Annotated in this window: 55 protein-coding genes (2 of these 55 running past the window's edge); 36 read left to right on the forward strand and 19 right to left on the reverse strand. The window is 66.5% G+C overall.

All coding sequences use genetic code 11. The annotated features are described in order from the left end of the window. The 16 genes from CDO44_RS02195 to CDO44_RS02275 all read left to right on the forward strand — a co-directional run. A protein-coding gene (locus CDO44_RS02195) for a hypothetical protein (protein ID WP_087778539.1) crosses the window boundary here: on the forward strand, window positions 1-244 show its 3' portion. The gene continues 131 nt to the left of window position 1, outside the view; the window shows 244 of its 375 coding nt (coding positions 132-375); its start codon lies beyond the left edge, outside the window; it ends in the stop codon at window positions 242-244. Next, complete coding sequence (locus CDO44_RS02200) at window positions 195-683, forward strand: DUF2303 family protein (protein WP_087778541.1); 489 nt, start codon at window positions 195-197, stop codon at window positions 681-683. The genes CDO44_RS02195 and CDO44_RS02200 overlap by 50 nt, the downstream gene beginning before the upstream one ends. Window positions 684-806: 123 nt before the next feature. Further along, window positions 807-1,430 (forward strand): hypothetical protein, encoded by a 624-nt coding sequence (locus CDO44_RS02205; RefSeq protein WP_087778542.1) that lies wholly within the window; start codon window positions 807-809, stop codon window positions 1,428-1,430. 2 nt (window positions 1,431-1,432) lie between these two features. Then, window positions 1,433-2,455, forward strand: coding sequence for a phage Gp37/Gp68 family protein (locus CDO44_RS02210; protein ID WP_087778544.1), 1,023 nt, complete (start codon window positions 1,433-1,435; stop codon window positions 2,453-2,455). After that, the gene (locus tag CDO44_RS02215; RefSeq protein WP_087778545.1) at window positions 2,445-2,678 is read left to right on the forward strand and encodes a hypothetical protein; all 234 of its coding nucleotides are present in this window, start codon (window positions 2,445-2,447) and stop codon (window positions 2,676-2,678) included. The genes CDO44_RS02210 and CDO44_RS02215 overlap by 11 nt, the downstream gene beginning before the upstream one ends. Further along, a complete protein-coding gene (locus tag CDO44_RS02220; protein WP_087778547.1) occupies window positions 2,675-2,974 on the forward strand; it encodes a hypothetical protein in 300 nt (99 codons plus the stop codon). Before CDO44_RS02215 ends, CDO44_RS02220 begins: the two co-directional genes overlap by 4 nt. Next, on the forward strand, window positions 2,967-3,815 hold the full coding sequence (locus CDO44_RS02230) for a DUF4326 domain-containing protein (protein ID WP_198951274.1): 849 nt from the start codon (window positions 2,967-2,969) through the stop codon (window positions 3,813-3,815). Before CDO44_RS02220 ends, CDO44_RS02230 begins: the two co-directional genes overlap by 8 nt. Beyond that, window positions 3,812-4,342, forward strand: a complete 531-nt coding sequence (locus CDO44_RS02235) for a hypothetical protein (protein ID WP_087778548.1) — start codon at window positions 3,812-3,814, stop codon at window positions 4,340-4,342. The genes CDO44_RS02230 and CDO44_RS02235 overlap by 4 nt, the downstream gene beginning before the upstream one ends. An 18-nt stretch (window positions 4,343-4,360) precedes the next feature. Continuing rightward, complete coding sequence (locus CDO44_RS02240; protein ID WP_087778550.1) at window positions 4,361-4,618, forward strand: hypothetical protein; 258 nt, start codon at window positions 4,361-4,363, stop codon at window positions 4,616-4,618. Between the two features lies 1 nt (window position 4,619). Continuing rightward, window positions 4,620-4,922 (forward strand): hypothetical protein, encoded by a 303-nt coding sequence (locus CDO44_RS02245; protein ID WP_087778551.1) that lies wholly within the window; start codon window positions 4,620-4,622, stop codon window positions 4,920-4,922. Beyond that, window positions 4,903-5,082 carry a hypothetical protein gene (locus tag CDO44_RS02250; RefSeq protein WP_087778553.1) on the forward strand — a complete coding sequence of 60 codons (180 nt, stop codon included), beginning with the start codon at window positions 4,903-4,905 and terminating at the stop codon, window positions 5,080-5,082. The genes CDO44_RS02245 and CDO44_RS02250 overlap by 20 nt, the downstream gene beginning before the upstream one ends. 31 nt (window positions 5,083-5,113) lie before the next feature. Then, a complete protein-coding gene (locus tag CDO44_RS02255) occupies window positions 5,114-5,476 on the forward strand; it encodes a hypothetical protein (protein ID WP_087778555.1) in 363 nt (120 codons plus the stop codon). A 195-nt stretch (window positions 5,477-5,671) separates the two neighbouring features. Beyond that, window positions 5,672-5,905, forward strand: a complete 234-nt coding sequence (locus CDO44_RS02260) for a hypothetical protein (protein WP_087778557.1) — start codon at window positions 5,672-5,674, stop codon at window positions 5,903-5,905. Between the two features lie 34 nt (window positions 5,906-5,939). After that, window positions 5,940-6,458: a single-stranded DNA-binding protein gene (gene ssb, locus CDO44_RS02265; protein WP_087778559.1), complete on the forward strand. Its 519-nt coding sequence runs from the start codon at window positions 5,940-5,942 to the stop codon at window positions 6,456-6,458. A 113-nt stretch (window positions 6,459-6,571) separates the two neighbouring features. Continuing rightward, complete coding sequence (locus CDO44_RS02270; RefSeq protein ID WP_087778560.1) at window positions 6,572-9,010, forward strand: DNA cytosine methyltransferase; 2,439 nt, start codon at window positions 6,572-6,574, stop codon at window positions 9,008-9,010. A 192-nt stretch (window positions 9,011-9,202) separates the two neighbouring features. Continuing rightward, window positions 9,203-9,484, forward strand: coding sequence for an AlpA family transcriptional regulator (locus CDO44_RS02275; RefSeq protein WP_087778760.1), 282 nt, complete (start codon window positions 9,203-9,205; stop codon window positions 9,482-9,484). On the opposite strand, the gene CDO44_RS02280 is transcribed toward CDO44_RS02275, so the two are convergent. After that, window positions 9,441-10,709, reverse strand: a complete 1,269-nt coding sequence (locus CDO44_RS02280) for an integrase family protein (protein WP_087778562.1) — start codon at window positions 10,707-10,709, stop codon at window positions 9,441-9,443. The two genes, CDO44_RS02275 and CDO44_RS02280, sit on opposite strands and share 44 nt — an antisense overlap. A 241-nt stretch (window positions 10,710-10,950) precedes the next feature. Here CDO44_RS02280 and mutS point away from each other — a divergent pair, with 241 nt between their 5' ends. Continuing rightward, window positions 10,951-13,554 (forward strand): DNA mismatch repair protein MutS, encoded by a 2,604-nt coding sequence (gene mutS, locus CDO44_RS02285; protein ID WP_087778564.1) that lies wholly within the window; start codon window positions 10,951-10,953, stop codon window positions 13,552-13,554. Continuing rightward, complete coding sequence (locus CDO44_RS02290) at window positions 13,551-14,573, forward strand: hypothetical protein (protein ID WP_087778566.1); 1,023 nt, start codon at window positions 13,551-13,553, stop codon at window positions 14,571-14,573. Before mutS ends, CDO44_RS02290 begins: the two co-directional genes overlap by 4 nt. Before the next feature lie 50 nt (window positions 14,574-14,623). Here CDO44_RS02290 and CDO44_RS02295 read toward each other — a convergent pair whose 3' ends face one another. Beyond that, window positions 14,624-15,226, reverse strand: coding sequence for a peptidylprolyl isomerase (locus CDO44_RS02295; RefSeq protein WP_087778567.1), 603 nt, complete (start codon window positions 15,224-15,226; stop codon window positions 14,624-14,626). Window positions 15,227-15,312: 86 nt separating this feature from the next. Between CDO44_RS02295 and CDO44_RS02300 the strand changes: the two genes are divergently transcribed. Then, a complete protein-coding gene (locus CDO44_RS02300; protein ID WP_087778569.1) occupies window positions 15,313-16,467 on the forward strand; it encodes a cupin domain-containing protein in 1,155 nt (384 codons plus the stop codon). Between the two features lie 49 nt (window positions 16,468-16,516). Here CDO44_RS02300 and CDO44_RS02305 read toward each other — a convergent pair whose 3' ends face one another. The 3 genes from CDO44_RS02305 to CDO44_RS02315 all read right to left on the reverse strand — a co-directional run bounded on the left by CDO44_RS02305 (window position 16,517) and on the right by CDO44_RS02315 (window position 19,287). Next, window positions 16,517-16,993, reverse strand: coding sequence for a heme-binding protein (locus CDO44_RS02305; protein ID WP_087778571.1), 477 nt, complete (start codon window positions 16,991-16,993; stop codon window positions 16,517-16,519). A gap of 90 nt (window positions 16,994-17,083) precedes the next feature. Next, window positions 17,084-17,683, reverse strand: coding sequence for a response regulator transcription factor (locus CDO44_RS02310; RefSeq protein ID WP_087778573.1), 600 nt, complete (start codon window positions 17,681-17,683; stop codon window positions 17,084-17,086). Next, the gene (locus CDO44_RS02315; RefSeq protein WP_144389452.1) at window positions 17,683-19,287 is read right to left on the reverse strand and encodes a sensor histidine kinase; all 1,605 of its coding nucleotides are present in this window, start codon (window positions 19,285-19,287) and stop codon (window positions 17,683-17,685) included. The genes CDO44_RS02310 and CDO44_RS02315 overlap by 1 nt, the downstream gene beginning before the upstream one ends. Before the next feature lie 127 nt (window positions 19,288-19,414). Here CDO44_RS02315 and CDO44_RS02320 point away from each other — a divergent pair, with 127 nt between their 5' ends. Both CDO44_RS02320 and CDO44_RS02325 read left to right on the forward strand, forming a co-directional pair. Beyond that, the gene (locus CDO44_RS02320; RefSeq protein ID WP_087778576.1) at window positions 19,415-19,708 is read left to right on the forward strand and encodes a helix-turn-helix transcriptional regulator; all 294 of its coding nucleotides are present in this window, start codon (window positions 19,415-19,417) and stop codon (window positions 19,706-19,708) included. A 271-nt stretch (window positions 19,709-19,979) separates the two neighbouring features. Then, window positions 19,980-20,204, forward strand: coding sequence for a hypothetical protein (locus tag CDO44_RS02325; protein WP_087778578.1), 225 nt, complete (start codon window positions 19,980-19,982; stop codon window positions 20,202-20,204). Between the two features lie 130 nt (window positions 20,205-20,334). Here CDO44_RS02325 and CDO44_RS02330 read toward each other — a convergent pair whose 3' ends face one another. The 6 genes from CDO44_RS02330 to CDO44_RS02355 all read right to left on the reverse strand — a co-directional run bounded on the left by CDO44_RS02330 (window position 20,335) and on the right by CDO44_RS02355 (window position 26,733). Continuing rightward, window positions 20,335-21,117, reverse strand: a complete 783-nt coding sequence (locus CDO44_RS02330; RefSeq protein WP_087778579.1) for an MBL fold metallo-hydrolase — start codon at window positions 21,115-21,117, stop codon at window positions 20,335-20,337. A 263-nt stretch (window positions 21,118-21,380) separates the two neighbouring features. Next, complete coding sequence (gene bamC, locus CDO44_RS02335) at window positions 21,381-22,568, reverse strand: outer membrane protein assembly factor BamC (protein ID WP_233146008.1); 1,188 nt, start codon at window positions 22,566-22,568, stop codon at window positions 21,381-21,383. An 80-nt stretch (window positions 22,569-22,648) separates the two neighbouring features. Next, on the reverse strand, window positions 22,649-23,548 hold the full coding sequence (gene dapA / locus CDO44_RS02340) for a 4-hydroxy-tetrahydrodipicolinate synthase (protein WP_087778580.1): 900 nt from the start codon (window positions 23,546-23,548) through the stop codon (window positions 22,649-22,651). A gap of 365 nt (window positions 23,549-23,913) precedes the next feature. Beyond that, window positions 23,914-24,561: a site-2 protease family protein gene (locus CDO44_RS02345; RefSeq protein WP_087778581.1), complete on the reverse strand. Its 648-nt coding sequence runs from the start codon at window positions 24,559-24,561 to the stop codon at window positions 23,914-23,916. Between the two features lie 107 nt (window positions 24,562-24,668). Further along, the gene (locus CDO44_RS02350; protein ID WP_087778582.1) at window positions 24,669-25,298 is read right to left on the reverse strand and encodes an L-threonylcarbamoyladenylate synthase; all 630 of its coding nucleotides are present in this window, start codon (window positions 25,296-25,298) and stop codon (window positions 24,669-24,671) included. Window positions 25,299-25,377: 79 nt separating this feature from the next. Then, a complete protein-coding gene (locus CDO44_RS02355; RefSeq protein ID WP_087778583.1) occupies window positions 25,378-26,733 on the reverse strand; it encodes a tryptophan--tRNA ligase in 1,356 nt (451 codons plus the stop codon). A 114-nt stretch (window positions 26,734-26,847) separates the two neighbouring features. Here CDO44_RS02355 and CDO44_RS02360 point away from each other — a divergent pair, with 114 nt between their 5' ends. After that, a complete protein-coding gene (locus CDO44_RS02360) occupies window positions 26,848-27,063 on the forward strand; it encodes an RNA-binding S4 domain-containing protein (RefSeq protein ID WP_087778584.1) in 216 nt (71 codons plus the stop codon). A 138-nt stretch (window positions 27,064-27,201) separates the two neighbouring features. On the opposite strand, the gene polA is transcribed toward CDO44_RS02360, so the two are convergent. Then, window positions 27,202-29,922 (reverse strand): DNA polymerase I, encoded by a 2,721-nt coding sequence (gene polA / locus CDO44_RS02365; RefSeq protein ID WP_087778585.1) that lies wholly within the window; start codon window positions 29,920-29,922, stop codon window positions 27,202-27,204. Here polA and CDO44_RS02370 point away from each other — a divergent pair. The 5 genes from CDO44_RS02370 to infA all read left to right on the forward strand — a co-directional run bounded on the left by CDO44_RS02370 (window position 29,921) and on the right by infA (window position 33,798). After that, window positions 29,921-30,715 carry a TIGR00730 family Rossman fold protein gene (locus tag CDO44_RS02370; RefSeq protein ID WP_087778586.1) on the forward strand — a complete coding sequence of 265 codons (795 nt, stop codon included), beginning with the start codon at window positions 29,921-29,923 and terminating at the stop codon, window positions 30,713-30,715. The two genes, polA and CDO44_RS02370, sit on opposite strands and share 2 nt — an antisense overlap. Before the next feature lie 135 nt (window positions 30,716-30,850). Then, window positions 30,851-31,819: a homoserine kinase gene (locus tag CDO44_RS02375; protein WP_087778587.1), complete on the forward strand. Its 969-nt coding sequence runs from the start codon at window positions 30,851-30,853 to the stop codon at window positions 31,817-31,819. A 71-nt stretch (window positions 31,820-31,890) separates the two neighbouring features. Beyond that, window positions 31,891-32,676 carry a BPSS1780 family membrane protein gene (locus CDO44_RS02380; RefSeq protein ID WP_087778588.1) on the forward strand — a complete coding sequence of 262 codons (786 nt, stop codon included), beginning with the start codon at window positions 31,891-31,893 and terminating at the stop codon, window positions 32,674-32,676. A gap of 235 nt (window positions 32,677-32,911) precedes the next feature. Beyond that, on the forward strand, window positions 32,912-33,115 hold the full coding sequence (locus tag CDO44_RS02385; protein WP_087778589.1) for a cold-shock protein: 204 nt from the start codon (window positions 32,912-32,914) through the stop codon (window positions 33,113-33,115). 416 nt (window positions 33,116-33,531) lie between these two features. Then, window positions 33,532-33,798: a translation initiation factor IF-1 gene (infA, locus tag CDO44_RS02390; RefSeq protein ID WP_087778590.1), complete on the forward strand. Its 267-nt coding sequence runs from the start codon at window positions 33,532-33,534 to the stop codon at window positions 33,796-33,798. A 118-nt stretch (window positions 33,799-33,916) separates the two neighbouring features. On the opposite strand, the gene CDO44_RS02395 is transcribed toward infA, so the two are convergent. Beyond that, the gene (locus CDO44_RS02395) at window positions 33,917-36,205 is read right to left on the reverse strand and encodes a UvrD-helicase domain-containing protein (RefSeq protein WP_087778591.1); all 2,289 of its coding nucleotides are present in this window, start codon (window positions 36,203-36,205) and stop codon (window positions 33,917-33,919) included. Window positions 36,206-36,435: 230 nt separating this feature from the next. Between CDO44_RS02395 and leuS the strand changes: the two genes are divergently transcribed. The 7 genes from leuS to CDO44_RS02430 all read left to right on the forward strand — a co-directional run bounded on the left by leuS (window position 36,436) and on the right by CDO44_RS02430 (window position 44,663). Continuing rightward, a complete protein-coding gene (leuS, locus tag CDO44_RS02400) occupies window positions 36,436-39,096 on the forward strand; it encodes a leucine--tRNA ligase (protein WP_087778592.1) in 2,661 nt (886 codons plus the stop codon). A gap of 5 nt (window positions 39,097-39,101) precedes the next feature. Continuing rightward, window positions 39,102-39,641: an LPS assembly lipoprotein LptE gene (gene lptE, locus CDO44_RS02405; RefSeq protein ID WP_087778593.1), complete on the forward strand. Its 540-nt coding sequence runs from the start codon at window positions 39,102-39,104 to the stop codon at window positions 39,639-39,641. A gap of 52 nt (window positions 39,642-39,693) precedes the next feature. Further along, entirely contained in the window at window positions 39,694-40,728 is a 1,035-nt protein-coding gene (holA, locus tag CDO44_RS02410) for a DNA polymerase III subunit delta (protein ID WP_087778594.1), read from the forward strand. 34 nt (window positions 40,729-40,762) lie between these two features. Continuing rightward, a complete protein-coding gene (locus tag CDO44_RS02415) occupies window positions 40,763-42,028 on the forward strand; it encodes a glutamate-5-semialdehyde dehydrogenase (RefSeq protein WP_087778595.1) in 1,266 nt (421 codons plus the stop codon). 97 nt (window positions 42,029-42,125) lie between these two features. Beyond that, window positions 42,126-42,548, forward strand: coding sequence for a CopD family protein (locus CDO44_RS02420; protein WP_087778596.1), 423 nt, complete (start codon window positions 42,126-42,128; stop codon window positions 42,546-42,548). A gap of 11 nt (window positions 42,549-42,559) precedes the next feature. Then, window positions 42,560-44,161, forward strand: a complete 1,602-nt coding sequence (locus CDO44_RS02425) for a class I SAM-dependent RNA methyltransferase (RefSeq protein WP_087778597.1) — start codon at window positions 42,560-42,562, stop codon at window positions 44,159-44,161. A 310-nt stretch (window positions 44,162-44,471) separates the two neighbouring features. Then, window positions 44,472-44,663 (forward strand): hypothetical protein, encoded by a 192-nt coding sequence (locus tag CDO44_RS02430; protein WP_087778598.1) that lies wholly within the window; start codon window positions 44,472-44,474, stop codon window positions 44,661-44,663. A gap of 178 nt (window positions 44,664-44,841) precedes the next feature. Here the strand turns inward: CDO44_RS02430 and adeC are convergent, their stop codons facing one another. The 3 genes from adeC to CDO44_RS02445 form a co-directional block, all read right to left on the reverse strand. Further along, on the reverse strand, window positions 44,842-46,365 hold the full coding sequence (gene adeC, locus CDO44_RS02435) for an AdeC/AdeK/OprM family multidrug efflux complex outer membrane factor (RefSeq protein ID WP_304528362.1): 1,524 nt from the start codon (window positions 46,363-46,365) through the stop codon (window positions 44,842-44,844). Between the two features lies 1 nt (window position 46,366). Next, on the reverse strand, window positions 46,367-49,549 hold the full coding sequence (locus CDO44_RS02440; protein ID WP_087778600.1) for an efflux RND transporter permease subunit: 3,183 nt from the start codon (window positions 49,547-49,549) through the stop codon (window positions 46,367-46,369). 151 nt (window positions 49,550-49,700) lie between these two features. Then, on the reverse strand, window positions 49,701-50,915 hold the full coding sequence (locus CDO44_RS02445; RefSeq protein WP_087778601.1) for an efflux RND transporter periplasmic adaptor subunit: 1,215 nt from the start codon (window positions 50,913-50,915) through the stop codon (window positions 49,701-49,703). Window positions 50,916-51,442: 527 nt separating this feature from the next. Here CDO44_RS02445 and CDO44_RS02450 point away from each other — a divergent pair. Further along, window positions 51,443-52,294 (forward strand): neutral zinc metallopeptidase, encoded by an 852-nt coding sequence (locus tag CDO44_RS02450; RefSeq protein ID WP_087778602.1) that lies wholly within the window; start codon window positions 51,443-51,445, stop codon window positions 52,292-52,294. A gap of 70 nt (window positions 52,295-52,364) precedes the next feature. On the opposite strand, the gene CDO44_RS02455 is transcribed toward CDO44_RS02450, so the two are convergent. Both CDO44_RS02455 and CDO44_RS02460 read right to left on the reverse strand, forming a co-directional pair. Further along, window positions 52,365-53,618 (reverse strand): class I SAM-dependent methyltransferase, encoded by a 1,254-nt coding sequence (locus CDO44_RS02455; protein WP_087778603.1) that lies wholly within the window; start codon window positions 53,616-53,618, stop codon window positions 52,365-52,367. 209 nt (window positions 53,619-53,827) lie between these two features. Further along, complete coding sequence (locus CDO44_RS02460; protein WP_087778604.1) at window positions 53,828-54,370, reverse strand: YaeQ family protein; 543 nt, start codon at window positions 54,368-54,370, stop codon at window positions 53,828-53,830. Between the two features lie 330 nt (window positions 54,371-54,700). Here CDO44_RS02460 and CDO44_RS02465 point away from each other — a divergent pair, with 330 nt between their 5' ends. Further along, the gene (locus tag CDO44_RS02465; RefSeq protein ID WP_087778605.1) at window positions 54,701-55,054 is read left to right on the forward strand and encodes an H-NS family nucleoid-associated regulatory protein; all 354 of its coding nucleotides are present in this window, start codon (window positions 54,701-54,703) and stop codon (window positions 55,052-55,054) included. Between the two features lie 98 nt (window positions 55,055-55,152). On the opposite strand, the gene CDO44_RS02470 is transcribed toward CDO44_RS02465, so the two are convergent. Then, a protein-coding gene (locus CDO44_RS02470) for a DMT family protein (protein ID WP_087778606.1) crosses the window boundary here: on the reverse strand, window positions 55,153-55,411 show its 3' portion. It continues 86 nt past the right edge of the window; 259 of the gene's 345 nt are visible here — the last part of the coding sequence; the start codon falls outside the window, past its right edge; its stop codon occupies window positions 55,153-55,155.

The following is a 55,411-nucleotide window of genomic DNA, read 5'->3' on the forward strand; positions in this document are numbered from 1 at the left end:
GACCCTCTCCGTCGTCCGGGTCGAGCGGGAAGGCCAGAAGCCGGTCTATGAAGCCAAGTCGACCGGATACGGACGGCGGGCCAGGTGGCTCCACACGCACAAGGACGGCACGCTCGCGCGCGCCTTGCGCGGGCTTCAGGACTACTACGAGGCCGTCGCCAGCACGCACTACAGCCACGCCGGAGCGCTGAAGCATGGGCGGAAAGCCAAGGACGCGCCGGCGGCGACGGAGGCCACCCCATGAAGCGCATCTACCCCAGGCCGATTTCGCCACCTGGCTGGAGGACAACCTGCCCGACATCGCGGCCGTGCCCGGAATGCCCAGCGGCGCCGACATCCTCCAGATGGCCCTGGGCTTCGAGGCCAACGCCGAGAAGCGCCTGCGCAGCAAGATCAACCTGCAAAACGGCGGCGTGCAGTTCGAGTTCGTCGAGGACGAGGACAAGGACACCCGGACGAAGATGCAGGTGTTCGAGCGTTTCACGCTGGGCCTGCCGGTGTTCGACGGCAGCAGCAACGCCTACCCGCTGGAAGCCCGCCTCAAGTACCGCGAGCGCGAGGGCAAGGTGACGTTCTGGTACGAACTCATCCGCCCCGACCGCGTGTTCAAGAGCGCCGTCACCGACGAGCTGACGCGCATCAAGGAAATCACCGGGTTCCCGGTCATTTCCGGCAAGCCGTAAGCCACGCCCTGGCCGGCCACACCGGCCAGGCAGGCAACGCGGCCGCATCACCACCCACGCGGCCGCGCCTTCGATGAAGGCCGCGCGCCGCGCTGCACATCAACATCGAAGGACTCCCCGACCATGACGACCACCCCCGAGGCCGCCGGCCCAGCCGCCGGCGCATCCCAGCTCCTGAAGGGCATAGGCAAGATCGACGGCGACGGCTTCAAGGACACGACGCGCAAGGGCGAAGTGGTGTTCGTCTATGCCAGGCCGCTCCCCGAACCCTACGCGCCCGGCCAGTACCCCCGCGTCGGCAACACCGGCTACAGCGCCAGCACCCAGCAATACGACTTCGCGCCCGCCACCGTCGATGAGGCGCGCGAGCACATCGAGGCGCGCCTGGCCGCCGCAGCGGACGAGCTGGCCCGCGCGAAGAAGCTGACGAACGACCTGGGCAAGATCATCCACGACATGACCGTGGCCCAGCAGGCCGCGTGGATTGAATGGCAGCACGGCAAGGGAGCCGACGCGGCCATGACCTGGATTCACAACGGCCTGGCCGGCCCTGGCTTCATCCCCGACGAGGACGAACCCTACGGCAAGGAGGCGCAGGCATGGTACGACGCCAACCGCGCCGACCCGTTCCCGACCTGCTTCTGCGGCCGCCCCTCGAACAGCCTCTGGATGGGAAAGGGCTTCTGCTCCAGCGCGCACTACGAACAGCACCGCGCCGAGGTCGAGGCCCAGAAAAAGGAGGGCTGACGATGGCCGAGAACACCAAGATCGAGTGGGCGCACCACACGTTCAATCCCTGGTACGGCTGCCAGCGCGTCGGCCCCGGCTGCGACCATTGCTACGCCGAAGGCTGGGCCAAGCGCAGCGGCCTGGTGCAATGGGGCGCCGGCGCCGACCGCCGCCGCAGCAGCGATGCCATCTGGAAAAAGCCGCTGAAGTGGAATGCCGAGGCCGGGCGCCTGGGCGTTCGCTACCGCGTCTTCTGCGCCTCGCTGGCCGACGTTTTCGACAACGCCGTGCCGTCGTCCTGGCGCGCCGACCTGTTCCAGCTCATCGAGCGCACCCCGCACCTTGACTGGCTTCTCGTCACCAAGCGCGTTGGCAACGTGGCCCCGATGATGCTGGAAGTTGCCCGGCAACTGTTCTGGCTCGACCACCTGGACGCGCCGCACCTTCCCTCGAACGTCTGGCTGGGTATCACCGTGGTGAACCAGCAGGAGGCCGACCGCGACATCCCCCGGCTGCTGGCACTGCCCGCGCGCGTTCGCTTCCTGAGCATCGAGCCGCTGCTGGGGCCGGTCGATCTTCGGTTCCACATCTTCAGCGAGCCGACCGGCAACTTCCGCTCCCACGCCGGGAAACGACAGATGGAGTTGCGCAAGCCGGCCGACGGCGGGCTGCACTGGGTCATCGTCGGCGGCGAGAGCGGCCACGGCGCGCGTCCGATGCACCCGAACTGGGCGCGCCGTCTGCGCGACCAGTGCCTCTCGTCCGATGTCGCCTTTCTGTTCAAACAATGGGGAGAGTGGGCGCCGCGCTCCGGCCTCCTGACCGGCGGCGGAACCGACTTCGTGGCGCTCGACCCGGAATGCAAACGCTGGCCGCACGTCACGCGCCTGGGCGAGCACGGGCTGGACACCCGAACCTGCGAACACTGCACGCCGGATGCCGGCGAGGACATCTACATGCAGCGCGTCGGCAAGCAAGAGGCCGGGCGAAGCCTGGACGGCCTTCTGCACGACGGCTACCCGGAGGCGGCCTATGGGCTATGAAAACCCGCTACTGAGACTGCCGGCGGGCCAGGCCCTGCGCCGCCTGCCAAAGGCCGACCGCGCGCGCATCGAGGCCGTGATGCGCGAGTTGCGCGATCAGGCCAACACCGAAGCCGAAAACGCCTGGCGCCGCAGGAAGGGGCCGATGGCCGCGTACTGGCGCGCCGTCGCCACCTACGCGCGCCACTTGGCCCACGCCCTGAGCAAGAAGATTCCCCAATGAACCCGTGCGACAAAGCCGCAACCCCGGCGCAGGTCGAGGCGCTGCTTGCAGATCACGACCTGTCCGCCCTGAAGCGCCTCTATGAATGCCTGGAGGATGGCGAGGGCTTCGACGTTTCCAAGAAACGCATGGCGCGCCTTCTGGAGCTTGGCTTCGCCCGCCACAACGGATTCGGCCGCTACAGCATCACGGCCATCGGCCAGTACCTGCTGGGAGCCTGGACGAAGGTTCCGCTTCAGACCCACGCCGATGTCGATGCCGCATACCGGGCCGAGATGGAGGCGCGCAATGGCTGACACACCGAAGCGCATACAGCGCAGCCGGGCCAAGGGCTGGCGGATGCCCGCTGGCGCCGTGTTCGTCGGCCGGCCCACGAAGTGGGGGAACCCCTACAAGGTGGGCACTCCGGCCGCGCCTACCCCCGAGGCAGCCGTCGCACTGTTCCGCGACTATCTGGCCCGACGGACTGAAATCGTCGAGGAAGCCCGCGAAGAACTGAAGGGCCGCTCGCTGGCTTGCTGGTGCCCGCTCGGCCAGCCTTGCCATGCGGACGTGCTGCTGGAGCTGGCGAATCAGGGCCAGGCCATGACCTCGCAATGCACCCAACGGCAGGTCGAGCTGCTGCACCACACCCTGGGCCTGAGCATCGACCACCGCGACCCGTACCGCAATCACTTCGTCGCCGGCCCAGGCCATCACGACATGCCAGACCTGGAGGCGCTGGAGGCCCTGGGCCTGATGGCCCGCTCGCCCACGCCGAAGTTCTGCGCCGACAGCGACATCGTGTTCCGCGTCACCGACGCCGGGCGCGCCGTGGCCCTCGACAGCCTTCCGCCGCCACCGAAGCCCACGCGCTATGGCGAATGGCTGGATGCCGACTGCTGCGAATCGTTCGGGGAGTTCCTGTGCGGCAGCAGGCTTCCCACGCTCGACGCCCGCCGCCAGTACGAGGGCGGCAAGGCCAGATGGCAATGGCGCATGTACCGCCGCGACAGCTTCGGCTACCGCGAAATCACCGGCGAGTGGGCCGACACCAAGAAGGCGGCGAAGGCCAGCTACAAGGCCGCACTCAAGGCGCATCAACAAGCACAACGCGCCCAGGCGATGCCGGGCGCAACCAAGGAGCCGCGCGCATGACGCCCTCGAAGCTCAATTCCCTGCTCCAGGGGCAAACCAACCTCGCCCGCAAGGTGTTCGAGGTCGTCCCCATCCGCGAAGCCTGGCCGGCCATCCAGATCAGGAACGCCCTCAAGGAGGTGGAGCGCAGCAACGCCGATCTTCGCGTGGTGCGCGGCTGCCTGGGTGCCTTGCGCGAAGCCGGCCTCGTGCGCGAGCCGGAAACGGGCATGTTCCAGCGCGCCGACATCCGAACCCCAACCCCTCGACCCAGAAAGGAAGCACCCATGCCCCAAGCAACACCCAGTCCCAGGCCCACCCTGACCGTCACCGCCCCGGCGCACCAGCCCGAGCCTTCGCCCATCGAAATCCTGGGCGAACTGTCCGGCGAGGTCGTGGCCCTGGCCGATGAGTTCGGCACGCGGCTCGAGAAGCTGGCCGCGAAGATCGAGGAAGCGGCGCTGACCATCGAGCAGGAGCGCGAGGCCAACGTGGAGAACCTGGGCAAGCTGCGGCAGCTCCAGTCCATCCTGAAAAGCCTGTCGTAGGCGCAAGGGGCTGGTCACATGAGCAACGCCATCAAGGACGAGATAGCCCGGCTACGCGCCGAGAAGAAGCACTTCCTGAAATTGGCCGCCCAGGCGCGCGAAACCGCGCGCGACCTGAGCGCCGCCCCCATTGGACGGAAAGACCCGATTGCCAGGCTGCGCGCGAAAGACCGGGAGGCGGAATACCGCGCCAGCGCGCGCCGATGCGACGAGCGCATCGCTGAATGGAAGGCCCAACTGGGCATCACCTCAACCAAGGGGGTCAAGCATGGGTGACATGGGCGACTACTGGCGCGACGTGAAGCCCGCGCTGAAGGAAGACAGCCAGCGCAAGCGCGCCGGAAACCGCGACGCCTCGGCCCGGAACTTGACCGCCGCCGGCATTTCCTTCGAGGCCAAGAACGGCGGCGCGCACCTGGTCGTGTCGGCCGCTGACCTGATCGTCGATTTCTGGCCTGGCACGGGCCTGTGGGTTGTGCGCGGCACCGGCGAGCGCCGGCGCGGCGTGCGCCACCTGATTAAGCGACTCGGCGGCCAGTGGCCGCCACAAGGAAAGAGCGATGGAGAAATACACCCCTGAACTGCTGATCGGCCTGATGGTGATGGTCAAGAACATCGTCCTGATCGTCGCCTGCGCCTGGACGACCACCAAGCTCTACCAGATGAGCGGGTCGTGGCATTGCCTGTGGGCGCTGCTGATGCTGCTGGCGATGGGTTCCTACAAGTTCGTGCGCGACTGAGCGCCATCACACCAACCCCAAGGAGAGAACCATGCCCATTCTTCGATTCGAGGGCTACAGCGACGACACCTTCGGCGAAGTCGCCCACTTCAAGGACGACTACGACAACTGCGCCAGCGGCAAGCCGATTGAATACCTGGTGCTCGGCCCGGCCATCGACGGCCAGCCGCAGCTCGGCGTGGTCGTCACCGGCCAGCACTGCCCTGGCAACAGCGGTAGCTGGCTGATCGGCGTCGCCAACTACGACCCGGACGCCGAAGACCGCGATTTCCCGCGCTGGCCCATGCACATCGAGGCTCAGGACTACCGCAACGGCTTCCAGCCGGCCCTGGTCATCGACGCGCCCGAGGGCGTGACGCTGAAGTGCCTGCAACGGGGCAGCGATGACGACTAGCTGCCGGCCTGTCGCGGCCCCAGGCCCCATCGAACGGGCCGCGATACCCGGAGCCGACCTCGATCATGACGCGGTAGCAGTGCAGCTTTGCCTTTCGGCCGGCCTCGACCCGGCCACGACGGATGCACTGCTCTTTCGTCTGAAGCAAGAGCTGGCCGCGCGCTTCGTCGCGCCCTGCTGCGGGAGGCTGCCCAGATGAGCGAATACCAACCCCTTTCAACCATCAACGAGCTGGCCGTCCTCGACGAGGGCGAATGCGTGGCCGGCTACCTCGCCGGCCTGCACGGCGCGCCGGAGCCGGGGAGCGACAAGAGCAAGTCCTACTGGCACGGCTGGCGCAACGGAATGATGGACACCGGGCGGCTTCCCCATGACGAGGCCGCCCGCAACCTGGCCGCCGAGGTCGTGCGCTGGCACCGCGCGCACTGAAGGCGGCCGCCCATACGAGAAAAGGAAAGACAGCATGGCATCAGTGAACAAGGTCATTTTGGTGGGCAACCTCGGGCGCGACCCCGAGGTGCGCTACACGCCAGACGGTAGCGCGATCTGCAACGTGTCCATCGCCACCACCTCCACCTGGAAGGACAAGGCCACCGGCGAGCGGCGCGAAGACACCGAATGGCACCGCGTCGTCTTCTACAACCGGCTGGCAGAAATCGCCGGCGAGTACCTGCGCAAGGGCAAGTCGGTCTATGTCGAGGGCCGCCTGAAGACCCGCAAGTGGCAGGACAAGGAAACCGGGGCCGACCGCTACAGCACGGACATCATCGCCGACCAGATGCAGATGCTCGGCGGGCGCGATGGTGGCGGCGAAGGCGGCCACTATGACGACGGCGGAGCGCCGCCGCGCCAGCAGGGCGGAGGCCGTCAGCAGGCGGCCAGGCCGGCCGCGCGCAACGCGGCGCCTGCGCAGCGCCCCACCCAGTCGGCGCCGCCGACGGGCAGCTTCGCCGACATGGACGACGACATCCCTTTTGATTGAGCGGCGCACGACCGCTTCATCAACGTGCCGGCCCGCCACGCGGGCCTATCCCGTCAATTCCAACACCCCAGGGGCGCCACCGAGCGCCCCTTGTTTTTGAAGGAGCCGCCCAGATGCAGCGCCCGCAACTCGCCTTGCCGTTCCCCGGCGAACTCATCATCGACAACTTCGCCGGCGGCGGCGGAACCTCGACCGGGCTGGAAGCCGCGTTCGGGCGCCCCGTGGACATCGCCATCAACCACGACCCCGAGGCGCTTGCGATGCACGCGCTGAATCACCCCTACACCAAGCACCTGTGCGAAAGCGTGTGGGACATCGACCCCATCGAAGTGACGGGAAACCGCCCGGTGGGCCTGGTGTGGCTCAGTCCCGATTGCAAGCATTTCTCGAAGGCGAAGGGCGGGACGCCGGTTTCCAAGCACATCCGGGGACTGGCCTGGGTGGGGATGCGCTGGGTGGCGCTCACGAAACCCAGGGTGCTGATGCTGGAGAACGTCGAGGAATTTCAAACCTGGGGGCCGGTCATCGTCGGCGCCGACGGCAACCTCTACCCCGATCCGGCAAAGAAGGGCAAGACCTTCGAGAGCTTCGTCCGGCAGCTCCGCCAGCACGGCTACAAGGTGGATTGGCGCGAGCTGCGCGCGTGCGACAACGGCGCACCGACTATCCGAAAGCGGCTGTTCCTGGTGGCACGCCGCGACGGCCTGCCGATCATCTGGCCGGAGGCGACGCACGGCGAGCCGACCTCGCGCGAGGTGCTGGCCGGGATGCTGGCTCCCTACAGAACGGCGGCCGAGTGCATCGACTTCGGGCTGCCCGCGACCAGCATCTTCGACCGGCCGAAGCCGCTGGCGGCCAATACCCGCCGGCGCGTCGCCAAGGGCCTGTGGCGCCACGTCCTGAGCAGCGCGCGGCCCTTCATCGTGACGAACACCAGCGGCCACCCCGGCGCTGGCATCGACCAGCCCATGCCGACCGTCACCACTGGCAACCACCACATGCTGGGCCAGCCCGTGATCGCGCCGCTGGCCGCGAACCCGGAGCCGTGGCCGTTCGAGCCAATCTTCCCCACGCCGCCGGCGACGGCCGAGCGGCCGCACGATTTCTGCTGCACCACCTGCGGCAACACGTTCCCGTCCTGGCGGCCGGAAGATGAGGGAATCCCTGGCGCGTGCCCGACCTGCGGCAACGAGGCCGGTATCCATCCCATCGACGCCATGCCGTCGATGCCGTTCCTCGTCGGCGCCGGTGGGCCGGCGTACTCGGGCAAGCCCACGGCAGCCAACCAGCCGCTGGGCACGCTGACCACGGAGAACCACCGCGCGGTCGTGATGCCTACGCTGGCGCCGTTCCTCACGGAGCACGCCAACGCGAGCAACCAGCGCACGATGCCGGCGGATGCTCCGCTGCGCACCGTCTGCGCCCAGGTCAAGGGCGGCCATTTCAGCGTCGTGGCCCCAACCCTGGCCCCGCTGCGCGGCACCAGCGACGCCCACATGGGCGGGCACAGCGTCGAGCAACCGCTTTCCACCGTGGCGGCCAGCGGCACGCACCATGCGATGGTGGGCGCGCACCTCGTCACCATCGGCTACGGAGAGCGCGAAGGCCAGCAGCCGCGCGCGCAGGACATCGAGACGCCGCTTGGCACCGTCGTGACGGCTAACAAGCACGCCCTGGTGGCCGCCCATCTGGCCCACCTGACGCACCACGGCGACCGCGCCGGCACCACGCCGGCCGAACCGCTGCCGACGGTGACGGGGGCGAACCGGGGCGAACAGGCCCTGGTCGTCGCCAACCTCATCGACATGGGGCACGGGGAATCGTGCAGCACAGGCGCGAAGCGGTGGAGCAGCGGCGTCCGCAGCCTGGAAACGCCGCTCAACTCGGTGACGGCCAGCAGCGTGCCCAGCGTACTCGCGTCGGCCTTCTTCGAACAGGCGAACGGCGGGTTCTACGACGGCGACGGGCGGCCGGCCAGCGCGCCCATCTCCACGATCACTGCATCGGGCAGCAATCAGCGCCTGGTGACGGCCTACCTCGTCCAGTATTACAGCGAGGGCGGCCAGGATTCGGGCTGCGCCAAACCCATGCCCACGGTGACGACCAAGGCACGCATGGGGCTGGTGCAGTCCGTCCAGGTGCCCGCCGAGGCACTTTCCCCCGAACACCGAGAGAAGGCGCGCGCGTGCGCGGCGCTCCTGCACGAACATCTGCCCGATCTGTTCCCCGAGGCAGCCGAGCTGGTGCTGATGAGCTACGGCGGCATCTGGTGGGTGCTGGTAGACATCACGTTGCGGATGCTGAAGGCCCGCGAGCTGTACCGGGCGCAGTCGTTCCCCGACGACTACATCATCCACGAGATTCCCGACCCCAAGCTGCTGTTCAAGAACGGCGTGCAGGTGCCGGGCGACCCGCGCCTGATTCCCCGCATCCCTCTTTCGATCACGGCCCAGGTGCGCATGTGCGGCAACTCCGTTTCGCCCGCGCAGGCCGAGGCCCTTGTCCGCGCCAACTTCCGCCACGAGGAAGCCTTCATGGAGCGGCGCGCCTGATCGGAAATTTGAACCATGCCGGCATCCGTGACATTGCAATCATGGGTGTCGGCGCGCAACCACGCGAACTACAAAAGGATTCCGACATGACCGACGAACAAAACAAAGTCGCCGGCGCGAGCATTGAAAGCCGGCCGACCTCTGGCTATGGGCAGGCGCACGCGCGCCAAGCACGGCGTGATGGAGGGCATCATGGCTGAACTGACCCTGCCCCCGATCTGCGTTGAACTGGAGCAATTGGAGAAGCTGACAACTCTTTCGGCCACCACCATCCAGAACATGGTCGCGCGCAACGAGTTCCCGCCGCCGCGCGAGCTGTCCGCGCGCCGCGTGGGCTGGCTGTACCGTGAAATCGCGGAATGGGCTGAAAACCGCCCGGTTTCCAATATCCCGCCCCCGCCGAACACCGGGGCCAAAAAGCCACGCTCCGCTACCGCTTCGCCAGCTTCTCAAGGTAGTCCGACAGCTTCGTGAGCCACTTCCGCCGCTCCTTGTCAAAGGTGTAGCGGTTGTAGGTTCCTTCGTCCCCCTCCAGCATGTGCCCCAAGATCACCTCGCCCACGTCCCTTGGGCAGCCAAGCGACGCCAGGAACGTGCGCGAGGTGCGCCGCAGGTCGTGGGGCGCCCAGTTTTCGACCGGAAGCCGCATCCTCGGGCGATCTGGAGCCGTGCGGCAATACGGCATATGGTGATACACCGCCACCCCCGCCGACTTCTGCGGGAAATACCCCTCTTTGCTGTCCGACGGGAACAGGTAGCCATCGCCATAGGCTTCCTTCCGCCGACGCACCACCTCGGCCGCACGCCCCACCAATGGCACCCGCTGATCGTCAGCATCGGGCCGATGGGCGTTCTTCGTCTTCGCCTTCGGGATTGTCCACCACAGGCCCGTGGGTTCCTCGGCCACCTCCTTCCCTTCCATTTTTTCGATTTCCGCCCCGCGCACCGCAGTCCATAGGTAGAGCGTCAGCATGTCATCGACGTTCTTGGAAAAGTTCGGCAGCCACCGAATCACCTGGCCGGCCTCGGCCGGACTCAATACCCGCTTCCCGGCCCCCTTCTTGACGCCCAGCTTGTTGTGGCCCTTGGACTTCAGTTTGCCGCGCAGCACCAAGCGCCACCAGTTCGGCGTGTCTTCTGGAAGATCGCCAGAATCCAGGCAGTAATCCCAGGCCGCCCCCAACTCGCGCCGCAGGTTTCCAGCCTGCACCGGGGCATAGTCGTACTGCTTGATATGGTCGAACGCGATCTTTCGGGTAATAGCCACGGCCGGCGTTTCCTCGATGCCGGTCAGCATGGTCTTGAAGGTTCGGGCCACCTCGTCGCGCCCCTTCTTGGCCCGGTTCTTGATGTGCCCCTCAAGGTAGATGTCGCAGACCTCGCGCACCGTCGGGCCGCCTGGACGACTCGCCGCCGGCGTGCGCCCTGACTGGCGCCGCTCCTTCTTCTCCAGGGCCAGGTCGATACCCTCATCGCGGCGCTTGCGCAGCACTTCCCATTGCGCCACCGCCGCGTGATACGACATGGCGGGCCAGTCCCCCACCTTCACCTGCCGCATCCGCTCATCAACAGGGCTTTTGTACCGATACGTCCAGGTGCGCCGGGTCTTGGTTGCCTCCAGGCGAAGCCCTGGTTGGTCGTCGATGGTAATGTGTTGCCCAGGCTGAAGAAGCCGGGCTTCGCGTGCGTCGAAAGCCATATGCGGTACGAGAGGTCAGCGTAACTTTTTTGTGGATACTAAAATCCCTCAGCGTAACCTGTCCAGAACCGCGAAAAAAAGCTACGCTATTGGCGTAAGTGTAGATGGGTTTTGTTGGGCATTGTTGAGTTTCAAGCGCGTGAGGAATGGTGTGAAAGATCGGCCGGAGAACGAGCAAAAACAAGGGATTTCCGAGAAATATCAAGGTTCTCCGGGGGTTAGCGTCGCCAATCACACGCCGATGATGCAGCAATACCTCCGCCTCAAGGCCGAGGCCGGTTCCATGCTGCTGTTCTACCGTATGGGCGACTTCTACGAATTGTTCTACGACGATGCGGAAAAGGCTTCGCGTCTCCTGAACCTGACGCTCACCACGCGCGGTGCCTCCAACGGCGTGCCCATCCGCATGGCGGGCGTGCCGTTCCATGCCGTCGAGCAGTATCTGGGCCGGCTGGTCAAGCTCGGGGAGTCGGTCGCCATCTGCGAACAGATCGGCGACCCGGCGGCCTCGAAGGGGCCGGTGGAGCGCCGCATCGTGCGCATCGTGACTCCCGGCACGCTGACCGACGAGGCCCTGCTTCCGGCCAAGGCCGACCGTGCCGTCGCCGCGGTCCATCCGGGCAGCGGCAAGGCGCGGGGCAGCGCCGGCCGCGTGGGGATCGCCTGGCTCAACCTGGCCAGCGGCGAGTTCCGGCTCACCGAGTGCGCCCCCGCCTTGCTGGCGAGCGAACTGCACCGCATCTCGCCGGCCGAAGTCATCCTGGCCGAAGGCCAGCCCCTGCAAGCCGACTTCAGCGCGCCTATCAGCCCCGTGCCGGTCTGGCATTTCGAAACCAGCGGCGCGCGCCAGCAGTTGCTGAACCACTTCGGCACGGACTCGCTCGCGGGCTTCGACGTCGAGGACATGCCCGAAGCCATCTGCGCTGCCGGCGCGCTGCTGCGCTACGTCTCCCATACGCAATCGCAGGCGCTGGCGCACGTGCAGCAGCTCACCGCCGACCGGGCGAGCCAGTACGTGCTGCTGGATCCGGTCACCCGGCGTAACCTGGAACTGACCGAGACACTGCGCGGGGAAGAATCGCCCACCCTCTTTTCGGTGCTGGACCATTGCCAGACGCCCATGGGCAGCCGCCTGCTGCGCCGCTGGCTGCACCACCCGTTGCGCGACAACGCGCCCGCCGCGGCCCGGCTGCGCGCCATCGAAACGCTGCTGGACGGCGGCGACCCCCGCCTGCTGCAGGAGGCGCTGGCGCCGCTACCCGACGTGGAGCGGATCGCCGCGCGCGTGGCCTTGCGCTCGGTGCGCCCGCGCGAGCTCGCGAGCCTGCGCGACGCGCTGTCGCTGCTGCCGTCCCTGCATGCCACGGTGCTGCGCCTGGCCGGCGAAGGCTCGATGCTCTCGGCCGACGCGCAGGCCCTGCTGCCCGAATTGGCCGCGCAGCTCGCTCCCGACCCTGCCATAGGCGACCTGCTGGGACGCGCCATCGCCGCCGAACCCGGCGTGAACGTGCGCGACGGCGGGGTGATCGCGGCCGGCTTCGACGCCGAGCTGGATGAGCTGCGCACGCTGGAATCGCATAGCGGCGACTTTCTCGTCCAGCTCGAAAAACGCGAGCGCGAACGCACCGGCATCGCCAACCTGCGCGTGGAGTTCAACCGCGTGCACGGCTTCTTCATCGAAGTCACCCGCGGCCAGACCGACAAGGTGCCCGACGACTATCGCCGCCGGCAGACGCTCAAGAACGCCGAGCGCTACATCACTCCCGAACTCAAGACCTGGGAAGACAAGATCCTGTCGGCCCAGGATCGCGCGCTGGCGCGCGAGAAGTGGCTCTACGATCAGGTGCTGGACGCGCTCGCGCCACACGTGCGCGCACTGACGCGGACCGCGGCCGCGCTGGCCGAGATCGACGTGCTGGCCGCGCTTGCCTTCCATGCCCGGACCAACGACTGGGTCGCGCCGGAACTGGCCGAAGGTGCCGAGATCCACATCGAGCAAGGGCGCCATCCGGTGGTGGAACGGGTGATCGAGCGGTTCACCCCCAACGACTGCAAGCTGTCGCAGACGCGCCGCATGCTGCTCATCACCGGCCCCAACATGGGCGGCAAGTCGACCTACATGCGCCAGACCGCGCTCATCGTGCTGCTCGCCCGCATCGGCAGCTTCGTGCCGGCGCGCGCCGCGCGCATCGGCCGCATCGATCGCATCTTCACTCGCATCGGCGCCGCCGACGACCTGGCAGGCGGCCGTTCCACGTTCATGATGGAGATGATCGAGGCAGCCGCCATCCTGGCATCCAGCACGTCCGACAGCCTGGTGCTGATGGACGAGATCGGCCGCGGCACCTCGACCTACGACGGTCTGGCGCTGGCCTGGGCCATTGCCTTCCAGCTCGTCTCGCAGAACCGCGCGCTGACCCTGTTCGCCACCCATTATTTCGAATTGACGCGCCTGCCCTCGCTACGCCCCGAGGTGGCCAACGTCCATCTGGCGGCGGCCGAATCGCACAAGGGCATCGTGTTCCTGCACGAGGTGCGCGAAGGCCCGGCGAGCCGCAGCTATGGTATACAGGTGGCGCAACGCGCGGGCATCCCGGCGGCGGTCGTCCGCATGGCGCGCCGCGAATTGGAGAAACTGGAAATGCAAGGCGCACAGGTTCCGCAGCTGGCCCTCTTCGCGCCGCCGCAGGACGAGGCGGCGGAGGAGCAGGTCCGCCGACAGGCCCAGGAAACGGCCATGGACGCCGTGCGCGAAGCGCTCGACGGGCTCGACCCGGACCGGCTCAGCCCTCGCGAAGCGCTCGACGAACTCTATCGACTCAAGAGCCTGGCCCAGCCGCAATGATCGCCGTGCCGCCGCGCCTCGTCCGCCTCGTCTGCCGCCTGGGGCTGGCGGCCGGGCTGGCCTGCCCGGCGCTTCCGGCGACAGCCGCGACCAATCCCGAATCGCCCTACGCCGCCCGCCAGGGCTTCGCTTTCGCGCTGCTGGGCAACGTGCCCTTCAACAATGCCGACGAAACCATCGTGGCGCAGATGCTCGGCCAGTTCGGCACCGAAACCGACCTGGCCATCCATACCGGCAATGTCAAGGGACGCGACGAACGCTGCGACGATGAAACCTATATCCGCCGGCACACCCTCTTGAATGCGAGCCCGGTGCCCCTGGTCCTGGCGCCGGGCGAGAACGACTGGGCCGATTGCGACCGCGCCGCGGCCGGCCAATACGGCCCCGTGGAACGCTTGAACCGCCTGCGCGAACTTTTCTTCGAACCGGACAACTCGCTTGGCACGCTTACGCTGGACCTGCAGCGGCAAAGCGAAACCGTGCGCTTTCGCGGCTACCCCGAGAACGCGCGCTGGGAATACGGCGACATCCTGTTCGTCACCATGAACGTTCCCGGCAACCACAACAACTATCGCACGGGGGCCGGGCGCAACGGCGAATACGAGGAACGGGTCCAGGCCGATTCGTCGTGGCTGCGCCAGGCATTCTCCGCGGCGGCGAAGCTCAAGACGCGCGGCCTGGTCGTCGCCTTCGCCGCCGATCCGCGCTTCGAAGGCCGGCACGAATATGCCGGCGGAACCGATCCCTATGCCAGCCTGAAGGCAGACCTGGCCCGGCTGGCATCCAAATATACCGGCCAGGTCCTGGTGGTACATGGCGGCAACGGGCCGCCCGAGCCCCACCTGCCCGACCATCCGGTCAAGCTCAACGGCAAGACGCTGCAGAACGTCACCCGTATCCGGACCTACGGGCATTCCCGCCCGGCTTACTGGATCAAGGTAAGCGTCGAACCGGGCGACAAGCAGGTATTCAGGATGGAAACGGTCAATACCGTGCTGCGGCCGCCCCAGCCGCGCTGAGGCCGCCCCTGAACCGGCGCGCCGGCACGCTGCGAGGCTCGCGCAACGCGTCAGTGCAAGGTGCCGGGATTGCGCCGGGCCTCGATCATCGCGTCCATGACCTCGTCGCTCTCGTCATCGCTGTCCGCGTAGCCCTGCTCGATCTCCTCGGGCTCGGCAGCGCGTATCCCGAGCAGCTTGATGCGCACGCGCAGCGCCATGCCGGCAAAGGGATGGTTCGCATCCAGCACCACCTTGTCGTCGGTCAGGTCCGTGACCGAGAAGATCAACGCGTTCTCGTCGTCCTCGCCATCGTCGGCATCGACCACCGTCTCGCCCTCGCCGCCTGGCGTACCCGGCACGCCCTCGAACTGCATGCCGACCTCGAGCGGCTCCGGAAAACGCGAGCGCGGCTCGACACGCAACAGATCCGGGTCGTAGTCGCCGAACGCGTCGGTCGGCTCGAGATGGAAAGTCTGGTCGAAACCGACGTTCTTGCCTTCGATGCCGTCGTCCAGCCGGGGCAGCAGGCTGTCGAGCCCGCGATACAGAAAACTCACGGGGCCACCGCTGTCGTCGAGCGCTTCCCCGTCCGTGTTCATGATCCAGAACTCGACCGTGACGACGGTATTCTCGCCGACGGCCAGGGCCGGATCGCTTTTGGAAGCGGTCATAATCTTGGTTTCCCGTATACGTTGGTTGATCTGTAATTTTACAGGCTGCCCCGCGCTCCCTCTTACCGGCTTCCCCATCTTTTTCCATGGCTCCCGATACCCCCACCCGCCTGCTGGACGGCTTGACCCCGGCCCAGTTCATGCAACGCCACTGGCAGCGCAAGCCGCTGCTGATACGCGGCGCCTTCGAACGGTTCCGGCCTCCGCTGACGATCGCCCAGGTCAAGCGGCTGGCGCGCCGGGACGACGTCGAATCGCGGCTGGTCTGGCGCGAAGCGGGCCAATGGCAGATGGAGCGAGGGCCGTTCTCCCGGCTGCCGCCGGCGCGCGAGCCGGAATGGAGCCTGCTGGTGCAGGGGGTGAACCTGCACGATGACGCCGCCGCCGAACTGATGGCACAGTTCCGCTTCGTGCCGGACGCGCGGCTGGACGACGTCATGATCAGCATCGCCACCGACCGCGGGGGCGTGGGCCCCCATTTCGACAGCTACGACGTCTTCCTGCTGCAGGGAAGCGGGCGCCGGCGCTGGCGCATCGGCCGGCAGCGGGATCTGGACCTGGACCCGGATGCGCCGCTGAAGATACTGCGGCGCTTCGAGCCCACCGAGGAGTTCGTGCTGGAGGCCGGCGACATGCTGTACCTGCCGCCGGCCTATGCCCACGACGGCATTGCCGAAGGCGACGACTGCATGACCATATCGATCGGGTTTCGGTCGCCCTCGCTGGGCGAGCTGGCGCGAGGCATGCTGGAGTTTGCGTCCGAGTCCCTGTCCGAACGCGCGCCGGCGGCGCTGCGCGGCCATTACCGGGACGCGGGGCAGCCGGCGGTCGACCGGCCGGCGGCACTGCCGGAAGACCTGGTGCAGGCGGCCCTGGCGGCCGCCTCGGCGGTGAAGTTCGACGCGCAGATGGCCGCGCGCTATCTCGGCTGCTGGCTCACCGAGCCCAAGCCCGAGGTGGTATTCGAGCCGGCGGATCCGGATACGGTGCCGGACCTCGAGCGGAACTGGCCCGCCACGGGCGCGCTGGTGCTGGATCGCAGGACGCAGATGATCTATCGAGACAAGATGCTGTTCGTGAACGGGGAAATGGCGCCTGTCGCCGCCGGAGGCGCCTTGCGTGCCCTGGCCGACGAGCGGCGCCTGGCGTGCGGTGCGCGCGGTCCGGCCCGGCTGAGGGACGGCGAACGCGCGGCCTTGCAGGAATGGCTGGAAGCCGGCTGGCTGCACTACCGGCCATGAACGGGGAAGGAAGGCAGCGGCAGCGCCGCCGCGCTTCCCGCCAGCGCGCCTACGAAGCCCTGCGCGCGGCAAGCGCCGCATTGGCGCACTCTTCGTCCAGATGACCGCCCGGGGCGCCGCCGACACCGATGGCGCCGATCGTGTCGTTGCCGACCTTGATGGGTACGCCGCCCGCCAGCACCAGGAAATCGTCGATCGCCACCAATTGACGCGCACCGGCATTGTTCTCGACCGTGTTGGCAATGGCCGAGGTGGGAGCGCGCATCGACAGCGAGGTGTAGGCCTTGCGGCGCGAGGCCTCGGCGGTATGCGGCCCCGAAAGGTCGGAACGCAGCATGGCCAGGACATTGCCGCCGCGGTCCACCACCGTGGCCGCCACCTGGTAGTTCTTGGCCGAGCAGGCTTGCACCGCAGCCTGGGCGAGTTCGGTCGCCTGCGCCAGCGGCAACGACGCGGGCGTCTGGGCATGGGCGGCGGAGCAGCCGAGCGCGCCCACGATGAACATGGCTTTGAGCAGTCGGGACATCGATTTTTCTCCTTTTGGATCGACACCCGCAGTGTGCCGGCGGCGGCCCTCCTCGCCCATCGGGCACCCTACGCACCGGCATCCGTAGCGCTACGGATGCGCCTGGGCCGCCTGCGCCAGCCGCGCGAACTCCACCACCGAGGAGCTGCCGATCTTTTCCGAGATGTGGGCCCGGTGCGTTTCCACCGTGCGCGGAGACAGGCCCAGCGCCGCCGCGATTTCCTTGGTCGGATATCCTTGGCCCACGAGCACGAGCACCTGGCGCTCGCGCTCGGTGAGGCGGGCCAGCAGCGAGCGCTGCTCGTCCTGCTCCCGATAGCGGGCCAGCGCCGCAAAGGCCGTGTTGACCGCTTCCATCAACACATGCTCGTCCACCGGCTTGCCGAGGAAATCCACGGCACCCGCCTTGAAGGCCCGCCTGCACGCCTGCATGTCGCCATGGCCGGTGAGCAGGATGACGGGCCAGCCGCAACCGGCCTCGCTCAACCGCTGTTGCAGCTGCAGGCCCGTAATGGCCGGCATGCGCAGGTCCACCACGATGCAGCCCGGCTCGAGCTCCGGCTGGCGTGCGAGAAAATCGAGCGGATGGGCAAAGCTCTCCACTCGCATCCCGTAGGTCGCGAGCAGCAGCGCCACGGCGTCGCGCACCGCGCTGTCGTCATCGATGAGATACACCGGCGGATGCGGCATCACGAGGCGTGCTCCTTGCGGCGTGCGAGCGGCAGCAGCACGGTGAACGCCGCGCCCCCGCCGCTCGGATTGGCGGCCTCGATGCGGCCGTCGAAGCGATGGACGATGCTTTCGCAGATGGCCAGCCCCAGTCCCATGCCGTCGGGCTTGTCGGACCGGAACGGCTCGAACACGTGGGGCAGCATATCCGCCGCCACGCCGGGACCATTGTCCGAGACCACGATGCGGGCCATGTCGTCGGCCTCGTCCACCCGCAGGACGATGTGCCGGTTCTCCTGCCCGGATCCGGCGAGGGCATCGGCGGCATTGCGGATCAGGTTGTGCATGACCTGCCCCACCTGCACCGGATCGGCCCACGCCAGGGGCGGCGGAGTGCTGACGTCGAGCTCCAGGCGGATTTCGCGTGCCGACAGGTCGGCGCGCATCAACTCCGCCATGTCCATGGCGATGCGGCCCAGCTCGCAGACGCCGGCGGCGGGCGGCCGGGCACTGACGTAGGCTCGCATGCGATCGAGAATGTCGGCGGCTCGCCGCGCCTGCTGCACGTTGGCCTCGAGGACACGCCGCATGACGGCCGGATCCGTGGCCGGCATGCCGGCCAGCCGGACTGCGGCCTGGCTCTGGCTGAGCAAGGCGGTCAGCGGCTGGTTCAGTTCATGCGCGATGCCCGACGCCATCTCGCCCATGGCATTGACGCGGGCGGCATGGGCCTGGGCGGTTTCGCGTTCGCTCAGGCGCGTCGCCTGCCGCGCCCGCTCGGCCTCTCCCCGCGCCTGGGCGGCACGCCGCCGCTGCACCGCCAGCAGAACGGCCAGTCCCAGCAGGACCAGCGCCACCGCCGCCAACAGCGCGACAGGCCGCAACAGTGCCAGGTCGCTCCAGCCAGGTTGGCGGACCAGCCGCAACGAGATGGGCTGGCCGGCATTGTCCAGCATCCGCTCCGCCGTCATGGCGGGCGGGCCGAAACGCTCTGCCCGTGCCGCGGCGCCTCCGTGGCCCACGCGCGCCGAAGCCGGTCCCAGACGCAACTCGAGCTGGCCCCATGCCGGCAATTCTTCGCCTGCGACAAGCTCCGCCAGATCGATAGTCAGCACGAGGGCAAACCGCCCTACCGCGGAGGGCAGGCGCTTGACCAGGACATAGCGGGACCGCCCCGGCCGCGGCACCGAGCTCACCGGGCGCCCTGGCTGAGCCGAGGCCAGCACCGGCGCCAATTGCGGCAGCGCGACGGGCTCCAGTCCCGCGCGATGACTGGAAACCAGCGTGCGCCAGCCCGCCGGCTCGGGCGGATCGCCCTCCCAGGCCACCAGGTCCACGCCTTCGATGCGCGGGTAGAACGAGCGAATCGCTCCCGCGACCTGGCCGATTTCATCGACGAGAATCCGGTCGGATCGTTGGGCGAGCGCCGCCAGGCTGGTCAGATGGGCATCGTGCTGGGCGAGACGCTGCGACACCAGGCCGGCGGCGATATCGGCGGCGCCTTCGAGTTCGGCCCGCAATCGCTCCAGCGCCTGGCGGTACAGCACGGACGAGCCGGCGAGCACTACGGCGACCCATGCCGCGAGCAGCGTCGCGGCCATGGCGGCAGGTTGGCGTTTCATCATGGATGGAGATAGTACTGGCGCTCGCCGCGATATGCCTGAACGGCCTGAACGCGGCAATATCGAAAATAAGCGATATATAATTCGAATACCGGCGATATTCTGTTTCCGGCACGATTATTTTCAGGTCATGGATCTCGACGCCTCGATCAAGGCGCTGGCGCATCCTGTGCGGCGCGATATTCTGCAATGGCTCAAGGAGCCGGAAAAACATTTTGCCGGCCAGGAGCATCCGCTCGAAGTCGGCGTTTGCGCCGGCATGTTCGAGCGCTGCGGATTATCCCAATCGACCGTGTCCGCCCACCTGGCCACCTTGCAACGCGCCGGGCTGGTGACGACCCGGCGCATCGGCCAATGGGTCTTCTACAAGCGCAACGAGGAAGCCATCGCAGCCCTGCTCGCGCGGCTGCGCGAGGAGCTTTGAAGCGGCAACGGAGCGGGCCGGCGCAGGCCGAATGTTGCGTCAAACACCACAAACCGAAACCCTTGCGCACACTATTGACCAAACTGATACACAAATTGCTTACGCGAGACTTACTTTCGGCCACCACAATGGAAAATACCTAGGGACGCTGATAGAATTTCCCTGTGCTCGAATAACGGCCGACATCAGCAAGCCTTGTTTGGGTAATAACGGGAAATACCGCTATTTCTGATTTGTGTATTACTGACGACACCTCAAAGGAAAAGAGATCATGAAGAAGACCCTGCTCTTGGCATCGTTGCTGGCGATCGCTCTGTCGGCTTGCGGCAAGAAGGAAGAAACCGCGCCGGCTCCCACCGAATCCACGCCTCCGGCTGCCACCACCCCGGCTGAGCCCGCTCCGGCCCCGGCCGAGCCCGCCACCCCGGCTCCCGCCGAGCCCGCCGCGCCTGCCGACCAAGGCACGCCGAGCACCCCGGCTCCCGCTCAGCAGTAAGCCTCCCGGAGATCCTGCCCGCATCGAGCCCCCGCCGGCTCCGGATCTCCGCAAGCACGCTGCGGCCGACGTCCTCGGCCGCAGACAAAGCCTCCCTCGCGGAGGCTTTGTCGTTCCGGCCCTCGGCATTTCATCCCCCCAGCGTCACCCAGTCGAAGCCGGCGTCCTGATCGGCAACGCCGATATCCTCGGGCTGCCATCCGAGCACCGGCGCAAGCGCCGCCCGCGCCAGCTGCGGCACATTGTTCTTCTTGCTGAGGTGGGCGGCATGCAGGAACTTCAGCCGCGAACGATCGACGGCACGCAGCACTTCGGCGGCGGCGGCATTGGAAAGATGGCCGAAGCGCCCGGCAATGCGGTATTTCAAGTAGATGGGATAATCGCCGCGCGCCAGCATATCGGGGCAGTGATTGCATTCGAGCACCAGCGCATCGCAGCCGGACAACATACGGTGCACGTGCGGCGTGCCCTCTCCCAGGTCCGTCAGCACGCCCAGCCGCCATTGCCCGTCATGCAATACGTACTGCACCGGCTCTCGGGCATCGTGCGGCACGGGAAACGGCTGCACGAGCAGATTGCCGACGGCGAACGCGGAATGACTGTCGCAGCATATCGCCGTCATACCCTCCGGAATGCGCGCGGACACCGCCTCGCGCGTGCCGGTGGTGAGGTAGACGGGAATGCCATGCCGGCGCGCAAGGCGGAAAACGCCGCCGATGTGATCGCCGTGCTCGTGGGTGACGAGAATGCCGTTCAGCGACGAAGGCTCGATCCCGCGAGCCAGCAGCCGCCGCTCGATCTCGCGCAGCCCGAACCCGCAGTCGATCATGACCCGGGTGACGGAAGTGCCTTCCCTCGCCTCGACCACGAGGGCATTGCCCTCGCTGCCGCTGCCTAGACTGGTGTAGCGCAAAGGAAGCCTCGGTGATGCCCCCCCTGCGCGCTGACGCGCCCCATGCGGCGGCGCTGGTGGACCGGCAAAGCCGGATCCGCGGCGCCCCGGATCCAGGACGGCTTTATCGGTTTGCGGCACCGTTGCTACCGCTGGCAGCCAGCGAAGCACCAGCGCAACAATTTAAGAAAGCCGTGCTAGACCCAGGATGCGGTGGATCCGGCTCCGCCGGTCCACCCGCATCGCCCCCTCGAGGGGGACGCGCGAAGCGCGGAGGGGGTGGGCTATTTCAATTGGTTGGACAGGACGTTCAGGATACGCCGGCCGGTGGCCGAGGTCTCGGGTGCGCCCTGCGCGTTCAGCACCGTGACCTGGGTGCTGTCGTTGGACGACAGCAGTTTCACGCGGTACTGGGGACGGCTTTCCGGCTTGTCGCTGCCGCGGCCGAACAGGCGGCCGAAGAAGCCCGGCTTGCCGCTGTCGGCACTGGCCGCATCGGTGTCCACATAGCGCACGTAGTAGACGCCCTCGGCGCGGTTGCGGTCCTCGACGGTGAAACCGCCGCGGTCCAGGGCCAGTCCGACACGGCGCCATGCGCGATCGAACGGCTCGGCGATCTGCAGCGCGCCGCTGTCGCCCGACCCCGTCACCAGTTGGGGCGCGGCGCCGGTATTGACCGGCGCGGCGCTGGCCACTGCCGCCTTGGCGCGGTCGAAATCGGCGCCCAGCCGCACCATCAGGCGGCTCAGCATCTCGGCCTCCAGGCCCGGATCGTTGGGGCGCGCGGTCCAGGTGGTCTGGCTCTTCTCGGCGCCGGTCAACACCTCTTCGGCGCCGCGATGGCTGATGTAGATCTCGGTGTTGTTACCCACCCGCTCGAGGCGGGTACGGAACATGTCGCGCTCGCCCGTGGACCACAGCGAATCGAATACCTTGCCGATCGTGTTGCGAATGAAGTCCTGCGGGATCTTGGCGCGGTTCTCGGCCCAATCCGTTTCCATCACGCCCGCCTGCGGCAGATCTTCGCGCATCAGGAAACCGAGGTCCTGCCAGAACTGCCGCACGACCGGATAGAGCTGCTCCGGAGAACGGTTGATCACCACCAGCCAACGCTGATCGCCGTCGCGCTCGACGCGCATGTCGGACCGCTCGGGCAGCACGTTGCTCGCGGCCGGCTTGGTTTCCGGCTGGGCGGTCGAATAGCTGGAGAAGGTGGTCGACGAGGGTGCCGGCGGCGTCGAGCCCGAGGAGGTCTGGCTCGGGACCTGGAAACGGGTGTCGGTGGGAAGCTGGGTCAGGTCGGGTGGCACGTCCAGCCTGGCCGAAGGCGCCTTGGAGGCGCTCTTGTAGTCGATCGACTCTTCCTTGCCAAGCAACTGGTTGACGCTGCTGCAGCCCGCAAACAATGCGGACAGGGAAACCAGCACCGGCAGCATCGCCAGGCGGGACAGATTCATACGAACTGCATTCATTGACGGATAACTCCTAAGCCGCTGCCGGACTATGGGTGCGCCGGCGGATCATGTCTGGGCAAAACATGGGGCGTGGGGGATCAGACCTGGATGCCGGCCGCCTTGAGCGCTTCGCGGACGGCGGCATGATGCTGCGCGCCGAGCTCGGCCAAGGGCAGGCGGTAACCCAGCGCCATGCGTCCCATCTGGGCCAGCGCCCACTTGACGGGAACGGGGTTGGGTTCGAGGAACAAGTTGCGGTTGAGCAGCGCGAGGCGATGGTTGATCTGCGCCGTCTTGCGGGCGTCGCCGGCCTGCGCCGCCACGCACAGTTCGTGCATCAGGCGCGGCGCCACGTTGGCCGTGACCGAGATGTTGCCACGCGCGCCCAGCAGCATGAGCGCAGCGGCCGTGGGATCGTCGCCGCTGTAGACGGCGAACGTGTCAGGCACCTGGCTCAGCAGCAGCGCACCGCGGCCGATGTCGCCGGTGGCGTCCTTCAGGCCGACGATGCCCGGCACCTGGGCCAGGCGCAGCGTGGTTTCGCCGGCAAGATCGCAGCCGGTGCGTCCCGGCACGTTGTACACGATCATGGGCAGGTCGACCGCCTCGGCGATGGCCTTGAAGTGCCGGTAGAGGCCTTCCTGCGTGGGACGGTTGTAGTACGGCACGACCGACAGGCCCGCATCGGCGCCCACCTTCTTGGCGGCTTCCGTCAGCTCGATGGCCTCGGCGGTGGAGTTCGCCCCGGTGCCTGCGATGACGGGCGCGCGGCCCGCCACGTGCTGGACCGCGAACCGGATCAGCTCGACGTGTTCTTCCACCGAAACGGTGGGCGACTCGCCCGTCGTTCCCACCACCACGAAGCCATCGGTGCCTTCGGCCAAGTGCCAGTCGAGCAACGCCCGGAAGGCCTCGAAATCGAGCTTCCCGTCTGGCTGCATCGGGGTGACGATTGCAACGATGCTGCCTTCAATAGGAGTACGAGATGTGGTTGCCATACGATGCTTGGGTGGCCCGGAAAGGGGCGAAAGGGACGAAGCGGAAATCGTACAAGTGTACCGGAAATAAGTGGAGCCCCCCTACGCGCTTCGCGCGCCAGGGAGGCCCCCCTGGCGGCCTGCGGCCGCTCCCCCTCAAGGGGGCGATGCGAGCGGACTGGCGGAGCCAGATCTGCCGCATCCTGGGTCTAGTACCGCTTTCTTGGAATGTGGCGCCTATGCTTCGCTGGCTGCCAGCGGCAGCAACGGTATAGCGGCCTGAGAAATTCGCACTAGACTCAGGGCGCCGCGGATCCGGCTTTGCCGGTCCGCCAGCGCCGCCCCCTTGAGGGGGAGCGGCCATAGGCCGCCAGGGAGTGGCCCCCCTACAGAAACAATCTTACGATGGCGTCGCCCAGGGTGAGCATGGGGCGTACCAGGAAACCCAGCATGCCGGTCATCAGCAACACGATGAGGATCAGCATGCCATAAGGCTCCAACTTGGAGTATTTCCAGGCGAGCGAATGCGGCAGGAGGCTGAAGACGATGCGTCCTCCGTCGAGCGGGGGAATGGGAAGGAGGTTCAAGGCCATCAGCATCAGGTTGACCTGCACCCCGGCAAGCGCCATGGCGACGAAGAAGGTCTCGTCCACGCCGGCGCCGACCATGAGCTTGAGGCCCAGGGCCCAGATGATGGCCATGACCAGGTTGATCCCGGGGCCCGCGGCGGCGACCCACAGCATGTCCTGCTTGGGGCGGCGCAGGCGGCCGAAATCGACGGGCACCGGCTTGGCCCAGCCGAACAGCAGGCCCGCCCCGCCCAGCAGCTTGCTGGTCAGCAGGATGATCGCCGGCACCAGCAGGGTGCCGACCGGATCGATGTGCTTGATGGGGTTGAGAGTGACCCGTCCAGCCTGGGTGGCGGTATCGTCGCCGAACATGCGCGCCACGTATCCGTGGGCGGCTTCATGCAGCGTGATGGCGAAGATCAACGGAATCGCATAGACCGCGATTGTCTGAATGATGGAATCCATGCGGCATTGTAACGGCAGAGCTCAGCCGCTTGCGGATCCCGCCAGGGCGGATTTTCCCGCTCCTCGAAGGGTCGGAGGGCGGCGATCGCCCCCTCCTCCGAAGAGGCCTAGGCCGAAATACCGAGCGTCGCCGGATCGCCCAGCCCGCGGCGCAGCACCACGGGCTCCGGGCCGGACAGGTCCACCACCGTAGTCGGCTCGCGGACGCAGGCCCCGCCGTCCACCACCGCCGCCAGCTCGTGCTCGTAGCGCTCGCGTATCTGCAGGGCGTCGTTCAGCGGTTCGTCTTCGCCAGCCGGGATCAGGGTGCTGGACAGCAGCGGGGAGCCGATCTCCTCCAGCAGGCAGAGTGCGATCGGATGATCCGGCACGCGTATGCCTATGGTCTTGCGCGAGGGGTGCGACAGCCGGCGCGGCACCTCCCGCGTGGCTTCTAGGATGAAGGTCCAGGGCCCGGGCGTGGCTGCCTTCAGCAGCCGATATTGCTGGTTGTCGACGTGGGCGAACTGGCCGATCTCCGCCAGGTCGCGGCACAGCACCGTCAGGTGGTGCCGCTCGTCCACGCCGCGCAGCCGGCGCAAGGCCTCGGCGGCATGCTTGTCGTCCAGGGGAGCCACCAGCGCATAGCTGGAGTCGGTGGGAATGGCCACCAGCCCGCCGGCCCGTATCAACTGGGCGGCCTGCTTGAGCAGGCGCAGCTGCGGGTTCTGAGGATGAACCGAGAAGAACTGTGCCACGTCGCCTGATCCTCGCGAAAAAACTCATGCCCGGAAAACGTCCGGGTGACCCTGGCCGCCGGCCGGGCCGGCGGCCACCTCATTCGGCGGCCAGTGCCCGCAGCTCGGCAATCAGCTTGGCGAGCGCGTCGTCGCGCGCGGCAGCCCCGGCGAAATCCGGGCCGTGCGCGGCCTTCGCGCCGTCCAGGAACAACGCGTAGGAATCGCCGTCGGCGCGCAGCGCCTCGGCCGGGTCGGCCAGCCCCCGCAGGCGCTTGATCGCCGCGCCCGCGCTTTGCGCGTCGGCGTAGGGCTCGGACAGCAGCAGGTCTTGCCCGTCGGCCGCCAGGAAGCGGAAACGGAAGCTGCCGCCGTCGTCGCGGAAGCTGACGAAACGGGCCTGCTTGCCGGCCTTTTTCTTCGCCGCCGGCGCCGCGGCGGGCTGTACCGCGTCGAGCCCCACCGCGGCGCGCAGTTCGGCAAGAAACGGTCCCGCGATGGCGCGGGCCTTGCGTGCGCCTTCCTGCAGGATGTCCTCGATTTCGGCCGGCCGGGCAATCAAGCTTTCATAGCGTTCTCGCATGGGGCCGATTTCGCGCTCGATGCGCTCGTACAGCGCCTGCTTGGCGTCGCCCCACCCCATGCCCTCTTCCAGCGAACGCCGGAAGGCGGCTGCCTCGGCGTCGGACGCGAAAGCGCGGTAGATGGTGTAGAGCTGGGAGTTGTCCGGATCCTTGGGCTCGCCCGGCAGGCGCGAGTCGGTCACGATGCGGCCAATGGCATCGCGCAGGTGCTTGCTGCCGCCCTCGAACAGCGGAATGGTGTTGTTGTAGCTCTTGGACATCTTGCGCCCGTCCAGCCCCGGCAAGGTGGCCACGGACTCGTCGATCTGCGCCTCGGGCAGCACGAACAGCTCTCGGCCTCCGCCGTAGAGATGGCTGAATCGCTGGGCGATGTCGCGCGCCATCTCGATGTGCTGGATCTGGTCGCGCCCCACTGGCACGCGATGGGCGTTGAACAACAGGATGTCGGCAGCCATCAGCACCGGGTACGAGAACAGCCCCATCGTGATGCCGGCGTCCGGATCCTCGTTCTCGGCCACGTTCTGGTCCACGGCGGCCTTGTAGGCATGGGCGCGGTTCATCAGGCCCTTGGCGGTCACGCAAGTCAAGAGCCAGCAGAGCTGCGGGATCTCGGGCAGATCGGACTGCCGGTAGAACGTCACCCGCTGCGGATCGAGCCCCGCGGCCAGCCAGGTCGCGGCGATCTGCAGGCGCGAGCGCTGCAGACGCGCGGGATCCTCGCACTTGATCAGGGCGTGGTAGTCGGCCATGAAGAAGAAGGCATCGTTGCCCTCGTTGCGGCTCGCCTGGACGGCGGGGCGGATGGCGCCGACGTAGTTGCCGAGGTGAGGCGTACCGGTGGTCGTGATGCCGGTGAGGATGCGGGTTCTCATGTTCGGGAGGGGCAGGCATTGATACGGGTATAGAGCCGCAGTGTACCTCCCGTGCGCGCAGCCGTCCGCCCATGGCGGATAATGGCGGATTGCATTCCATTTCCCGGGCCGGTCATGCGTTCCATCACATTCACGCTCACGGGCGATCACGTGCCGCTGTGCGATTTGCTCAAACTCACGGGCCTCGCGGATTCCGGCGGCGCCGGCAAGGCCCTGGTGGCCTCAGGGGTGGTCAGGGTCGACGGGCAAGTGGAATTGCGCAAGACCTGCAAGATCCGGGCGGGCCAGATCGTCGAGTTCGAAGACACCCGGATTGTGGTTCGGGATTGACTGGGGGGACGAACACACGAGGCAGCAGAAAACGCCGCTCTCGGCCAGCCTGGTAATACCCCAGGATACGGCGGATCTGGCTCCGCCAGTCCGCCCGCATCGCCCGCTGGGGGGCGCGCGTCAGCGCGTAGGGGGACCTCAATGGGCCTGCTCCCACGTATAGCCCGTCCCCACCTCTGCCACCAGCGGCACCTTCAGCTCGGCCACGCCGCACATCAGCGCCGGCAGGCGATGGGCGACGATTTCGCTTTCCTCGCGGGGGACTTCGAGCACGAGTTCGTCGTGCACCTGCATGACCAGCCGGGCGCCCAGCTTGTCGGTCTCGAGCCAGTCCTGCACGGCGACCATCGCCATCTTGATCAGGTCGGCGGCGGTGCCCTGCATGGGGGCGTTGATGGCGGCGCGCTCGGCGGCCTGGCGGCGCGGGCCGCTGCCGCCGCGGATCTCGGGCAGCCACAGGCGGCGGCCGAAGACGGTTTCGACGTAGCCGCGTTCGCGCGCCTGCTCGCGCGTGTCGTCCATGTAGCGCGCCACGCCCGGATAGCGGGTGAAATAGCGGTCGATGTAGTGCTTGGCCGCGTCGCGGGTGATGCCGAGGTTGCTGGCCAGGCCGAAGGCGCTCATGCCGTAGATCAGGCCGAAGTTGATGACCTTGGCGTAGCGCCGCTGCTCGGCGTTGACCTCTTCAGGCTTCACGGCGAAGATCTCCGCCGCGGTGGCGCGGTGGATGTCCTCGCCCCGCGCGAATGCCGACAAGAGATTCTCGTCGCCGGAGATGTGCGCCATGATGCGCAGCTCGATCTGCGAATAGTCGGCAGACATGATGAGGTTGCCCGGCTCGGCCACGAAGGCCTCGCGCACGCGACGGCCCTCGGGGGTGCGCACGGGGATGTTCTGCAGGTTGGGATCGCTCGAGGCCAGCCGCCCCGTGACCACCGCCGCCTGCGCGTAGCTGGTGTGCACGCGCTGGGTCCGGGGGTTGATCATCTTGGGCAGCTTGTCGGTATAGGTGGACTTGAGCTTGGCCAGGCCGCGATAGCTCAGCAGGGCCTGCGGCAGCGGGTAGTCCTCGGCCAGCTTGCTGAGGACGTCTTCGTCGGTGGACGGCGCGCCGCTGGCGGTCTTCTTGACCACGGGCAGCTGCAGCTTGCCGAACAGGATCTCGCCCAGCTGCTTGGGCGAGTTGAGGTTGAACGGCTGGCCCGCCAGCTCGTAGGCGCGCTGCTCGAGCACCAGCAGTTCCTGGCCGATGGCGTGGCTCTGGCGGGCGAGCTCTTCCGGATCGATGCGCACGCCGTTGCGCTCGACGATGGTCAACACGCGCGACACCGGCATCTCGATCGCGTAGATGCGGGCCAGGCCGGCGTCGGCCTCGATGCGCGGATACAGGGTGGCATGCAATTGCAGCGTGTAGTCGACGTCCTCGCAGGCGTAGCGCGTGGCCACGTCGATGGCGACCTCGTCGAAGCAGAGCTGGTTCGCGCCCTTGCCGCACACGTCGACGTACGACAAGCCCTTGCGCCCCAGCCAGCGCTGGGAAAGGTCGTCGAGCGATACGCTGCGGTGGGATTCCAGCACGTAGGCCTGCAGCATGGTGTCGTGCGCAACGCCGCGCAGCGCGATGCCGGCATTGGCGAATACGTGGGTGTCGTACTTGGCGTTGTGCAGCAGCTTGGGGGCGTCGGCATTCTCGAGCCACGGCGCCAGCCGTGCCAGCACCTCGTCCTTGGGAAGCTGCTCGCCCGCATCCGGATGCCGGTGCGCGAGCGGGATGTAGCAGGCCTGGCCCGGCTTGACGGCGATCGACAGCCCCACCAGCCGGGCCTCCATTTCCATCAGCGAATCGGTCTCGGTATCGAGGGCCGCCAGCGGCGCCGCCTGGGCGGCCGCCAGCCACCGGTCGAACGTCGCCCAATCGCTGACGGTCTCGTAGAGCACGGTTTCCGGCGCCGGCGGCGCATCGGCCTGCACGCGGGAATCGCCCTCGGGAATGCGCGCATCGTCGCCGGTCAGCTCGCGCAGCCAGGTGCGAAATCCGTAGCGCTCGTACATCGCTTCCAGCCGCTCGCGGTCCATGGGCCGCATGGTAAGCGCATCCAGGCTGGGGATATGGGCGCTCAGGTCGCAATCGGTGCGTATGGTGATGAGAGAGCGCGTGAGCTCGAACTTCGGGATCGCCGTGCGCAGGTTGGCGCCGGCCACTCCCTTGACCTTGTCGGCCTGAGCCACGAGTTCTTCAAGCGTGCCATACTCATTGAGCCATTTGGCCGCCGTCTTGGGACCGACCTTCTCCACGCCAGGCACGTTGTCGACGGAATCGCCGATCAGCATCAGGTAGTCCACGATACGCTCGGGCGGCACGCCGAATTTCTGCAGGACCCCTTCGGCGTCGAGCGTCTCGGACGTCATGGTGTTGACCAGGGTCACGTGATCGTTGACCAGCTGCGCCATGTCCTTGTCGCCGGTGGACACGACGCTGCGTATGCCCTGCGCCGCGGCCTGGCAGGTGAGCGTGCCTATCACGTCGTCGGCTTCGACCCCCTCGATGGCGAAGACCGGCCAGCCCTGGGCGCGTATGGCCTCGACGATGGGGCCGACCTGGCGCGCGAGGTCTTCCGGCATGCTGGCGCGGGTGGCCTTGTATTCCGGATACAGGTCGTCGCGGAAAGTCTTGCCCGGAGCGTCGAAAATGCAGGCGAGGTAGTCTGCCTTATGATCGTTCAGTGCGCGGCGCAGCATGTTCAGCACGCCGTACAGCGCGCCGGTCGGCTCCCCTTGCGCGTTGCGCAGGTCCGGCAGGGCGTGGTATGCGCGATAAAGGTAGCTGGAACCGTCGACCAACAGCAACGTCTTGATCATGATCAAACACAGAGAAATCGAAGTAGGCAAGGAAACCCACGACAGCGGCGGGAGCGTCCCGAAGAAACCCGGACGCATCCCCGGCCTGCGGGATGTGGTGAGCGTGGAACGCGCCACCGCCACCAAGGCGCGCGAATCATGGCATGTCCTGGGGATTATGTCAGAGTTCTTCGAGGCTTCCGAACGCCTGGCCCAGATCCGGCCGGCGGTAAGCATATTCGGCAGCGCCCGCATTCCCGCCGGCGACCCGCGGTACGAGAAGGCCGAGCTGATCGCCCGCAAGCTGTCCGAGGCGGGCTTTTCCGTCATATCCGGAGGCGGCCCCGGCATCATGGAAGCGGCCAACAAGGGAGCCTATGAAGGACCCAGCCCCAGCGTGGGCCTGAACATCGAGCTGCCCCACGAACAGTCGAGCAACGGCTACCAGAACATCAGCCTGTACTTCCGGCACTTCTTCCCGCGCAAGGTCGCGTTCGTCAAATTCACGTCGGCCTACGTGGTGCTGCCCGGCGGCTACGGCACGCTGGACGAGCTCTTCGAAGCCCTGACGCTGGTGCAGACCAACAAGAGCCGCAGGATGCCCATCATCCTGGTCGGTTCGGACTACTGGCAGGGCCTGGTCGACTGGATACGGGCGCAGCCGCTGGCGCAAGGACTGATCTCGGCCGGCGATCCCGGCCTGCTGCAGATCATCGACGAGCCGCAAGCCATCGTCGACGCCATCTTCGACTTCTATCAGCATGAAGGTTTCACGCAGTCGCCGGGAGAGCGCGAACAGCTGCTGAACCTCTGACACGGCGCGCGTACGCGCTCGCGGGCATTCCCGCCACATTCCGGCGGCTGCGGGGGCGCGTACGAGGACGGCGGACATGTCGATGACGCTAGAATGCGGTAAATCATCGATACCAGCCCCATCCCACGCTCATCCATGGCCGTATTCACCCCCGTCAACGAAACGGATGCCCGCGCCCTGCTTGCCGACTACTCCCTGGGCGAATTGCGCGCCCTGCGCGGCATTCCTTCCGGCATCGAGAACACCAACTACTTCCTCACGACCAGCCGGGGCGAATACGTGCTGACGCTGTTCGAGCGCCTGACGCGCGAGCAGTTGCCCTTCTACATCGACCTGATGACCCATCTTGCCGAGCACGGCATCCCGGTGCCGCATCCCCAGGCCGCGCATGATGGCCGCCGCCTGGCCGAGCTGCACGGCAAGCCTTGCACCATCGCCACGCTACTGCCCGGCAAGTGCGAAATGGATCCCCTGCCCGGCCACTGCGCGCAGGTCGGCGCCACGCTGGCCCGCATGCACCTGGCAGGCCGGGACTTTCCTGCCTTCCAGCCCAATCTGCTGGGCGTGGACTGGTGGCGCGAAACCGCGCCGGTCGTCGCGCCCTACCTGGGCGCCGACGCGGCGGCCATGCTGGGCGACGAGGTCGCATTCCAGGCGGCGTTCGCCGGCTCCGAGGCCTACCGCGAACTGCCCAGCGGCCCGGCCCACTGCGACCTGTTCCGCGACAACGTGCTGTTCGCGGGCACGCGCGAGGCGCCCGTGCTCGGCGGCTTCATCGATTTCTACTTCGCCGGCTGCGATACGTGGCTGTTCGACCTGGCCGTCTGCGCCAACGACTGGTGCATCGACCATGCGAGCGGCGAATTCCGCCCCGAGCTCGCGCAGGCGCTGCTCGGGGCCTATGCCCAGGTGCGCCCGCTGACCGATATCGAGCGCGCGTCGTGGCGCACCCTGCTCCGTGCCGCCGCCTTGCGCTTCTGGATGTCGCGGCTGCGCGACTTCTATCTGCCCCGTCCGGCGCAAACGCTGACGCCGCACGATCCGACCCATTTCGAACGCATCCTGCGCCTGCGGCGCGATGGCGTACCCTTTCCGCTTCCCTGAACCATGAAACACCCTTTCCATCGGCATGCGCCGACCCGGGCCTTCGCCCGCAACCGCCAGGAGGCCCGCTGATGCAAGCCGCCTCCCTTGCCCCCGGCGCCGGCTGGCAATGGGTGCGCGACGGACTCGCGCTGTTCCGCCGCCAGCCCATGGCGATGTTCACCTGGGCGCTCACCATAGGCTTCATGGTGCTGATCGCCAGCATCCTCGCGCCCATCGGGCCCCTGCTGTTCGTTGTCGCCATGCCCGCGATCACGGTCATGACCCTGGAGGCATGCCGAGCGATCGAGCAAGGCAAGACGGTCCTCCCATTGCGGCTGTTCGCGGTGCTCAAGGCGCCGGGGCTGGCCAGGAAGCTGCTGGCCATGGGCGGCGTCTACGTCGCCGCGGTGCTGCTGGCCGGCCTGGTGGCCTTCCTGCCGTTCGCCGAAGGCTTGCGCGAGGCCGTGCAAGGCCTGTCGTCGGACGACATGGGCCCCGTGCTGGCCGCGATGCGCGCGCCCATCGTCCTGTTCGCCATCTTCTACGTGATCATCGCCGGACTGTTCTGGCATGCCCCCGCGCTGGTGGCCTGGTATCGGCTCGACCTGCGCAAGGCGCTCTTCTTCTCCGGCATCGCCTGCTGGCGCAACAAGGGAGCCTTCCTGATGTACGGCGCAACGTGGCTGCTGGTCGTGCTGGCCCTCGAGCTCGGCGGCGGCCTGCTCGAAGCGATCGGGCTGTCGGGAACCATCTCCGGGCTCATCCAGATGCCGTTCAACTTCCTGGCGGCGGCCGTGCTCTATTGCAGTTTCTATCCGACCTATACCAGCGTTTTCGGCCCGCCCCCCGCGGCGGCGTTCGCCGCGTCGCCTTGACGGTCTCAGTGAAAACCCGCGAGGAAGGCCCGGCAACGGGCCTTCCTCGTATTTACTCCGGAAAATGCGGTTGACGGGCACAACGATAGCCCGTATAAAAGCGGAGCATGATTTTCAAGAGTACGAGTTGCTGTACAAAATTGCTTACCGCTGCGGTACAGGGTTGTTCATGGTCTCCATCCTTGATTGTCTTGCTTTCACTCGTTCCTGATCTTTCATTTCAAGGATAAACACCATGGAAACCGGTACCGTCAAATGGTTCAACGACGCCAAGGGTTTTGGCTTCATTACCGCTGATTCGGGCGGCGACGACCTGTTCGCGCACTTCTCCGAAATCCGCGTCGATGGGTTCAAGACCCTGCAGGAAAACCAGAAGGTCAAATTCGAAGTCACCGTGGGCCCCAAGGGCCGCCAGGCTTCCAATATCCAGCCTCTGTAAGCTATAATAGGCTTATCCGCCAAAACCCCCGCTTGCGGGGGTTTTGTTTTTTGCGGCCTTTGCAGCGCTTGCGCGAAGGCCGCCCAGGCGGATGACGGAACCGCATCCGCGACGCCCTGGCGCGGATGCGACATGGGGGAAACGGCCGCCCCAGGCAAGAACCGTCCTCCCTCCCCCACACAGCTGCCGTGCAGCAATAAATCGGGATGCTTCGGGCATTCTTCTTCCGCCGCCGGTAATCGTGCGGCAAACCAGGCAGACGTCACGCGCGCCCCGGGCTTGCGCAGCCCTCGGCGCTTCACCGCGAACTTCCACCGTCATCGATGGCGCACGGCGCCAGCCTTGCGGCGTGCCATGGCACCACCCTGGCCGAAGCTCGCTTTTTTGCATTTCGCAATGCACAGGAGGAAATACCCATGTCGAATAAGGAAGAACTGATCGAAATGGAAGGCATCGTCGCCGAGGTGCTGCCGTCGACCAGCTTTCGAGTCACGCTGGAAAACGGCATGGAGGTTGCTGCCTACGCATCGGGCAAAATGCGCAAGCACCGTATTCGCATCCTCGCCGGAGACCGGGTCACGATGGAGCTCTCGCCCTATGACCTGACCAAGGGACGCATCAGCTTCCGCCACAAGGACGGCCCCGCGCCCACCGGCAACCGCCCGCCGCCGCGCCGACGCTAAGACCGCTTCGATGAAAAAGCCCTCGCGATGAACGAGGGCTTTTTTTCACCGCAGGGCCGCCCCAAGGCGAAAGACGCCCCCCGAGGGGCAGCGCCGCCGCGTAGCAGCATTTTGTCCATCAGACGGGCTCGAGCTTGGCCATCGCCAGCGCCAGCGTCTTGGTGCCGACGCCGCCGAAGTTGACCTGCACCTGCGCATCCTGGCCGCTGCCCATCATGCTGACGATGACGCCTTCGCCGAACTTGGGATGGACCACGCTCTGCCCCACCTTGAAGGTGCGGCCGTTGACCTCCACGCCGGCATCGGACGTGCGGCGGCTCGAATAGCCTTCCGACGAACCCACATAGGGCGCGTCCTTGCCGGCGCGCGAAGAAAAGCCGCCGCCGTTGTCCTCGCCCCACGCGGCCCGCCCCCAGCCGCCGGCGGTATCCACGGCCTTGGCCCGGCCATTGCGCGGCGTGAGCCACTTGAGCGACTCCTCGGGCACCTCGCCGAGGAAACGCGAGCGCATGTTGTAGCGGGTCTGCCCGTGCAACATGCGGGTCTGGGAAAAGCTCAGGTACAGGCGTTCGCGGGCGCGCGTCACGGCCACGTACATCAGGCGCCGCTCCTCTTCCAGCCCGGATTGCTCGAGAATGCTGTTCTCGTGCGGGAACAGCCCTTCTTCCAGCCCGGTAATGAAGACGGCCTCGAACTCCAGGCCCTTGGCCGCGTGCACCGTCATCAGCTGGACGGCGTCCTGGCCCTCGCCCGCCTGGTTGTCGCCCGCCTCCAGCGCCGCGTGGGCCAGGAAGGCCGCCAGCGGCGACGGCAGCTCGATGCCGGCCTCGGGCAGCGTCTGGGCCAACGCTCCGGCGTCGGTCAGCGCATAGCCGTCCTCGGCGGCGAACGCCGCGGCGGCATTGACCAGTTCGCGCAGGTTCTCGATGCGTTCGGCGCCTTCTTTTTCCTGCAGGTAGTGCTGGATCAGGCCGCTGGCCTCGATCACGTGGTCGACGATTTCATGCAGCGGCAGGTTCTGCGTCTCGAAACGCATGCGGTCGATCAGCGCGGCGAACTGGGCCAGGTTATTGCCGCCGCGGCCCGGCACCTGGCTCACCGCCGCATACAGGCTGCAGCCATGCAGGCGTGCGATGTCGGCCTGCTGCTCGAGCGTGCGCGCGCCGATGCCGCGCGCCGGAAAATTGACCACCCGCATCCAGGCCGTATCGTCGTGCGGATTTTCCATCAGGCGCAGATAGGCCAGCGCATGCTTGACCTCCTGCCGTTCGAAAAAGCGCAGGCCGCCATAGACCTTGTACGGGATGCCGGCGGAGAACAGCGCATGCTCGAGCACCCGCGACTGCGCGTTGCTGCGATAAAGGATGGCGATCTCGCGCCGCAGCCGCCCCTCTCCCACCAGCGAGCGGATCTCCTCGATCACCCACTGGGCCTCCTGGGCGTCCGACAGCGCCTCGTAGACGCGAATGGGTTCGCCATGCCCCTGGTCGGTCCACAGGTTCTTGCCCAGGCGGCCGGAATTATTGCGGATCAGCGTATTGGCCGCATCCAGGATGTGGCCGTGCGAGCGGTAATTCTGCTCCAGCCGGATGATGCGCTCATGGGCGAATTCGCGTTCGAATTCCGCCATGTTTCCGACGTTGGCGCCGCGGAACGCATAGATGGACTGGTCGTCGTCGCCCACCGCGAAGATCGCGGCGCCGCCACCGGCCAGCAGTTTGAGCCAGCGGTACTGCAACCGGTTGGTGTCCTGGAACTCGTCCACCAGGATATGGCGGAAGCGATGCTGGTAGTGTTCGCGTATGGGCGCGTTGTGGGTCAGCAGCTCATGGCAGCGCAGCAGCAGCTCGGGAAAATCGACCACGCCCTCGCGCTGGCACTGGGCGTCGTACATGCCGTAGAGTTCGACCATCTGCCGATTGAAGTTGTCGTAGGCCTCGACCTCGGTATGGCGCAGCCCTTCTTCCTTGGCGGCGTTGATGAAGTGCTGCAACTGGCGCGGCGGATATTTCTCGTCGTCCACCCCCGCTCCCTTCAGCAGGCGCTTGATGGCCGAGAGCTGGTCCGCCGTATCCAGGATCTGGAAGGTCTGGGGCAATCCCGCGTCGCGGTAGTGCGCGCGCAGCATGCGGTTGCACAGGCCGTGGAAGGTACCTATCCACATGCCCCGGGTATTGATGGGCAGCATCGCGCTGATGCGGGTCAGCATTTCGCGCGCGGCCTTGTTGGTGAAGGTGACGGCCATCAGCCCGTGCGGACTGACCTGGCCGGTCTGGATCAGCCAGGCCATGCGCGTGGTCAACACCCGCGTCTTGCCGCTGCCCGCGCCTGCCAGCACCAGGGCATGGCGCGGCTCGATCGTAACGGCGGCGAGCTGGGGGGGATTGAGGTTGTCGAGCAGGGACATAAAGCAGGACGCAGGGAATAAGAGAGAGCGGCAGGCAGTCTAGCACCCGTGGCAACCGCGCGCGCTCCGGGATGGGCCGCGCCGTGCCTGTAACGGCTCGCCACCGCTTCGGCGGCGCCTGCTTCTATAATGAGGGGTTTAGCCGGCGCGCGCCCGTTGCGAGCCGGCCCAGGCCCGCGGCCATGGGCGTCATCGCCGCGCCAGAATACCCTAGACCAGCCCCGGAACCCATGCAGGAACGCTACGCGCCGAACGAGATCGAATCCGCCGCCCAGAAGCACTGGGAGGCGACCAACGCCTACCTCACGGTAGAACACGCGAAGAACGCCGACGGCTCCGAAAAGCCCAAGTTCTACGCCTGCTCGATGCTGCCCTACCCCAGCGGCAAGCTCCACATGGGACACGTGCGCAACTACACGATCAACGACGCCATGTACCGGCAGTTGCGCATGAAGGGCTACAACGTCTTGATGCCCATGGGCTGGGATGCCTTCGGCATGCCGGCCGAGAATGCCGCCATCAAGTCCAAGGTGCCGCCCGCCAAATGGACCTACGACAACATCGCCTACATGAAGAAGCAGATGAAGGCGATGGGGCTGGGCATCGACTGGTCGCGCGAAATGGCCGCCTGCGACCCGAAGTACTACAAATGGAACCAGTGGCTGTTCCTGAAGATGCTGGAAAAGGGCATCGCCTATCGCAAGACCCAAGTGGTGAACTGGGACCCGGTCGACCAGACCGTGCTCGCCAATGAGCAGGTCATCGACGGCCGCGGCTGGCGCTCGGGCGCGCTGGTGGAAAAGCGCGAGATTCCCGGCTATTACCTGCGAATCACCGAATACGCCGACGAGTTGCTGGAAGAGGTCAAGAACAACCTGACCGGCTGGCCCGAGCGCGTGCGCCTGATGCAGGAGCACTGGATAGGCAAGAGCGAAGGCACGCGCTTTGCCTTCACTCACGACATCCGCGATGCCTCGGGCCAATTGATCCAGGACGGGCGCATGTACGTCTTCACGACGCGCGCCGACACCATCATGGGCGTCACGTTCTGTGCCGTCGCCCCCGAACATCCGCTGGCCCTGCATGCCGCCGGGGGCGATCCCGCCCTGGCCGCCTTCATCGAGGAATGCCGCAAGGGCGGCGTGACCGAGGCCGAGCTGGCCACGCGCGACAAGGAGGGCCTGCCGACGGGGCTGACCGTGGAGCACCCGCTCACCGGCGAGGCCATACCGGTCTGGGTCGGCAACTACGTACTCATGAGCTACGGCGAAGGCGCCGTCATGGGCGTGCCCGCCCACGACGAGCGCGACTTCGCGTTTGCGAAGAAGTACGGCCTGCCCATCAAGCAGGTCATCGCCGCCGACGGCCAGGCCTTCTCCACCGACGCCTGGCAGGAATGGTACGGCGACAAGCAGGTGGCCCGCACGGTCAACTCGGGCAAGTACGACGGACTCTCCCACCAGGAGGCCGTCGACGCGATCGCAGCGGACCTGGCGGCCAAGGGCCTGGGCGAGAAGCGCACCACCTTCCGCCTGCGCGACTGGGGCATCTCGCGCCAGCGCTACTGGGGCACGCCCATTCCCATCATCCATTGCGATGCGTGCGGCCCGGTGCCGGTGCCCGAGAAGGACCTGCCTGTCGTGCTGCCCGAGGACCTGATCCCGGACGGCAGCGGCAACCCTCTGGCCAGGAGCGAAGCCTTCCTGAAGTGCACGTGCCCGCAATGCGGCAAGCCGGCCCGGCGCGAGACGGACACGATGGACACCTTCGTGGACTCGTCCTGGTACTTCATGCGCTATACCTCGCCGGGCAACGATGCCGCGATGGTGGACGAGCGCAACGACTACTGGATGCCGATGGACCAGTACATCGGCGGCATCGAGCATGCCGTGCTGCACCTGCTGTACGCGCGCTTCTGGACCAAGGTGATGCGCGACATGGGCCTGGTCAAGTTCGGCGAACCCTTCGTCAAGCTGCTGACCCAGGGCATGGTGCTCAACCACATCTATTTCCGCAAGAACGAGAAAGGCGGCATCGAATACTTCTGGCCCGAGGAGGTCGAGAACGTCTACGACGCCAAGGGCGCGATCGTGGGCGCCAAGCTCAAGGCCGACGGCTCGCCGATCGAGTACGGCGGCGTGGGCACCATGTCGAAGTCCAAGAACAACGGCGTGGATCCGCAGTCCCTGATCGACACGCAGGGCGCGGACACCGCCCGCCTGTTCGTGATGTTCGCCAGCCCGCCGGAGCAGACCCTGGAATGGTCCGGCTCCGGCGTGGACGGCGCCCACCGCTTCCTGCGCCGGCTGTGGAGCTTCTGCCATGCCAACCGCGACCGCATCCACGGCGCGCTCGGCCGCCCAGCGCCCGCCGACTGGTCGGCCGCCAGCCAGGCAATCAAGACGCTGCGCCGCGACGTCCATGCCATCCTCAAGCAGGCCGACTACGATTACCAGCGGATCCAGTACAACACGGTCGTGTCGGCGTGCATGAAGCTGCTCAATACGCTGGAAGACGCCAAGCTGGAAGGCGAGCTGGGCGATGCCGCGCTGGCCGAGGGCACTCGCATCCTGCTGTCCATCCTCTACCCCATCGTGCCGCATGTCACATGGCAGGCCTGGCGCGACCTGGGTTATGCCGAGCAGCACGGCGACCTGCTCGACGCCGCCTGGCCCCAGGTGGACGAAGCCGCCCTGATCACCGACGAGATCGAGCTCATGCTCCAGGTCAACGGCAAGCTGCGCGGATCCCTGTCGGTGCCCAGCAGCGCCGACAAGGCCGCCATCGAAGGATTGGCGGTCGCCCACGAGGCCGTCGCCAAATTCCTGGAAGGACGGCCGGTCAAACGGGTTATCGTTGTACCGGGCAAGCTCGTCAACGTTGTGGGGTAGAGGGCATGAAACCGTCGTCCTTTTCGTCTTTTGCCGGCAAGCGGCGTCGCCTGCTGCTTCAGGCCGCAATGGCTGGCGGCCTGGGGCTGCTCGCAGGCTGCGGTTTCGCGCTGCGCGGCACGGCCGACCTGCCGTTCTCGACGCTCTACGTCAGCGCGAGCGACACCTCCGAACTCGGCGCCCAATTGCGCCGGTACGTGCGCAACACGACCAATACCCGCATCGTCGAGGACCCCAAGACGGCGGAAGCGCAATTGCAGATTCTGCAGGAAACGCAGGAACGCAGCATCCTGTCGCTCGACGCCTCCGGCCGCGTCCGGGAATTCGAACTGCGCTACCTGTTCGCGTTCCGCGTCCACGACGGCAAGGGCCAGGACTATATTCCGCCGACCACCATCGCGCTCAAGCGCGACCTGACCTTCAGCGACGCCAACGTGCTGGCCAAGGATTCCGAAGCAAGCCTGCTGTATCGCGACATGCAGAACGAAGCCGTCCAGCAGGTGTTGCGCCGGATGGCCGCCGTCGAGTCGAAGCAGCCCAGTTGATGAACCCCGGGAAGCGCTCTCCCCTCGGCGGCTTTCGGCCGGGAGAACCGTCATGAAACAATTGCGCCCGGAACAGCTCATTGCCCAGTTGCAGCGGAGCGGCGGACAACTGGAGCCGCTTTATACGGTTACCGGCGACGAGCCCTTGCTCGTCATCGAGGCGTGCGACGCGTTACGCGCGGCGGCGACGGCGGGAGGGTATACCGAGCGCGAGACTGTCGTGGCGGATGCGCGCAGCGACTGGAATGCGCTGCTGAGCGCCTCGCAATCGATCTCGCTGTTCGGCGAGCGCAGGCTGCTGGAGTTGAAAATCCCGACGGGCAAGCCGGGCAAGACCGGTGGCGAGGTCATCGCGCGGCTGGCCCGGCAGGCGCCGGGCCAGCAAGGCGACAGCGTCACGGTGGTGATGCTGCCCAAGCTCGACAAGACTACGCGTTCGTCGGCCTGGTTCTCGGCGCTGGCCGAACACGGAGTCGTGGTGGACGTGCCGACCATCGAGCGGCCGATGCTGCCAGGCTGGATAGGCGAGCGGCTGGCGCGGCAGAAGCAGCGCGCCGCAGCCGAAGTGCTGCAATGGCTGGCCGACCGCGTCGAAGGCAATCTGCTCGCCGCGCACCAGGAAATCCTGAAGCTTGGCCTGCTCTACCCCGAAGGCGCGTTGACGCTGGAGCAGGTGCAGGACGCCGTGATGAACGTAGCGCGCTATGACGTGTTCAAGCTGCGCGATGCGATGCTGGCCGGCGACGCGCAGCGCGTCGTGAGACTGATCGAAGGCCTGCGCGCCGAGGGCGAAGCCCTTCCCCTGGTGCTGTGGGCGGTAGGCGAGGAAATCAGGCTGCTGGCGCGCCTCTCCCAGGCTGCCCAGCAAGGGCAGAGCGTGCCGGCGCTGATGCGCACCCTGCGTTTCTTCGGCTCGCACGAGCAGTTGGCCAACCAGGCGCTCAAGCGCGTTCCGCCGCAGGCGTGGACCGCCGCCGTGCACCACGCCCATGAAGTGGACAAGATCATCAAGGGTTTGCGCGTCCCCGGACGCCTGCCGGATCCTTGGCACGAAATCACGCGCCTTGCGCTCAGGCTCGCGGCCTGAGCGCAAGGCCGACTCTCTTCGCAGTTCATACGGAATGGATAACCTGAATCTCGACGAAACCATGCGCCAGCTCGGCGCCCGCGCCCGCGCCGCCGCCCGGCAGGTGGCCCGCGCCGACGACCGCGCGAAAGCGGCCGCGCTGCGAGCCATGGCAGCCGGCCTGCGCGACCGCAAAGACTGGCTGCAGGCGGAAAACGCCAAGGACCTCGACGCGGCGCGCAAGAACGGACTGGAATCGGCCCTGGTCGACCGGTTGACGCTATCGGACAAGGCGCTCGGACTGATGGCGACCGGCCTGGAGCAGATTGCCGCCATGCCGGACCCGGTGGGCGAGCTGACCGAAACCCGGCTGCGGCCGAACGGCATGCAGATCGCGCGCATGCGAGTGCCGCTGGGCGTCATCGCCATCGTCTACGAGTCGCGTCCGAACGTCACCATCGACGCGGCCGCGCTCTGCCTGAAGTCCGGCAACGCCAGCATACTGCGCGGCGGCTCGGAGGCCATTCATTCCAATACCGCGCTCGGCCGCATCGTGCGCGAAGGGCTGGAGGCCGCCGGCCTGCCGGCCGATGCCGTGCAGGTCGTCGAGACCACCGACCGCGCGGCGGTGGGCAAGCTGGCGACCCTGACCGAATACGTCGACGTCATCGTTCCCCGCGGCGGCAAGGGCTTGATCAAGCGCCTGTCCGAAGAAGCCCGCGTGCCGGTGATCAAGCACCTGGACGGCATCTGCCACGTCTATGTGGACCGCGACGCCGATCTCGCCAAGGCGCATACCATCGCCTTCAATGCCAAGACCTACCGCTACGGCATCTGCGGAGCGATGGAAACGCTGCTGGTGCATGCGGAGGTCGCGTCCGCATTCCTGCCGCCCATGGGCCGCGCCTTTGCCGAGCACGGCGTCGAGCTGCGGGGCTGCGAACGCACGCTGGCACTCGTGCCGCAGGCCGTGCCGGCTGCCGAGGAAGACTGGGGCACCGAGTACCTCGGCCCCGTTCTCTCTGTGAAAGTGGTCGATGACCTCGACCAGGCCATCGGCCACATCGAGACCTACGGGTCGCAGCATACCGATTCGATCGTGACCGAGAACCTGGCGGCCGCCCGTCGCTTCCAGCGCGAAGTGGATTCCAGCTCGGTCTATGTCAACCTGCCCACATGCTTTGCCGACGGCTACGAATATGGCCTGGGAGCCGAAATCGGCATCTCGACCAACAAGCTGCACGCGCGTGGACCGGTGGGCCTGGAAGGATTGACCACGCTGAAATGGGTATTGACCGGCGACGGCCAGACGCGCGGCTGAAGCGCCGCCTCCAGGCGGCGGGACAGGCGGCCACGGCCCATGTCCCGCCGCGATATCGCCGCGCACGCGGCTTGCATGATCTGACGAGGAACCGCTCATGCTGTGGGTGAAAGCTTTTCATATCGTATTCGTCGCTTCCTGGTTCGCCGGGTTGTTCTACCTGCCGCGGATCTACGTCAATCTGGCGCAGGAAACGAATGCCGCCGCCGCCACGCGCCTGCTGGGCATGGCGCGCCGGCTGTTCCGCTTCACCACCATGCTGGCGGTGCCGGCCGTGCTGCTGGGCCTGTGGCTGTACCTGGGCTATGGTATAGGCCGGGGCGCGGGCAACGGCTGGATGCATGCCAAGCTGGCCGTCGTCGTGCTGGTGATCGGATACCACCACGCCTGTGGCAGCCTGCTGCGCAAGTTCGAAGCCGGCCGCAATACCCGGTCGCACGTGTTCTACCGCTGGTTCAACGAGGTCCCCGTGGTGCTGCTGCTGGCCGCCACGATCTTCGTTGTCGTCAAACCTTTCTGATCGCCCTGACCTTGTCCGATAATTCCGAGCGCAAGAAAAAGACGCTATCCCTCCCCGCCGGCGAGCGGCCGCGACGCGCCGCCGAAGACGCCCGCGATGCCGACCGGCGCGTCCGTTCGGGCCCGCGTGCCCATCGCGTGGCGCGGGCCGCGCTTGAAAGCGGCAAGCAGCAGCCTCCCGCAACGGAACGCCAACCCGAGGCGCCCAATCGCCGCAGCCGCAATGAGCCTCCGGCTGACCGGCCCGCGGGGCGGCGCGAACCGCGGGGCGAACCGGGGCACGATGCCAGAGGCCGATCCGAGCGCCCGCCTCGTGCGCTCCCCCGTGTAGAGACCGCCCCCCGGCCGGCCCGGAAGTCCGCCGAAGACGAAACCAGGAGCCGGCCTGCCCGTGTCCGGCGGGAATCCGTGGCTCGGCGCCCGGCCGCCGAGCCGGACCTCGGACGGCGCGCCGCGCCGGCACACGCCGAGAACTTCACGATGTTTGCTCCGTGCCCGCAAGGGCTCGAGCATGCACTGGTGGACGAGCTCCATGGCCTGGGCTTCGACGATGCCCATCCCGGCCGCGCCGGCGCCCACTTCACCGCGGACTGGACTGGCATGATGCGCGCGAATCTCGAATCGCGGCTGGCCACTCGCATCCTGGTACGCGTCGCCCATGGTTCCGTGCGCGACGAAGACGACCTGCTGGCCCTTGCCCGGGCCACGCCCTGGGAGCGCTGGTTCGGTGGCGAACGCACCTTGCGCGTGGACACCTCGGCCGTGCGCAGCCCCATGAAAAGCCTGCAGTTCTGCAACCTGCGCGTCAAGGACGGCATCTGCGACCGGCTGCGCGACCTGGAGGGAGAGCGCCCCAGCATCGACACCGTCCGGCCCGACGCGCGCGTCCACGCGTTCCTGGACGAAACCAGCGCCACGCTCTACCTCGACACCTCGGGAGAGTCCCTGTTCAAGCGCGGCTGGCGATTGGACAAGGGCGAGGCGCCATTGCGGGAGAACCTCGCCGCGGGCCTGCTGGCCCTCTCCGGCTGGCCCGCAGACGTGCCGGTCATCGATCCGTTCTGCGGCAGCGGCACCATCCTGATCGAAGCCGCGCTCAAGGCATTGAACGTACCGCCCGGCATCTCGCGCCCGTTCGGCTTCGAGCGCCTGCGCGATCACCCCGAGCGGCGCTGGCGCGATCTCAAGGACGACGCGCGGACCCGCATCCTGCCGGAATTGCCCATGCAGCTGGCCGGGGCCGATATCGACCCGCGCGCGATCGACGCCGCCCGCGAGAATGCCCATCGCGCGGGCCTGACCGAGGAAGCGGTCTATTTCGAGGTGGCGGACGCGCGGGATACCTGCCCGCTAAACGAACGCGCAGGCTGGCTGATCACCAATCCGCCCTACGGTGAACGCCTGGATCTCGAGGAAGACAAGCGACTCTGGTCCGAATGGGCGACGACCCTGAAGCGCGAGTTCGGCGGCTGGCAGCTCCACGTCATTACCACTGACCTCGAACTCCCCAAAAAACTGCGACTCGATCCGTTCCGGCGCACGCCGGTCTACAACGGCGCCCTGGAATGCCGGCTGTTCGGCTTCCAGCTGGTCAAGGGCAGCTTCCGCCGCTGAGGCCCCCGGGGCGGCACGGTGCCGCCCTTCTTCGGCCTACGGCTACACACCGACGTTCCTCCCCGACGCCCCGGCGCTACCGGCCCCGCCGTGCGGAAGCGCGGCCGCAGCGCGCCCCCTTGCTGCGCAAATGATGGATTCACGTCATATTTTCCCAATGACCGGGCTCGAAATGATGCGACGCAACAACAGGATGCACATTCGCACGTCCAGACCGACCAAAGGCTTGCCATATCCTGGGGTTTCCCCTAATATAGGGTTAACACTTAGGTAATTCCACCTAGGCAACCACAGTGAAAGGGATCCAGCCATGAAATACGTTCAAGACAGCAAGTTGACCGACACGCTCGAACGCGAGCTGATCCGTGGCGAACTGGCCAACGAATTCGAACAACCCCGTCCGTTCACGGCTCTGCGCAACGCAGCCACCCAGATTCTCGGCCTGATCGCCGATCTGAAGAGCGCCGCTCGCCGCTACAACGTTCAGTACGCCAACGGCTGATCGACCATGGCCCGCGCCATGCAAGGGCGTCCCCGTCCAGCGGGAGACGCCCTTTGTTTTATGGCGGCATGCTAGCGGCGCCGGGAGACCGAAAAACAACATCCCCATGCCGCCGCTGCCGGCCGCATGGGGATGCTCGCAAGATGAATGGCAAGGGGGCGCCGCGCGGCGCCCTTTTTTATTGCACGGCAGGCACCGCCGCCCCGGCGGAAGCGAGGGTATTTTCTTCCCACCCTCCCCCAAGCGACTTGTACAGGCCCACCAGGTTGTTCAAGCGCTGCGTGCGCGCCTGCAACAGGCCCTGCTCGGCGGTGAACAGCTCGCGCTGGGCATCCAACAGTTGAAGATAACTGTCCACACCATTCCGGTAGCGCAGGTCCGACAACTCCAGGCTGCGGCGGGAAGCGTCCACCAATAGCTGCTGAGCCTGGATCTGCCGATCGAAAGTGCTCTTGGCGTCGAGCGCGTCGGCAACCTCGCGGAATGCCGTCTGGATGGTCTGCTCGTACTGGGCCACGGCGATGTTCTTGCGGGCTTCGGCCAGATCGCGGTTGGCGCGGTTGCGGCCGCCGTCGAAGATCGGCAGGCTGATCTGCGGCGCGAAGTTCCACGCCAGCGAACCGCTGTCGAACAAGCCGGACAACTGGCTGCTCGCCGTTCCGAAAGCGCCCGTCAACGCAATGCGCGGGAAAAAAGCGGCCCGCGCGGCGCCGATGTTGGCATTGGCGCTGCGCAACTGCTGCTCGGCCGCGCGGATATCGGGCCGGCGCTCGATCAGGTCGGAGGTCAGGCCCACCGGCACATCCGCCAGCAACGCCTGCGCGTCCAGCGGACGCGGCGGCGGAAGATCGGCCGGCAAGGGTTGCCCGATCAGCAGCACGATCGCGTTGGTGGCCTGGGCGCGATTGCGCTCGGCAATGGCCTGTTCCGACAGCGCGCTTTGAACCAGCGACTCGGCCTGCTGCAGTTCCAGCTCCGAAGCCGCGCCGGCGTCGTAGCGCATCTTGATCAGGTTGTACGAATCCTGCCGCGTCTTCAGCGTGCGCTGCGCGAGCGCGAGCAGCTCGTCGCTGGACCGCTCGTTCAGGTAGGCGTTGGCGAGCTGGGCGACCAGGCTGATCTGCGTGCTGCGGCGGGTTTCCTCGCTGGCCAGGTACTGCGCCAGCGCCGCTTCGCTCAGGCTGCGGACACGGCCGAACAGGTCCAGCTCGAACGCGGTCACGCCGAGGTTGACCTGGTATTGGCTGCCTATGGTCTGCTGGCGCGACGGCGAAAGATCGGCCGGTGTCCGCTGGCGGGTGCCATTGGCGTTGGCGTTGACCCCCGGGAACCGGTCCGCCCGCGTCACCCCGTATTGCGCCCGCGCCGCCTCGATGTTGAGCACGGCCACGCGCAGGTCGCGGTTGTTCTCCAGCGCCAGGCCGATCAGCCGCTGCAGCCGTTCGTCGCCGAAGAACTGCCTCCAGCCGATGTCGGCCGCGGCCGGCTGCGAGCCCGCCGGGGCAGCGCCATGGGCGGAGAAATCCGCCTCCACCGGCGCCGCCGGGCGCTCATAGGTCGGGATCAGCGAGCATCCGCTCAACAAGGCGGCGACAGCCACCGCCACGAGTTTCTTGCTCACGCCGGCGCCGCCGGCCAGCCTGGCGGGGCTGGCCGCCGCCCTGGAGGGCAGCGAACGCATTGCGCGTGGAAGTCGTTTCATATCAATTTCCTTCATGCTTGACCGCTCCCGCCGTGCCGGCATCGCCCTTCTTCGGCTCGTCGTCATGATGCCCCATGACGTGCAGCGATTCGGGCTTGGTCTTGAACAGCCTGAGCACCACCACGAAGAACACCGGCACCAGGAACACCGCCAGCAGCGTGGCGGAGATCATGCCGCCCATCACGCCCGTACCGATGGCACGCTGCGCGCCCGAGCTCGCGCCGGTGGCGATGGCCAGGGGCAGCACGCCCAGGATGAACGCCAGCGACGTCATCACGATGGGGCGGAAGCGCAGGCGGGCCGCTTCGATGGTCGCTTCGGCCAGGCCCTTGCCTTCGGCGTAGAGGTCCTTGGCGAACTCGACGATCAGGATCGCGTTCTTGGCCGACAAGCCGATGATGGTGATCAGGCCCACCTTGAAGAATACGTCGTTGGGCATGCCCACCAGCGTGACCGCCAGCACCGCGCCCAGGATCCCCAGCGGCACCACCAGGATCACCGAGAACGGAATCGACCAGCTCTCGTACAGCGCCGCGAGCACCAGGAACACCACTAGCAGCGACAGCGTCAGCAGGATGGGCACCTGGGCGCCGGACACACGCTCTTGGAGCGATTGTCCCGTCCACTCGTAGCCGATACCCGGAGGCAGTTCCTGCACCAGCCGCTCCATTTCCGCCATTGCTTCGCCGGTACTGAAGCCCGGCTTGGCATCGCCCGAGATCTTGTAGGCCGGGTAGCCGTTGTAGCGGATCACCTGCACGGGCCCCTTGTCCCATTCGGAGGTGGCGAACGCCGAGAACGGCACCAGCCCGCCGCTGGCGTTGGCTGCGTAAAGGCGCAGCAGGTCGTCCGGCGACATGCGGTCCTGGGCTTCGGCCTGCACGACCACGCGCTGGACGCGGCCGACGTTGATGAAGTCATTGACCACGGCCGAGCCCACCGAGGTGGAAAGCGCCGTACGAATCGAATCGAACGACACGCCCAGGGCGTTGGCCTTTTCACGGTCGATCAGCAGGCGCAGTTGCGGCGCGTCTTCCAGGCCTTCGACCCGAGCGTAGGCGATCACCGGGCTCTTGGCGACCGCGCCCAGCAACTGGTCGCGGGCATCGCGCAGGGCATTGTGGCCCAGGCCGCCGCGGTCCTGCAGACGGAACGTGAAGCCAGTCGCGTTGCCCAGTTCGGGAATGGCCGGCGGCACGATCGAGAACACCATGGCGTCCTTGACGCGCGCGAAGAAACTTCCGTTGGCGCGCGAAGCCTCTGCCTGCGCCGACTCGTCCGCGCCGCGCTCGGACCAGTCCTTGAGCGTGGCGAACGACAGCGCCGCATTCTGGCCCATGCCCGAGAAGCTGAAGCCCATGATCGTGATGATGGACTTCACCGACGGACGCTCGCGATAGTGCGCCTCCATGGTCTCCACGGCTTCGCGCGTCCGGTTGGCCGAGGCGCCGGGCGGAGTCTGGATGTCGGTGATCACATAGCCCTGGTCTTCCGCCGGCAGGAACGACGATGGCAGGCGCAGGAAGGTATAACCCAGGACCACCAGGATCGCGAGATAGATGACCATGTAGCGCCCGGTCTTGGCCAGGATGCGTCCCACCCAGTTCTGATAGCCGTCCGCGGTGCGGTTGAAGCTGCGGTTGAACCAGCCGAAGAAACCCTTCTTGTCATGATGGGCGCCCTTCGGAATGGGCTTGAGCAGCGTGGCGCACAGGGCCGGCGTCAGGGACAGAGCCAGGAAGCCCGAGAACATGATGGACGTCGCCATGGCCAGCGAGAACTGCCGGTAGATCACCCCGACCGATCCGCTCATGAAGGCCAGCGGCAGGAACACGGCTGCCAGCACCAGCGTGATGCCGATGATGGCGCCGCTGATCTGCCCCATGGCCTTGCGCGTGGCTTCCTTGGGCGGCAGGCCCTCTTCCACCATGATCCGCTCGACGTTCTCCACCACCACGATGGCATCGTCCACCAGGATACCGATCACCAGCACCATGCCGAACATGGTCAGCACGTTGATCGAGAATCCGGCGACCAGCATGCACGCGAACGAGCCCATCAGGCAGATCGGCACGACGATGGAGGGAATCAGCGTATAGCGGAAGTTCTGCAGGAACAGGAACATCACCAGGAACACCAGCACCATGGCCTCGACCAGGGTATGGAGCACCTTCTCGATCGACGCCTTTACAAAGGGCGAGGTGTCGTACGGGATGTCGTATTTGTAGTCGGACGGGAAATAGGCCGCCAGTTCCTCCATCTTGGCCTTGACGCCCTCGGCCGCCGACAGCGCGTTCGCGCCCGGGGCCAGCTGAACCGCCACGGCGGCGGTCGGCTTGCCGTTCAGGCGCGACGAGAACATGTAGGTCTCGGCGCCGACCTCGATGCGCGCCACATCGCGCAGGCGCACGGAAGAACCGTCCGGATTGGCGCGCAGCACGATGTTGCCGAACTCTTCCGGCGTGGCGAGCTGGCCGCGCACCGAGATGGTGGCGGTGATCTGCTGGTCCGGCAGGTTGGGTTGGTCGCCGATGGCGCCCGCGGGCAGCTGCACGTTCTGGCCCGCAATGGCGGCATTGACGTCCGCCGCGGACAGCTTGAAGCCCACCAGCTTGGCCGGATCGATCCAGACGCGCATGGCGCGCTGCGATGCGAACAATTGCGCCCGGCCCACGCCGGGGATGCGGCGGATTTCACTCAGCACGTTGCGGGTCAGGTAGTCGCCCAGGCCCACTGCGTCGGTGCTCCCGCTCTCGGAGGACAGGGTCAGCACCAGCAGGAAGTTGGTGCTGGCCTTCTCCACCCGCAGGCCTTGCTGCAGCACGGTCTGCGGCAGGCGGGACTCGACCCGCTTGATGCGGTTCTGCACGTCCACCGCAGCGAGGTCGGGATCGACGCCCGGCGCGAAGGTGATGTCGATTTCGGCGCGGCCGAAGTTGCTCTGCGACTCGAAGTACAACATGCCTTGCGCGCCGTTGAGCTCGTCCTCGATCAGGCTGGTGATCGACTGGGCCACCGTTTCGGCGGACGCGCCGGGGTAGGTCGCCGACACCGAAATGACCGGAGGCGCCACCGCCGGGTACTGCGACACGGGCAGGTTGGGAATGGCCAGGACGCCCGCCAGGATGATGAACAGCGCGACCACCCAGGCAAAAATCGGCCTGTTAATGAAAAATTGCGACATGTCTGGTGACTCTCTTAGAGAAGCTTCGGGCGGCCCGACGGGACCCGGCTCGAAGTCGACGAAGCCGGGTTCGCCCTGCCTGCGTCTCGACCGGGCCGGCTTTCACCGGCCCGCGCGCCCGGGGCTGCCTTCGCTCCGGACGCCGTACTGATCACGACTTGCTGCCTTGGGCCGCCGCCGGCTGCGTGCCGGAAGCGGGCGCTCCGGCTGCGGGCTTCCAGGGCACCGGCTTGACCTGCGCCCCCGGGCGTATCTTCTGGAAGCCTTCGACGATGACCACGTCGTTGGGCTTGAGGCCTTGCGTCACGATCCAGCGATCGCCCACCGCCGCGCCGGTCTGGATCGGCCGCGGCTCGACCTTGTTCTCGGCGCCGACCACGAATACCGAGGCATCGCCGTTGGCGCCGCGCTGCACGGCCTGCTGCGGCACGGTGATCGCCGCCTCGTCGATGCCCTGCTCGACCCGCACCCGCACGTACATGCCCGGCAACAGCACGTTGTTCGGGTTGGGGAACTCGGCGCGCAAGGTGACCTGGCCGGTGCTCTGGTCGACGGTGACGTCCGAGAACAGCAGCTTGCCGGTCAACGGATAGCGGGATCCGTCGTCCAGCACCAGGGACACACGGGCTTCGTTGGGCGCGACCTGCTTGATTTTGCCGCTGTCGAAAGCCGACCGCAGCTGGCTGAGTTGCGCCACGGACTGCGTGAAGTTCGCGTAGATCGGATCCAGGCGCTGGATGACCGCCAGCGGCGTGACCTCGCCCTGACCGACCAGCGCGCCCTCGGTGACCAGCGCACGGCCGATGCGGCCCGAAATGGGTGCCGTCACGGTCGCATAGTCGAGGCTGAGCTTGGTGCGATCGAGCGCCGCCTTGCTTGCCGACACCGCCGCTTGGGCCTGCTTGTACGCGGCAACGGCGTTGTCATACTCCTGCTTGCTGACGGCGTTCGCCTTGACCAGCGGCTCGTAGCGCTCGGCCAGCATGCGGGCCTGGTACAGGTTGGCCTCGTCACGCTCGAGATTCGCCTTGGCGCTGTTGTAGTCGGCCTGGAAAGGCGCCGGATCGATCTTGAACAGCAGTTGCCCAGCCTTGACGTCGGTGCCTTCGCGGAACGCCCGCTGCAGCACGATTCCCGCGACCCGCGCCCTTACTTCGGCGATGCGGGTCGCTTCCAGGCGGCCGGGCAGTTCGTTGACGATGACTTCCTTCGTGGGCGTGACGGTAACCGTACCGATCTCCATGGGAGGAGGCGCCCCCGCGCCCTGCTGTGCGCCACCGTTTCCCTTGCCGCATGCGGACAACGCCAGCAAGGTGGCCAGCGATACCGCGCCTAGCAGATAAGGTGAGCGTCTTTTGCGTTGCATAGCATTCCTCTAGGCATATGACGTCGCGGCAAGGATGAAGCCGAAACGTAGTCGAAATCCCGGGATGACGAAAGCCTTGCGCGTCCGGCGGCCGAGGGCGTGGCGCCCGGTGCGGACGAGAAGACATTGCGGACATCATGAAGCAAGCGATTATACAAACATTCATGGATGTTTGTATAAAAAGAACGACTTTTTTTGTTTCGCCATTTGAGCGCCGAAAGATGTCAAGCCGGCATAAACCCGGGTGAGACTAGGGCTTTTCCTGGCTTGCGCTGGCGTCCGATGCGGCATGCGCTCCCGAGAAAGAATGCTCCCACATTTTCCGAGGGAACTGCTGCGCGATTTGTGATTTTGCTTTGCTCGCGTTGCGGCATAAACAACACTACCGGCGGCATCGACGCGGCCCCCCACCTTTGCCGCTCCCTTGCCCCGCGGCGAACCAGCCCGTGCACGCGCGCGCCGGGATCGGTTTATAGTTTCGCCGTGCGCCCCGAGCGCCTAGGCACCGCACGAAAAAAGGAAGCCCCATGCGTCTGGACAACGGCCGTGAAAGCAACAACATCGAAGACCGGCGCGGCGGCGGCCCCCGGCTGGGCGGCCGCGGTTCGCTCGGCCTAGGCGCGGTGGTGCTCGCGCTGGTCGCCATGTATTTCGGCGTCGACCCGTCGGTCGTGCTCGATCTCGCCTCCGGCCCCGGCACCGCGGTCCAGCAGCCCGCAGGAGCTCCCCCGGCCGACGACCCGCAGGCCCAGTTCGTCTCCAAGGTGCTGGCCGACACCGAAGACACCTGGGGCGAGATCTTCCGCGCCTCGGGCGGCCGCTACACCGAACCCAAGCTGGTGCTCTACTCGGGCGCGACCGGAACGGCCTGCGGCACGGGCCAGGCCGCAATGGGCCCGTTCTATTGTCCCGGCGACACACGGGTCTATCTCGACATGAGCTTTTTCGGCGAGATGCAGCGCCGCCTGAACGCCCCGGGGGACTTCGCCCGCGCCTATGTGATCGCCCACGAGATCGGCCACCACGTCCAGAATCTGCTGGGCACCGCCGAACGCGTCAGCCGCCAGCAGCGGAGCGCGAGTCCGGCCGAGGCCAACCAGCTCTCGGTGCGGATGGAACTCCAGGCCGACTGCTATGCGGGCATCTGGGCCCACCATGCCAACCAGAGCAGGCAGATACTCGAGCCCGGAGACGTGGAAGAGGCGCTGAACGCCGCCTCCGCCATCGGCGACGACCGGCTGCAGAAAGAGGCGCAGGGATACGTCGTGCCCGACGCCTTCACGCACGGCACGTCGGCGCAGCGCGTGCGCTGGTTCAAGCGCGGCCTGGAAACCGGCGACCCGCGCCAGTGCGATACGTTCGCGGCGGCTTCGCTGTAGGCTGGCAACCCGAGCCAAAGAACCAATGGGCCCCGGCGCCACGGGGCCCATTTCGCATCGGCTGGCGCCGTCAGCCGTACATGTAGCCGCGCCGGAATGGGTAAGCCTGGCCCGGCGGGTTGTCGAGTTCGGTGCTGTCGAACGTGCCCTGCCGCTGGCACAGCACCTGGTTCAGCGAAATCCAACCCTGCTCGAACGCCATCGCACAGCCCGACAGGTACAGCCGGTAGGCCCGGACCGACTTGGCGCCCTGCTCGCCCGACAATATCCGATAGGCCTCGTCCAGCTTGGCTTCCAGGCCATCGCTCCAGGCCCATAGCGTGCGGGCATAGTGCGGACGCAGATTCTCCACGTCGACCGCCTCGAGCCCGCCGTCGCTAAGCGTTTCCAACACCTTGCTGACGTGGACCAGTTCGCCGCCGGGGAATATGTACTTCTCGATGAAGTCGCCCATGCCGCTCCCCAGTTGGGCGTTATAGGTGCCGCCGGAAGTAATGCCATGGTTCATCACCAGGCCGCCGGGACGCAACAGGCGGCGGATTTTGGCGAAATAGGCGGTCAGCTGAGCGCGGCCCACATGCTCGAACATGCCGACCGAAGCGATTTTGTCGTACGGCTGCGTTTCCTCGAGCTTGCGGTAATCCAGGAGCAGCATGCGTACCCGGTTCTTGAGCCCTTTTTCCTCGATGAGGCGGTTGACGTGGGCATGCTGGTTCTTCGACAGCGTAATTCCGGTCGCGTCCACACCGTAGTTTTCCGCCGCCCACAGCAGCAGGCCGCCCCAACCGGCGCCGATGTCGAGAAAGCGCTCGCCCTGCTGCAGTCTCAATTTGCGGCAAATATGATCAAGCTTGGCCTCCTGGGCCTGGGCCAGCGTCATATTCGAATCGCGATAATACGCACACGAATAGACGCGGCGCGGATCTTGCCACAAGCCGTAGAAATCGTCGGACAGGTCGTAGTGGAATTCGATCTGGCGGGCGTCGCGCTCGATGGAGTGGCGCATGACCGAGGCCGCCTTGCGCCCCATTTCGGTCAGCCATCCCGGGCGGGAGTTGTCGACGGGCGACTCTTTCAGTATGGCCGCAGCGGCGGCCATCAGGTCGCGCATGTTGCCGGTAATATCGACACGCCCTTCGACGTAGTCTTCGCCGAGCGCGCCGATTCGCCCCCTCACGAGGTGGGACAACGAACGCAGTGTTTTGAACTTGAACCCGACCTTGGGATTGTCGGCCCCGAGCTTGGTGCCGTCGGGCAGTATCAGCTGGACGGGAACGGGTAATGCGGCAAGTTGACGTTCAGCCTGAGAAAAAAGTGCATTCATGAAGGGTTTTCCGTATTCACAACCTGTCGGCCGCGACAGACGCGCGTTTTATCGGCGCACAACCCTCGTCAGGCAAAGCCCCCCTCTTGGTCGGCGCCATTTCGGTAGACCAAATCCGTAACCACTTTGCTTGCTTTTTTATCCTAGCACCAAAAACGCAGCGCGTTCATGCCGCGACCGGCGCATCGCCCCAGGCGGAAAAACCCTGCTCAGGATACGGGATGCAGTGTTTCCGGCGCCAACCGGACGATTTCCGCTCCGTTTCCGAACCAGGCCTCGCCGTCCTGCACGTTGCATTGAAGCTGCATGGAACGCTCGGCCAGGCCGGCTACGGCAGAGGTAGACTCGGGCTCGAGCCGGAAAACGCGCAGATTATCGAGCCGGGAAAGCCTGTTCCGGTTCTGGCCCCACCAGCCGTCGGCGGTGCGTCCGTATGCATAAAGAATGACCTGCCGGGCCCTGGCGCAGGCCTTGCGCAGCCATTTCTCGTCGGGCAGGCCGACTTCTATCCATGTTTCGATCGCGCCGGTCAGGTCCTTGCGCCACAAATCGGGCTCGTCGTCGATGCACAGCCCGCGGGCGAAGGCCAGCCCTTCTTCCGCGTTCAACGCGAAAGCCAGCACCCGCACCATCATTCTCTCGTCCGTTTCGGACGGGTGCCGCGCTATCACCAGGGAATGCTCGGCGTAGTACCCCCTGTCCATATCCGCTACCTGCAGCACCGCCTTGTAAACCACTGAACGAAGAGCCATATGTTTCCGTCAAAACCGCCGTGGCGGCACCCTCTCTAAAAAACCCACGCCGGGCCCGCCCCAGGGGGAGTAGTTTTGCCCTGGACAGCCCGGCTGCAAAATCGCTTCAAAACCCTCCCGGCGGCGCCGCCGCGCCAGGCGCCGGGTTTATCGGGAAAATGTTTCAGAATGAACTTTGAGCCGCTGCGCCGATCTATCCTTTTGAAATGTATCCGTTTTCACATCAGGGCTTCACAACGCGGAAAATTCGCTTCTAAAATGCGTTTGTTATCATGAGCACAAAATGCATTCCCGCGCCCACTCCTGACAAGACCAACCACGTGGACAAAAATGGCTAAAGATACCTACCAGTCGCTGCAAGCCCAAATCCGGAAATTGCAGGAAAAGGCGGAAAGCGTCCGATTGAAACAACGCCAGCCGATCATTGCATCCATCCTGCGCTCGATGCAAGAGTACTCCATCACCCTGGACGAGCTGAAAGCGGCCCAGGCCAAGGGCGTACCTGCCCGCAAACGCAGCGCTGGTGCCGCCAAGCCGGCTTCCAAGCCGGCCAAGCAAGTGGCGCCCAAATACCGCCACCCCGAGACGGGCGAAACCTGGACCGGGCGCGGCAAGCCGCCGCGCTGGCTGGTGGCGGCCGAAGCGGGCGGCGCCACGCGAGAGCAGTTTCTCATCGCCCAGTAAACGCGGCTCCGGCCGAATTTCCGCGGCCGGACAGCATTAAAGGTGGTTTTACGACTCATTTCGTAAAACCACCTTTTTGATTATTGCCGGCTGGAAAGCTATTTCTTGAAGGCGAAATAGACCGCCCCGATCAGGCAAAGCGCAGCCCATAAATGGTTCAGCCGCAGGCGTTCGTCCATGAACAGCAACGCGAAGGGCACGAACACTGCCAGGGTGACCACTTCCTGCAATATTTTCATCTGGGTCACCGTGAGAAAGCCGAACCCATAGCGATTGGCGGGCACCATAATCGCATATTCAAAAAAAGCAAGGCCCCAACTTGCGACCAAGGCAACATACCAGGGACTGCCGTGCGCA

It is taken from the genome of Pigmentiphaga sp. NML080357 (assembly GCF_002188465.1).
GTDB lineage: Bacteria > Pseudomonadota > Gammaproteobacteria > Burkholderiales > Burkholderiaceae_B > Pigmentiphaga.

Excerpts from the sequence above, each read along its gene's own strand:
- CDO44_RS02370 (WP_087778586.1), top strand. The coding sequence starts at position 29,921 with ATGATCAAACACAGAGAAATCGAAGTAGGCAAGGAAACCCACGACAGC.
- CDO44_RS02305 (WP_087778571.1), bottom strand. The coding sequence starts at position 16,993 with ATGTCCCGACTGCTCAAAGCCATGTTCATCGTGGGCGCGCTCGGCTGC.
- CDO44_RS02465 (WP_087778605.1), top strand. The coding sequence starts at position 54,701 with ATGGCTAAAGATACCTACCAGTCGCTGCAAGCCCAAATCCGGAAATTG.
- CDO44_RS02420 (WP_087778596.1), top strand. The coding sequence starts at position 42,126 with ATGCTGTGGGTGAAAGCTTTTCATATCGTATTCGTCGCTTCCTGGTTC.
- CDO44_RS02385 (WP_087778589.1), top strand. The coding sequence starts at position 32,912 with ATGGAAACCGGTACCGTCAAATGGTTCAACGACGCCAAGGGTTTTGGC.
- CDO44_RS02200 (WP_087778541.1), top strand. The coding sequence starts at position 195 with ATGGGCGGAAAGCCAAGGACGCGCCGGCGGCGACGGAGGCCACCCCAT.
- CDO44_RS02295 (WP_087778567.1), bottom strand. The coding sequence starts at position 15,226 with ATGACCGCTTCCAAAAGCGATCCGGCCCTGGCCGTCGGCGAGAATACC.
- leuS (WP_087778592.1), top strand. The coding sequence starts at position 36,436 with ATGCAGGAACGCTACGCGCCGAACGAGATCGAATCCGCCGCCCAGAAG.
- CDO44_RS02310 (WP_087778573.1), bottom strand. The coding sequence starts at position 17,683 with ATGCCGCATCCGCCGGTGTATCTCATCGATGACGACAGCGCGGTGCGC.
- polA (WP_087778585.1), bottom strand. The coding sequence starts at position 29,922 with ATGATCAAGACGTTGCTGTTGGTCGACGGTTCCAGCTACCTTTATCGC.
- CDO44_RS02360 (WP_087778584.1), top strand. The coding sequence starts at position 26,848 with ATGCGTTCCATCACATTCACGCTCACGGGCGATCACGTGCCGCTGTGC.
- CDO44_RS02250 (WP_087778553.1), top strand. The coding sequence starts at position 4,903 with ATGGAGAAATACACCCCTGAACTGCTGATCGGCCTGATGGTGATGGTC.
- CDO44_RS02300 (WP_087778569.1), top strand. The coding sequence starts at position 15,313 with ATGGCTCCCGATACCCCCACCCGCCTGCTGGACGGCTTGACCCCGGCC.
- CDO44_RS02325 (WP_087778578.1), top strand. The coding sequence starts at position 19,980 with ATGAAGAAGACCCTGCTCTTGGCATCGTTGCTGGCGATCGCTCTGTCG.
- CDO44_RS02355 (WP_087778583.1), bottom strand. The coding sequence starts at position 26,733 with ATGAGAACCCGCATCCTCACCGGCATCACGACCACCGGTACGCCTCAC.
- CDO44_RS02235 (WP_087778548.1), top strand. The coding sequence starts at position 3,812 with ATGACGCCCTCGAAGCTCAATTCCCTGCTCCAGGGGCAAACCAACCTC.
- CDO44_RS02240 (WP_087778550.1), top strand. The coding sequence starts at position 4,361 with ATGAGCAACGCCATCAAGGACGAGATAGCCCGGCTACGCGCCGAGAAG.
- CDO44_RS02460 (WP_087778604.1), bottom strand. The coding sequence starts at position 54,370 with ATGGCTCTTCGTTCAGTGGTTTACAAGGCGGTGCTGCAGGTAGCGGAT.
- CDO44_RS02260 (WP_087778557.1), top strand. The coding sequence starts at position 5,672 with ATGAGCGAATACCAACCCCTTTCAACCATCAACGAGCTGGCCGTCCTC.
- ssb (WP_087778559.1), top strand. The coding sequence starts at position 5,940 with ATGGCATCAGTGAACAAGGTCATTTTGGTGGGCAACCTCGGGCGCGAC.
- CDO44_RS02245 (WP_087778551.1), top strand. The coding sequence starts at position 4,620 with ATGGGCGACTACTGGCGCGACGTGAAGCCCGCGCTGAAGGAAGACAGC.
- lptE (WP_087778593.1), top strand. The coding sequence starts at position 39,102 with ATGAAACCGTCGTCCTTTTCGTCTTTTGCCGGCAAGCGGCGTCGCCTG.
- holA (WP_087778594.1), top strand. The coding sequence starts at position 39,694 with ATGAAACAATTGCGCCCGGAACAGCTCATTGCCCAGTTGCAGCGGAGC.
- CDO44_RS02440 (WP_087778600.1), bottom strand. The coding sequence starts at position 49,549 with ATGTCGCAATTTTTCATTAACAGGCCGATTTTTGCCTGGGTGGTCGCG.
- CDO44_RS02315 (WP_144389452.1), bottom strand. The coding sequence starts at position 19,287 with ATGATGAAACGCCAACCTGCCGCCATGGCCGCGACGCTGCTCGCGGCA.
- infA (WP_087778590.1), top strand. The coding sequence starts at position 33,532 with ATGTCGAATAAGGAAGAACTGATCGAAATGGAAGGCATCGTCGCCGAG.
- mutS (WP_087778564.1), top strand. The coding sequence starts at position 10,951 with ATGATGCAGCAATACCTCCGCCTCAAGGCCGAGGCCGGTTCCATGCTG.
- CDO44_RS02255 (WP_087778555.1), top strand. The coding sequence starts at position 5,114 with ATGCCCATTCTTCGATTCGAGGGCTACAGCGACGACACCTTCGGCGAA.
- CDO44_RS02230 (WP_198951274.1), top strand. The coding sequence starts at position 2,967 with ATGGCTGACACACCGAAGCGCATACAGCGCAGCCGGGCCAAGGGCTGG.
- CDO44_RS02290 (WP_087778566.1), top strand. The coding sequence starts at position 13,551 with ATGATCGCCGTGCCGCCGCGCCTCGTCCGCCTCGTCTGCCGCCTGGGG.
- bamC (WP_233146008.1), bottom strand. The coding sequence starts at position 22,568 with ATGAATGCAGTTCGTATGAATCTGTCCCGCCTGGCGATGCTGCCGGTG.
- CDO44_RS02450 (WP_087778602.1), top strand. The coding sequence starts at position 51,443 with ATGCGTCTGGACAACGGCCGTGAAAGCAACAACATCGAAGACCGGCGC.
- CDO44_RS02205 (WP_087778542.1), top strand. The coding sequence starts at position 807 with ATGACGACCACCCCCGAGGCCGCCGGCCCAGCCGCCGGCGCATCCCAG.
- CDO44_RS02275 (WP_087778760.1), top strand. The coding sequence starts at position 9,203 with ATGGCTGAACTGACCCTGCCCCCGATCTGCGTTGAACTGGAGCAATTG.
- CDO44_RS02345 (WP_087778581.1), bottom strand. The coding sequence starts at position 24,561 with ATGGATTCCATCATTCAGACAATCGCGGTCTATGCGATTCCGTTGATC.
- CDO44_RS02280 (WP_087778562.1), bottom strand. The coding sequence starts at position 10,709 with ATGGCTTTCGACGCACGCGAAGCCCGGCTTCTTCAGCCTGGGCAACAC.
- CDO44_RS02375 (WP_087778587.1), top strand. The coding sequence starts at position 30,851 with ATGGCCGTATTCACCCCCGTCAACGAAACGGATGCCCGCGCCCTGCTT.
- CDO44_RS02445 (WP_087778601.1), bottom strand. The coding sequence starts at position 50,915 with ATGCAACGCAAAAGACGCTCACCTTATCTGCTAGGCGCGGTATCGCTG.
- CDO44_RS02380 (WP_087778588.1), top strand. The coding sequence starts at position 31,891 with ATGCAAGCCGCCTCCCTTGCCCCCGGCGCCGGCTGGCAATGGGTGCGC.
- CDO44_RS02320 (WP_087778576.1), top strand. The coding sequence starts at position 19,415 with ATGGATCTCGACGCCTCGATCAAGGCGCTGGCGCATCCTGTGCGGCGC.
- CDO44_RS02220 (WP_087778547.1), top strand. The coding sequence starts at position 2,675 with ATGAACCCGTGCGACAAAGCCGCAACCCCGGCGCAGGTCGAGGCGCTG.
- CDO44_RS02455 (WP_087778603.1), bottom strand. The coding sequence starts at position 53,618 with ATGAATGCACTTTTTTCTCAGGCTGAACGTCAACTTGCCGCATTACCC.
- CDO44_RS02415 (WP_087778595.1), top strand. The coding sequence starts at position 40,763 with ATGGATAACCTGAATCTCGACGAAACCATGCGCCAGCTCGGCGCCCGC.
- CDO44_RS02395 (WP_087778591.1), bottom strand. The coding sequence starts at position 36,205 with ATGTCCCTGCTCGACAACCTCAATCCCCCCCAGCTCGCCGCCGTTACG.
- CDO44_RS02430 (WP_087778598.1), top strand. The coding sequence starts at position 44,472 with ATGAAATACGTTCAAGACAGCAAGTTGACCGACACGCTCGAACGCGAG.
- CDO44_RS02210 (WP_087778544.1), top strand. The coding sequence starts at position 1,433 with ATGGCCGAGAACACCAAGATCGAGTGGGCGCACCACACGTTCAATCCC.
- dapA (WP_087778580.1), bottom strand. The coding sequence starts at position 23,548 with ATGGCAACCACATCTCGTACTCCTATTGAAGGCAGCATCGTTGCAATC.
- CDO44_RS02215 (WP_087778545.1), top strand. The coding sequence starts at position 2,445 with ATGGGCTATGAAAACCCGCTACTGAGACTGCCGGCGGGCCAGGCCCTG.
- CDO44_RS02270 (WP_087778560.1), top strand. The coding sequence starts at position 6,572 with ATGCAGCGCCCGCAACTCGCCTTGCCGTTCCCCGGCGAACTCATCATC.
- adeC (WP_304528362.1), bottom strand. The coding sequence starts at position 46,365 with ATGAAACGACTTCCACGCGCAATGCGTTCGCTGCCCTCCAGGGCGGCG.